The sequence below is a fragment of the Polaromonas sp. P2_G11 genome, assembly GCF_056403595.1.
This window is the reverse complement of the sequence record NZ_JBFUFE010000005.1, coordinates 333,626-388,979: the sequence shown is the minus strand read 5'-3', so window position 1 is coordinate 388,979 and position 55,354 is coordinate 333,626. Positions and strand designations below refer to the sequence as shown.

Annotated in this window: 53 protein-coding genes and 2 tRNA genes (2 of these 55 cut by a window edge); 30 read left to right on the top strand and 25 right to left on the bottom strand. The window is 61.3% G+C overall.

The features are described 5' to 3' along the window. The 3 genes in view from AC1DWQ_RS19250 to AC1DWQ_RS19240 are tightly spaced (at most 52 nt apart) and all read left to right on the top strand, a layout consistent with a single transcriptional unit that may run on beyond the window. A protein-coding gene (locus AC1DWQ_RS19250) for a TRAP transporter substrate-binding protein (RefSeq protein WP_477671051.1) crosses the window boundary here: on the top strand, positions 1 to 409 show its end. 560 nt of this gene lie to the left of the window's left edge; 409 of the gene's 969 nt are visible here — the last part of the coding sequence; the start codon falls outside the window, past its left edge; the stop codon is at positions 407 to 409. Between the two features lie 17 nt (positions 410 to 426). Further along, complete coding sequence (locus AC1DWQ_RS19245) at positions 427 to 1,503, top strand: aldose epimerase family protein (protein WP_477671050.1); 1,077 nt, start codon at positions 427 to 429, stop codon at positions 1,501 to 1,503. 52 nt (positions 1,504 to 1,555) lie between these two features. Next, complete coding sequence (locus tag AC1DWQ_RS19240) at positions 1,556 to 2,452, top strand: dienelactone hydrolase family protein (RefSeq protein ID WP_477671049.1); 897 nt, start codon at positions 1,556 to 1,558, stop codon at positions 2,450 to 2,452. A 48-nt stretch (positions 2,453 to 2,500) separates the two neighbouring features. Here the strand turns inward: AC1DWQ_RS19240 and AC1DWQ_RS19235 are convergent, their stop codons facing one another. The 7 genes from AC1DWQ_RS19235 to AC1DWQ_RS19205 all read right to left on the bottom strand — a co-directional run bounded on the left by AC1DWQ_RS19235 (position 2,501) and on the right by AC1DWQ_RS19205 (position 9,894). Further along, positions 2,501 to 2,977, bottom strand: a complete 477-nt coding sequence (locus tag AC1DWQ_RS19235; protein ID WP_477671048.1) for a nucleoside 2-deoxyribosyltransferase domain-containing protein — start codon at positions 2,975 to 2,977, stop codon at positions 2,501 to 2,503. Positions 2,978 to 2,980: 3 nt separating this feature from the next. Further along, positions 2,981 to 4,042 (bottom strand): NUDIX domain-containing protein, encoded by a 1,062-nt coding sequence (locus AC1DWQ_RS19230; protein ID WP_477671047.1) that lies wholly within the window; start codon positions 4,040 to 4,042, stop codon positions 2,981 to 2,983. Positions 4,043 to 4,048: 6 nt separating this feature from the next. After that, a complete protein-coding gene (locus AC1DWQ_RS19225) occupies positions 4,049 to 5,749 on the bottom strand; it encodes an NAD+ synthase (protein ID WP_477671046.1) in 1,701 nt (566 codons plus the stop codon). Positions 5,750 to 5,756: 7 nt separating this feature from the next. Beyond that, positions 5,757 to 6,950, bottom strand: a complete 1,194-nt coding sequence (gene pncB / locus AC1DWQ_RS19220; RefSeq protein WP_477671045.1) for a nicotinate phosphoribosyltransferase — start codon at positions 6,948 to 6,950, stop codon at positions 5,757 to 5,759. Positions 6,951 to 6,980: 30 nt separating this feature from the next. After that, the gene (locus tag AC1DWQ_RS19215; RefSeq protein ID WP_477671044.1) at positions 6,981 to 7,844 is read right to left on the bottom strand and encodes a cysteine hydrolase family protein; all 864 of its coding nucleotides are present in this window, start codon (positions 7,842 to 7,844) and stop codon (positions 6,981 to 6,983) included. Between the two features lie 61 nt (positions 7,845 to 7,905). Beyond that, positions 7,906 to 8,838, bottom strand: a complete 933-nt coding sequence (locus tag AC1DWQ_RS19210; RefSeq protein WP_477671043.1) for a diacylglycerol kinase catalytic domain-containing protein — start codon at positions 8,836 to 8,838, stop codon at positions 7,906 to 7,908. Positions 8,839 to 8,862: 24 nt separating this feature from the next. After that, positions 8,863 to 9,894 (bottom strand): SPFH domain-containing protein, encoded by a 1,032-nt coding sequence (locus AC1DWQ_RS19205; RefSeq protein WP_477671042.1) that lies wholly within the window; start codon positions 9,892 to 9,894, stop codon positions 8,863 to 8,865. Between the two features lie 105 nt (positions 9,895 to 9,999). On the opposite strand from AC1DWQ_RS19205, the gene AC1DWQ_RS19200 reads away from it, so the two are divergent. Further along, positions 10,000 to 10,716: an NUDIX hydrolase gene (locus tag AC1DWQ_RS19200; protein WP_477671041.1), complete on the top strand. Its 717-nt coding sequence runs from the start codon at positions 10,000 to 10,002 to the stop codon at positions 10,714 to 10,716. A gap of 9 nt (positions 10,717 to 10,725) precedes the next feature. On the opposite strand, the gene AC1DWQ_RS19195 is transcribed toward AC1DWQ_RS19200, so the two are convergent. The 5 genes from AC1DWQ_RS19195 to AC1DWQ_RS19175 form a co-directional block, all read right to left on the bottom strand. Then, complete coding sequence (locus AC1DWQ_RS19195) at positions 10,726 to 11,271, bottom strand: DUF4291 domain-containing protein (RefSeq protein WP_477671040.1); 546 nt, start codon at positions 11,269 to 11,271, stop codon at positions 10,726 to 10,728. 59 nt (positions 11,272 to 11,330) lie between these two features. Further along, the gene (locus AC1DWQ_RS19190; protein ID WP_477671039.1) at positions 11,331 to 11,894 is read right to left on the bottom strand and encodes an RNA 2'-phosphotransferase; all 564 of its coding nucleotides are present in this window, start codon (positions 11,892 to 11,894) and stop codon (positions 11,331 to 11,333) included. A 220-nt stretch (positions 11,895 to 12,114) separates the two neighbouring features. Next, on the bottom strand, positions 12,115 to 14,592 hold the full coding sequence (gene rpoD, locus AC1DWQ_RS19185) for an RNA polymerase sigma factor RpoD (protein ID WP_477671038.1): 2,478 nt from the start codon (positions 14,590 to 14,592) through the stop codon (positions 12,115 to 12,117). 389 nt (positions 14,593 to 14,981) lie between these two features. Beyond that, a complete protein-coding gene (gene dnaG, locus AC1DWQ_RS19180; protein ID WP_477671037.1) occupies positions 14,982 to 16,964 on the bottom strand; it encodes a DNA primase in 1,983 nt (660 codons plus the stop codon). Positions 16,965 to 17,031: 67 nt separating this feature from the next. Further along, positions 17,032 to 18,900 carry a gamma-glutamyltransferase family protein gene (locus tag AC1DWQ_RS19175; protein WP_477671036.1) on the bottom strand — a complete coding sequence of 623 codons (1,869 nt, stop codon included), beginning with the start codon at positions 18,898 to 18,900 and terminating at the stop codon, positions 17,032 to 17,034. Positions 18,901 to 19,011: 111 nt separating this feature from the next. Here AC1DWQ_RS19175 and AC1DWQ_RS19170 point away from each other — a divergent pair, with 111 nt between their 5' ends. Next, positions 19,012 to 19,944, top strand: coding sequence for a LysR family transcriptional regulator (locus AC1DWQ_RS19170; protein WP_457278843.1), 933 nt, complete (start codon positions 19,012 to 19,014; stop codon positions 19,942 to 19,944). Between the two features lie 2 nt (positions 19,945 to 19,946). Here the strand turns inward: AC1DWQ_RS19170 and AC1DWQ_RS19165 are convergent, their stop codons facing one another. Next, the gene (locus tag AC1DWQ_RS19165) at positions 19,947 to 20,714 is read right to left on the bottom strand and encodes a 3-hydroxyacyl-CoA dehydrogenase (protein ID WP_457278842.1); all 768 of its coding nucleotides are present in this window, start codon (positions 20,712 to 20,714) and stop codon (positions 19,947 to 19,949) included. 224 nt (positions 20,715 to 20,938) lie between these two features. Then, a complete protein-coding gene (locus AC1DWQ_RS19160) occupies positions 20,939 to 21,982 on the bottom strand; it encodes an extracellular solute-binding protein (protein WP_477671035.1) in 1,044 nt (347 codons plus the stop codon). A 120-nt stretch (positions 21,983 to 22,102) separates the two neighbouring features. On the opposite strand from AC1DWQ_RS19160, the gene AC1DWQ_RS19155 reads away from it, so the two are divergent. Beyond that, the gene (locus AC1DWQ_RS19155; RefSeq protein WP_477671227.1) at positions 22,103 to 22,996 is read left to right on the top strand and encodes a patatin-like phospholipase family protein; all 894 of its coding nucleotides are present in this window, start codon (positions 22,103 to 22,105) and stop codon (positions 22,994 to 22,996) included. A 239-nt stretch (positions 22,997 to 23,235) separates the two neighbouring features. Here the strand turns inward: AC1DWQ_RS19155 and AC1DWQ_RS19150 are convergent, their stop codons facing one another. After that, the gene (locus AC1DWQ_RS19150; protein ID WP_457279775.1) at positions 23,236 to 23,781 is read right to left on the bottom strand and encodes a phasin family protein; all 546 of its coding nucleotides are present in this window, start codon (positions 23,779 to 23,781) and stop codon (positions 23,236 to 23,238) included. Positions 23,782 to 24,052: 271 nt separating this feature from the next. On the opposite strand from AC1DWQ_RS19150, the gene AC1DWQ_RS19145 reads away from it, so the two are divergent. The 10 genes from AC1DWQ_RS19145 to AC1DWQ_RS19100 all read left to right on the top strand — a co-directional run bounded on the left by AC1DWQ_RS19145 (position 24,053) and on the right by AC1DWQ_RS19100 (position 34,027). Then, complete coding sequence (locus tag AC1DWQ_RS19145; RefSeq protein ID WP_477671034.1) at positions 24,053 to 25,000, top strand: histone deacetylase family protein; 948 nt, start codon at positions 24,053 to 24,055, stop codon at positions 24,998 to 25,000. Positions 25,001 to 25,088: 88 nt separating this feature from the next. After that, a complete protein-coding gene (locus AC1DWQ_RS19140) occupies positions 25,089 to 26,114 on the top strand; it encodes an NAD(P)H-binding protein (protein WP_477671033.1) in 1,026 nt (341 codons plus the stop codon). Then, positions 26,086 to 26,526: an acyl-CoA thioesterase gene (locus AC1DWQ_RS19135; protein WP_477671032.1), complete on the top strand. Its 441-nt coding sequence runs from the start codon at positions 26,086 to 26,088 to the stop codon at positions 26,524 to 26,526. The genes AC1DWQ_RS19140 and AC1DWQ_RS19135 overlap by 29 nt, the downstream gene beginning before the upstream one ends. Beyond that, entirely contained in the window at positions 26,526 to 27,272 is a 747-nt protein-coding gene (locus tag AC1DWQ_RS19130; RefSeq protein ID WP_477671031.1) for a nitroreductase, read from the top strand. The genes AC1DWQ_RS19135 and AC1DWQ_RS19130 overlap by 1 nt, the downstream gene beginning before the upstream one ends. A 140-nt stretch (positions 27,273 to 27,412) precedes the next feature. Beyond that, positions 27,413 to 27,766, top strand: coding sequence for an FKBP-type peptidyl-prolyl cis-trans isomerase (locus AC1DWQ_RS19125; RefSeq protein WP_457278836.1), 354 nt, complete (start codon positions 27,413 to 27,415; stop codon positions 27,764 to 27,766). A 103-nt stretch (positions 27,767 to 27,869) separates the two neighbouring features. Continuing rightward, positions 27,870 to 29,066: a nicotinate phosphoribosyltransferase gene (pncB, locus tag AC1DWQ_RS19120; protein ID WP_477671030.1), complete on the top strand. Its 1,197-nt coding sequence runs from the start codon at positions 27,870 to 27,872 to the stop codon at positions 29,064 to 29,066. A 36-nt stretch (positions 29,067 to 29,102) separates the two neighbouring features. Next, complete coding sequence (locus AC1DWQ_RS19115; RefSeq protein ID WP_477671029.1) at positions 29,103 to 30,407, top strand: citrate transporter; 1,305 nt, start codon at positions 29,103 to 29,105, stop codon at positions 30,405 to 30,407. After that, positions 30,404 to 31,390: a 2-hydroxyacid dehydrogenase gene (locus AC1DWQ_RS19110; RefSeq protein ID WP_477671028.1), complete on the top strand. Its 987-nt coding sequence runs from the start codon at positions 30,404 to 30,406 to the stop codon at positions 31,388 to 31,390. Before AC1DWQ_RS19115 ends, AC1DWQ_RS19110 begins: the two co-directional genes overlap by 4 nt. Before the next feature lie 36 nt (positions 31,391 to 31,426). Beyond that, positions 31,427 to 32,782: a DNA recombination protein RmuC gene (locus AC1DWQ_RS19105; protein ID WP_477671226.1), complete on the top strand. Its 1,356-nt coding sequence runs from the start codon at positions 31,427 to 31,429 to the stop codon at positions 32,780 to 32,782. A 24-nt stretch (positions 32,783 to 32,806) separates the two neighbouring features. Beyond that, positions 32,807 to 34,027, top strand: coding sequence for an MFS transporter (locus AC1DWQ_RS19100; RefSeq protein WP_477671027.1), 1,221 nt, complete (start codon positions 32,807 to 32,809; stop codon positions 34,025 to 34,027). Here the strand turns inward: AC1DWQ_RS19100 and AC1DWQ_RS19095 are convergent. The 3 genes from AC1DWQ_RS19095 to earP all read right to left on the bottom strand — a co-directional run bounded on the left by AC1DWQ_RS19095 (position 34,005) and on the right by earP (position 36,801). Then, positions 34,005 to 34,868 (bottom strand): LOG family protein, encoded by an 864-nt coding sequence (locus tag AC1DWQ_RS19095; RefSeq protein WP_457278831.1) that lies wholly within the window; start codon positions 34,866 to 34,868, stop codon positions 34,005 to 34,007. The two genes, AC1DWQ_RS19100 and AC1DWQ_RS19095, sit on opposite strands and share 23 nt — an antisense overlap. A 115-nt stretch (positions 34,869 to 34,983) precedes the next feature. Further along, the gene (gene efp / locus AC1DWQ_RS19090; RefSeq protein WP_411883615.1) at positions 34,984 to 35,538 is read right to left on the bottom strand and encodes an elongation factor P; all 555 of its coding nucleotides are present in this window, start codon (positions 35,536 to 35,538) and stop codon (positions 34,984 to 34,986) included. Between the two features lie 117 nt (positions 35,539 to 35,655). Then, positions 35,656 to 36,801: an elongation factor P maturation arginine rhamnosyltransferase EarP gene (gene earP / locus AC1DWQ_RS19085; RefSeq protein WP_477671026.1), complete on the bottom strand. Its 1,146-nt coding sequence runs from the start codon at positions 36,799 to 36,801 to the stop codon at positions 35,656 to 35,658. 43 nt (positions 36,802 to 36,844) lie between these two features. Between earP and uvrC the strand changes: the two genes are divergently transcribed. From uvrC to AC1DWQ_RS19070, 3 genes are all read left to right on the top strand, one after another. Continuing rightward, positions 36,845 to 38,839 carry an excinuclease ABC subunit UvrC gene (gene uvrC / locus AC1DWQ_RS19080; protein WP_477671025.1) on the top strand — a complete coding sequence of 665 codons (1,995 nt, stop codon included), beginning with the start codon at positions 36,845 to 36,847 and terminating at the stop codon, positions 38,837 to 38,839. 141 nt (positions 38,840 to 38,980) lie between these two features. Further along, positions 38,981 to 39,547 carry a CDP-diacylglycerol--glycerol-3-phosphate 3-phosphatidyltransferase gene (pgsA, locus tag AC1DWQ_RS19075; RefSeq protein WP_477671024.1) on the top strand — a complete coding sequence of 189 codons (567 nt, stop codon included), beginning with the start codon at positions 38,981 to 38,983 and terminating at the stop codon, positions 39,545 to 39,547. Between the two features lie 85 nt (positions 39,548 to 39,632). Next, positions 39,633 to 40,511: a DMT family transporter gene (locus AC1DWQ_RS19070; protein ID WP_477671225.1), complete on the top strand. Its 879-nt coding sequence runs from the start codon at positions 39,633 to 39,635 to the stop codon at positions 40,509 to 40,511. On the opposite strand, the gene AC1DWQ_RS19065 is transcribed toward AC1DWQ_RS19070, so the two are convergent. Continuing rightward, positions 40,456 to 41,433, bottom strand: coding sequence for a LysR family transcriptional regulator (locus AC1DWQ_RS19065; protein WP_477671023.1), 978 nt, complete (start codon positions 41,431 to 41,433; stop codon positions 40,456 to 40,458). The genes AC1DWQ_RS19070 and AC1DWQ_RS19065 overlap by 56 nt on opposite strands. A 142-nt stretch (positions 41,434 to 41,575) precedes the next feature. Between AC1DWQ_RS19065 and AC1DWQ_RS19060 the strand changes: the two genes are divergently transcribed. The 6 genes from AC1DWQ_RS19060 (at position 41,576) to AC1DWQ_RS19035 (ending at position 46,373) form a co-directional block, all read left to right on the top strand. Then, a complete protein-coding gene (locus AC1DWQ_RS19060) occupies positions 41,576 to 42,454 on the top strand; it encodes an alpha/beta fold hydrolase (protein ID WP_477671022.1) in 879 nt (292 codons plus the stop codon). Between the two features lie 67 nt (positions 42,455 to 42,521). Next, the gene (locus AC1DWQ_RS19055) at positions 42,522 to 43,616 is read left to right on the top strand and encodes a tartrate dehydrogenase (protein ID WP_477671224.1); all 1,095 of its coding nucleotides are present in this window, start codon (positions 42,522 to 42,524) and stop codon (positions 43,614 to 43,616) included. A gap of 266 nt (positions 43,617 to 43,882) precedes the next feature. Beyond that, complete coding sequence (locus AC1DWQ_RS19050) at positions 43,883 to 44,155, top strand: HU family DNA-binding protein (protein WP_007874140.1); 273 nt, start codon at positions 43,883 to 43,885, stop codon at positions 44,153 to 44,155. A 17-nt stretch (positions 44,156 to 44,172) separates the two neighbouring features. Continuing rightward, positions 44,173 to 44,248, top strand: a tRNA-Val gene (locus AC1DWQ_RS19045). A gap of 87 nt (positions 44,249 to 44,335) precedes the next feature. Next, the gene (locus AC1DWQ_RS19040; protein ID WP_477671021.1) at positions 44,336 to 46,261 is read left to right on the top strand and encodes a SurA N-terminal domain-containing protein; all 1,926 of its coding nucleotides are present in this window, start codon (positions 44,336 to 44,338) and stop codon (positions 46,259 to 46,261) included. A gap of 36 nt (positions 46,262 to 46,297) precedes the next feature. Continuing rightward, positions 46,298 to 46,373, top strand: a tRNA-His gene (locus tag AC1DWQ_RS19035). 89 nt (positions 46,374 to 46,462) lie between these two features. Here the strand turns inward: AC1DWQ_RS19035 and AC1DWQ_RS19030 are convergent. Further along, positions 46,463 to 47,437, bottom strand: coding sequence for an NADPH:quinone oxidoreductase family protein (locus tag AC1DWQ_RS19030; protein ID WP_477671020.1), 975 nt, complete (start codon positions 47,435 to 47,437; stop codon positions 46,463 to 46,465). Between the two features lie 161 nt (positions 47,438 to 47,598). Between AC1DWQ_RS19030 and surE the strand changes: the two genes are divergently transcribed. The 3 genes from surE (at position 47,599) to AC1DWQ_RS19015 (ending at position 50,295) form a co-directional block, all read left to right on the top strand. Next, positions 47,599 to 48,396 (top strand): 5'/3'-nucleotidase SurE, encoded by a 798-nt coding sequence (surE, locus tag AC1DWQ_RS19025; RefSeq protein WP_457278821.1) that lies wholly within the window; start codon positions 47,599 to 47,601, stop codon positions 48,394 to 48,396. Further along, a complete protein-coding gene (locus AC1DWQ_RS19020; protein ID WP_477671019.1) occupies positions 48,393 to 49,250 on the top strand; it encodes a protein-L-isoaspartate(D-aspartate) O-methyltransferase in 858 nt (285 codons plus the stop codon). The genes surE and AC1DWQ_RS19020 overlap by 4 nt, the downstream gene beginning before the upstream one ends. Before the next feature lie 118 nt (positions 49,251 to 49,368). Continuing rightward, on the top strand, positions 49,369 to 50,295 hold the full coding sequence (locus tag AC1DWQ_RS19015) for a peptidoglycan DD-metalloendopeptidase family protein (protein WP_477671018.1): 927 nt from the start codon (positions 49,369 to 49,371) through the stop codon (positions 50,293 to 50,295). A 205-nt stretch (positions 50,296 to 50,500) separates the two neighbouring features. Here the strand turns inward: AC1DWQ_RS19015 and AC1DWQ_RS19010 are convergent, their stop codons facing one another. Continuing rightward, complete coding sequence (locus AC1DWQ_RS19010) at positions 50,501 to 50,920, bottom strand: VOC family protein (RefSeq protein ID WP_477671017.1); 420 nt, start codon at positions 50,918 to 50,920, stop codon at positions 50,501 to 50,503. A gap of 56 nt (positions 50,921 to 50,976) precedes the next feature. On the opposite strand from AC1DWQ_RS19010, the gene rlmD reads away from it, so the two are divergent. After that, positions 50,977 to 52,461 carry a 23S rRNA (uracil(1939)-C(5))-methyltransferase RlmD gene (gene rlmD, locus AC1DWQ_RS19005; RefSeq protein ID WP_477671016.1) on the top strand — a complete coding sequence of 495 codons (1,485 nt, stop codon included), beginning with the start codon at positions 50,977 to 50,979 and terminating at the stop codon, positions 52,459 to 52,461. Between the two features lie 130 nt (positions 52,462 to 52,591). On the opposite strand, the gene AC1DWQ_RS19000 is transcribed toward rlmD, so the two are convergent. Further along, positions 52,592 to 53,281, bottom strand: a complete 690-nt coding sequence (locus AC1DWQ_RS19000) for a Bax inhibitor-1/YccA family protein (protein WP_477671015.1) — start codon at positions 53,279 to 53,281, stop codon at positions 52,592 to 52,594. Between the two features lie 192 nt (positions 53,282 to 53,473). On the opposite strand from AC1DWQ_RS19000, the gene AC1DWQ_RS18995 reads away from it, so the two are divergent. Further along, on the top strand, positions 53,474 to 53,881 hold the full coding sequence (locus AC1DWQ_RS18995) for a GlcG/HbpS family heme-binding protein (RefSeq protein WP_477671014.1): 408 nt from the start codon (positions 53,474 to 53,476) through the stop codon (positions 53,879 to 53,881). Positions 53,882 to 54,088: 207 nt separating this feature from the next. On the opposite strand, the gene AC1DWQ_RS18990 is transcribed toward AC1DWQ_RS18995, so the two are convergent. The 3 genes from AC1DWQ_RS18990 to AC1DWQ_RS18980 form a co-directional block, all read right to left on the bottom strand. Continuing rightward, positions 54,089 to 54,307: a hemin uptake protein HemP gene (locus AC1DWQ_RS18990; RefSeq protein WP_477671013.1), complete on the bottom strand. Its 219-nt coding sequence runs from the start codon at positions 54,305 to 54,307 to the stop codon at positions 54,089 to 54,091. Positions 54,308 to 54,469: 162 nt separating this feature from the next. After that, the gene (locus AC1DWQ_RS18985) at positions 54,470 to 54,880 is read right to left on the bottom strand and encodes an ExbD/TolR family protein (protein WP_477671012.1); all 411 of its coding nucleotides are present in this window, start codon (positions 54,878 to 54,880) and stop codon (positions 54,470 to 54,472) included. Between the two features lie 68 nt (positions 54,881 to 54,948). Continuing rightward, on the bottom strand, positions 54,949 to 55,354 hold the 3' portion of the coding sequence (locus tag AC1DWQ_RS18980) for a MotA/TolQ/ExbB proton channel family protein (RefSeq protein WP_477671011.1). The gene runs 311 nt beyond the window's last position; 406 of the gene's 717 nt are visible here — the last part of the coding sequence; the start codon falls outside the window, past its right edge; the stop codon is at positions 54,949 to 54,951.

Below are 55,354 nucleotides of genomic sequence, written 5' to 3'. Positions count from 1 at the left end.
GCCTTTCAAGGATGTGCTGAGCGCCCTGGAACAGGGTAAAGTGGATTGTGCCGAGAACAACCTGCCTTCGTATGAATCCACCGGCCACTACAAAGTCGCAAAAAACGTTTATATGACCAACCACGTGATCTCGCCCGAAGCGCTGGTGGTGTCGACGAAACTCTGGGACAAGCTGAGCAAGGAAGACAAGGCCGCTTTCGCCGATGCCGGGGCCAAGTCGGCCATCCTGATGCGCGAGTTGTGGAACAAGCGAGTTGCCGCTGCCCTGGAGACAACGACCAAACAGGGCTCGCAGTTCGTCAAGGTCAGGGACGCATCGCCCATGGTCAGGCGCATGGGGCCGCTGTACGGAAAATACATGGCCGATCCGACCACACGCGAAGAACTGCTGACCATTATTGCCAAGTGAGCAAGCTGAATACCGTCATGTTGCTTGATCCCGCGCGGTTTGTGCGCGAGATCGACGGCAAGTCCGTCGGGTTGTTCACGCTGCGCAACCGGCAGGGAATGACGGTTTGCGTGACCAACTACGGCGCCAAGATCGAGCAGATTCTGGTGCCCGGCCGCGATGGACATTTTGGCGACGTGGTGCTGGGCTACGACAGCATCGACGGCGTGATCGGCGGAGCGCCTTCAGTGGGTGCCTTCATCGGGCGCTACGCAGGCCGTATTGACCATGCGCGCTTCACGCTGGGTGGCAAGGAGCATGTGCTGACCGCCAACAACGGTCCCCACTGCTTGCACGGCGGCGTGAAAGGCTCGCGTTTTCGGGTATTCGATGCGGTGCAGTGCAGCGATTCCAGCGTTGAAATGCGTTATGTGTTTGCCGACGGGGAAGAGGGCTTTCCGGGCACGATGGCGCTGCGCCTGACCTACAGCGTGACCGAGGCGAACGAGCTGGTGCTCGACTACGAGGCGCTCGCGCTGGATGCCCCCACGGTAGCCAATTTCACCACGCATGCTTTTTTCAATCTCGAAGGCGTGGGAAGTCGTAACGCGCTGGAGCATGAGGTCACGATTTACGCCGACCGCTATTTCGAGATGGCGCCCGATCTCATCGCCACGGGCAGGTTGCTGCCGGTGGAAGGAACGCCGTTTGATTTGCGCAAGCCGGTCGTGCTGAACAAGCGCGTGCGCGGCCCGCAAGCCGAGGCCGGTATCGGCCTCGTCGCCGGGTATGACGACTGTTTTGAGATTGACCGCTCTGCCGCCAGTGATGAAGATCTGGCGCTATGCGCGCGCGTGAGTGCACCCATTAGCGGGCGGGTGATGGAAGTCTGGTCGACCGAACCCACCATGCAGTTCTACACCGGTCTTGTGGCAGGCGAGCCGCTGGCCGGCGGTCCGGGCAAGGGCGGCAGGCAATACGTGCAGCAGCAAAGCCTGTGCTTTGAGCCGCAAGGGTACCCCAATGCACCCAATGTGCCGGCATTTCCTTCCGCCGTGCATGAGCTGGGACAAAGCCGCCAGGGCCGCACGCTCTACCGCTTCAGCACTTCCTAGGCAAGTGCGTTCCGCATGTCAAAATGCTCCGGCAACAAGCTAGGAGCTGAGCATGCGATGGTGGAAACTGGCGTGGATGTTTGGGATGGTGTGGGCGGCGCAGACGACCGGCATGCCCGCATGGGCGCAGCAGCCCGAGCGCGTGCCGCCGCAGATCGTCAAACTGCCTCTGCTGATCGACGGTAAACAGTATGAGGTTGTCACCCATCTCTACAAGCCCGCTGGCGAAGGTCCGTTTCCGCTGGTGATCTTTTCCCACGGGCGGGCGCCGTCGCGCGTTGACAGGGCCAAGCTTGAGTATCCGGTGCTGGTCGGGCACGCCAACTACTGGCTTCGCAAGGGTGTTGCCGTGGTTGCCCCGGTACGGCCGGGATACGGGGATACCGGGGGCACCGACAGGGAGGACTCCGGCATCCGGTGGAGCGGCAAGGTTTGCACCGGCGACCCCGACTTCACGCGTGTGGCCAGCCACGCGGGCCAGACAGTAGTCGCGTTGCACCAATGGGCGCTGCAGCAGCCCTGGGTGCGCAAGGACAGGGTGCTGCTCGAAGGGCAGTCGGTGGGCGGAATGACGACGGTGTCGGTCGCGGCGCTCAATCTGCCGGGCGTCGTCGGCGCCGTCAATTTCGCGGGCGGCTCCGGCGGTAATCCGGAAGACTCCCCGGCCAGGAGTTGCAAGCCCGAGAACATGGGTAAAACCTATGGCGAGCTCGGCAAGCTGGTCAAGGTGCCCAACCTGTGGCTCTACGCCGAGAATGACCAGTTCTGGGGAGCCGAGGCGCCCCGCGGATGGCACGAGGCTTTTAGTGCCGGTGGCAGCGATACACAGTTCATCCAGACCGGCCCGGTTCAGGGACATGACGGGCATTTGCTGCTGACCTACGGCGGAAAAATGTGGTCGGTGCCGCTGGATGCGTTCGTGCGCAAGGTGGGACTGACGGCGCCCTGAGTTTTGATCGGGCATAAAAAAGCCCGGAACCCTGCGGGGCCGGGCTCATCAAGTCCCTGACTTGCCCATGGAATAAGTTCGGATTTCCTGGCAGAGGTCTTCAAGCGCAGTGACCATGGGGATGTCGTAGTGTGCACACACGATGTCCACATTTCCCTTTCGCCAGTAGCCCGGAGGGCAACAGACCACCGCCTTTCTTTCGCGAGCCGCGAGGCCGAGTTCCAGCAAAGTGACGGGAGCCTGGGATTGCGGGGCAAAGTAAAACGCCACCATCCCCGCGGCTTCCATCGCGCTCAATTCCCATTCGACCTGCTCACGAAACGGTGGAAAGTCGGCTTGCGCCTGCCAGCTTGAATCCCACTGGGCCCGGCGAGGGTTGAGCAAGGTTCCTGGACAGTCCGCCAGAGACAATGCCAGCTCCGCTTGCCAGTCAACGCTTTTTCCCAAGTCGATGGACCCCGCCAGGAACACGGCTTTGTCAAAAGACAGCGTGGAAAGACGAGTGGGTGGCAGGACAAGCTGCATTTCTCAAATGCGCTCGGTCAGCGTGAAGAAGAAATCCAGCATGTGGAAGTGATCGTCATGAAACCGGTCCTCCATGGAGGTCAATTGATTGACTGGAATCCATTCAGCCGCCGCCGCGTCGTCGGCCGCCTGGATTTCCGGCAGGTGACGCGAGCCCAGATCAAAGAAGTGGGCATGGGTGATCACGCGGCCGCGCAAGCTGCGATCCGGATGGTCAAACACGTGGACTGCTTTCAAGGCGTTTTTCATATCGCCTTCCAGCAAGCGCATCTGGGTTTCTTCTTCCAGCTCGCGCAAGGCTGACTGATACACCGTTTCCCGCTGCTCAATGAATCCGCCCGGCACGGCAAACAAGCCCTTGCCGGGAGAACGTCCGCGCTGTATCAGCAATACCCGGTCACTGCATTTCACGACCGCATCCACCGTCACAAAAACCGGCGCATAGGGAGAGCCGGCCCACTTCGCCTTTTCCTGCCTGAGGCTCTCCCATTCCTGTGCGAGTTCAGGAAAGTAAGGCAAGGCCGCCCAGGTGCGAAGAAATGCGATGGTGCTGGCCGGCGCCTGACTCACTAATGCGGCGAGTGCCGGTTCCAGCGCCGCGCCGGCATTGCCAAAGTAAGCGTCACGCAATGCGCTGGCATCGATCCTGCCTTGCGATTCGACGGTATCAAGTGTCCAGCCGGGGAAATTCTTCAAATACTCGCTGGTCGCATCTTTAAAGTGCCCGACGAGCACAAAGGATGTCCCGGATTTCTCGCCCACCAGCTCCGCCACGCCGTGCTTGACCGCCGATACCCAGCGTTCCTGGTCATAGTAGTCACGCACAGGCAGAAACCGGATTCTGTCCCGGTCGGACTCAGGCAGGGCCAGGCGGATCATTTCCGCCCGCTCTTGCCAGGTGAACGGGTTCTTGGGCGTGCGGGCCTGGTAGGCCGAGCCAAGTACGACGATGCACAGCGGCGCCGCTTCCAGGGCCCGGCGCAGCAGCGCAAGCTGCCCGTTGTGAAAGATCTGGAACCTCCCGATATAAATCGAGACGTCGTGTTTTTTAGGGTTTGATGTCATGAGAGCCTATTGAAATTTGGCGGCAATCGGCATCTGGCGACCGGAGCCGAAGGCGCGCGCGCGCAGACGGATGATGGGGGGGGCCTGCCGGCGCTTGTACTCGTTGCGGGCGATCATGCCCTTGATACGTTCGATCATTGCGAGACTCTCGGGCTGCCGGCGCAGTTGCGCGACGAAAGCGGACGCTTTCTCGTACTCCCACCCGGCCAGCCGCCGGCCTTCGATCAGGAGCTTGAGCACCTCGTCGAGCACCGGGTAAGGTGGCAGGCTGTCCACGTCCTTCTGATCGGGCGCCAGCTCCGCGGAGGGGGCTTTGTCGATGATGGCCTGAGGGATGATTTCTTTGCCTGCGACTTCGTTGAGGTAACTTGACAGGGCGAACACCTCGGTTTTGTAAAGGTCGCCGATCAGGCCCAAGCCGCCGTTGGTGTCGCCATACAGCGTGCAGTAGCCGACCGAGATCTCGGACTTGTTGCCCGTGGTCAGCAGCAGATGCCCGAAGCTGTTGGAGTATTCCATCAGGATGGTGCCGCGTGCACGGGCCTGAAGATTCTCCAGAGCAATACCGTGCAGCGGCTGGCTGAAGGCGGCTTCAAATCCACCGGAAAATTCGTTCACGATGTCGGCGATCGGATGGTGAAGCAGCTCCACCCCCAGATTGCGGCAAAGGACTTCAGAATCATCGACCGAGCCGGCCGACGAAAACCGCGAGGGCATGGTGATGGCCGTCACATTGGATGGGCCCAGGGCCTCGGCGGCCAGCGCCAGCGTCAGCGCCGAATCAATACCGCCGGACGATCCGATCACCGCGCGGGTGAAGCCACAGCGCCGCGCATAGTCCTGCAGGCCGAGCACGATCTGGCGCCGGTAGAACTCCATGGTCGGCAGTCCCTCCACGGGAACGGGGGCGGGTTCATCCCCGGCCAGCGTGAGGAACCGTCCGCTTTCAAAGCGCAGGGTCGTCACGTCTTCGGCGAAGCGTTCGGCTTCAAACACCACACCGGCTTGGGGCTCCACCGCGAACGATGCACCGTCATAGACAAGCTGGTCATGGCCGCCCACCTGGTTGACGTAGAGGATGGGCAATTGGTTGCGCTTGCTGGCGGCGCCAAAGATCTGGTGACGCTGTTCACGCTTGCCGATGTTGGACGGGCTGGCATTGATGGAAATCACCAGGTCGGGCGCGGCGTCGCGCATGCGGTCAAAGGGGTTGATCGCATAATCCAGTCCCTCATCGTTCCAGCCGTCTTCGCAGATCAGCACGCCTACCTTGGCATCCCGGATGCGCAAGACCTTTGCCACATCCTGGCCGGGTTCAAAATGCCGGCGTTCATCGAAGATGTTGTAGGTGGGCAGCAACTGCTTGGCGTATTCCAGCAGCACCTCGCCACCCTTGATCACGCGCAGCGAGTTGCGCAGCTTCTTGCCCGGCGCTTCGCGGCGCGCGGGCAGGCCGATGACCCAGCAGAGATTAGGAATCTGGCGGGAAGCCAGCAGCAGATCCTGGAGAGCCGAATCGACGCGCTCCATAAAGCCCTCTTCTTCGAGCATGTCGCCGGGGTAGTAGGCCGTGAGCGACATCTCGGAGAAGACAACGATGTCGGACTGGTCGATCCAGGCCTTGCTGGCGGCCGTGACCATCTTGGCCACATTGCCTGAGAGGTCGCCTATGGTGAAGTTCAGTTGGGCGGCGGTGATTTTGAGCATGCTGTCCTCAAACCGAAGCAGGAAAACGGAACACCTGGCGCAGGTAGGCCAGAAAGGTCTGGTCGTTGCACAGCGTCTTGCCCGGGCTGTCCGACAGCTTGGCCACCGGCCTGGCATTGGCGCCGGTCAGCTTCATCACGATGTTCAGCGGCGTCAGCCCGACGTCGTTCGTCAGGTTGGTGCCTATGCCGAAGCCCGTCTGGGTGCGCCCGGCGAAGGCGCGGTAGAGCTTGAGCGCGGTCGGCACGTCCAGCCCGTCGGAAAACACCAGGCGCTTGTTCTGCGGGTCCACGCGCAGCTTGGCGTAGTGGGCCAGGGCTTTTTCACCCCACACAAACGGGTCGCCGGAATCATGGCGAAGGCCGTCGAACAATTTGGCGAAGTAGAGATCGAAGTCCGCCAGAAAGGCGTCCATGCCGACGACGTCCGTCAGGGCCACACCCAAATCGCCGCGGTACTCCTGCACCCAGTCTTCGAGTGCGGCCCGCTGGAAGTCGCGAAGCGTCATGCCCAGCGCTTGGTAGGTCTGCAGGTATTCGTGGGCCATGGTGCCGATGGGCACCAGGTTGAGCTCCTTGGCCAGCAGCACATTGGAGGTGCCTTTGAAATACTGCGGGACTTCGCGTTTGAGCGTGGTGACCACTTCGGTCTGCCAGTCGCGCGAGAAACGCCGGCGCACGCCGAAGTCAAAGAACTCGAAGGGGTTGCGCAGCGAGGGTTCTTTTTCGAAGGCACGCAGGATGTCAATCTTGCCCTGCAGGCGCTTGCGTCCCTCCACAAGGGCGACAGCCTGGTCAGAGCGGCGGAAATAGAGCTCGTTGACGATCGCGAGCACGAAGATCTCGAAGGCCATGGTGTGCACCTGCGGGCCCACGGCCTTGATCACCAGCGTGGGGCCGTCGACCGTGGCTTTGATGAACTCTCGCTGGAATTCAAAGATGCGCAGGAAGTCGACAAAGTCGCTCTTGATGAAACGAAGGCCACGCAGGTAGGCCAGTTCCTCGGGCTGGAAGCGCAGGGTGCAGAGATGGTCGAGCTGCGCATTGACCTCCGCCAGCAGTTCGCTCAAGGGGTAGCCCGGCTGGTTACGGCAGACAAAGCTGTATTCGGCCTCAGTCTGCGGATGCCGGTGCAGCATGGTTTGCCACATGGTGAACTTGTAGAGGTCGGTGTCCAGCAGGCTTTGAATGATGGGTTGCATAGTGGCTTTGTGATGAAGAGAGAACGTCGCTCAGGCGTTGGCTTGCAGGGCTTTGAGGATTTCCGTGCTGGTCGACAGCACCACGCCGCGGCCGGCCATGTCGTCCAGGAAGGCCTGGTGCTGCGCTTCAAAACCGCCGACCGGGCTCATGCAGTCGGTCAGCAGCACCACCTTGCCGGTCTTGCCGGACGGCAGGTTTTCCACGATGTGCTCGGTGGTCGCTTTCACGCAATGGCTGCTGGCCTCGCCGGCGATGATGAGCAGGTCCGCCTGGTCCAGCGAGGCGATCAGCGCAGTGTTGAGCTGCGTCGCCGGGTCTTCTTCATCCGGCACCTCGGCCTGCATGGCGCTGTAGTGTTCGGTCCAGGGGTTGCTGCCTTTGCCGATCTTTTGCACCATGGCAAGGCGGCTGTCTTCCCAGCTGTTGTAGGCAGCCTTCACGGCGGGGTGCACATTGTGGCCCCAGCTGCCGATTTCGCAGTGCACCGGCCAGACCATCAGGGTGTAACGGCCGCGCCGCTCGAGTTCGTCGATGTAGGCCAGGGCTCTGGGCAGCATGGCCGCATCTTTGGGCAGGTAGTCGCCCTTGCGCACCTGCGCCGCCGTGATCGGCGTGAACGGCCCCACGGCCGCGCCGGCGCCGGTCTTCCAGAAGGTCGGGTGAGCGATGTCAAACCTGTGGTGAGAATCCAAAGTCACGCCGATGGCGGAAATGCCGGGCGCGCCTTCACGGATCAGCGTGGCCAGGCGCAGCATGTCGGCATGGGCACCCGCCACGGGCAAGGCCGGCGAGGTGGCTTTCCCCGTCACCGGGTCAATGGGCAGCCAGTCGGCCGGCAGGTCGCAAAAGTCGTTTTGCGGGTCGATGATCAAAAGCTGGATGTTTTTCTTCATGCTGTCCTCTGTTGAGATTGATTGGGTGCACTGCCGCCGATTCTCGCAGCAGCGGCCGGTTTTATTCCACCAGGATTCCCTTGGTCTCGCAGACGCCGATGCGGGCTTCCATGCCGGCGGTGAAACGCAGGAAGTCAGCCTCCATGCCGTCCGAGAAGATGACCCCGTTGTCCGGCATGCGCGAGCGCAGCGTCAGCACGTCCGTTTCCTCGATCTCTCCGTACAGCAGGGAGGTCTGGGAGGCCCGGCTGGCAAAGGGCTCCCGCACGGCGAAGACGAGGTGGTCGGTGTCGCGCGGCATGGGTTCGTATTCGTCACCCCGCCCATAGCCCACCGCTTGCGCGATACCGATGGAGCCAGTGATGATGCTTTTAAGCCAGGCCGTCGATCCCAGCCCGGTTGCGACAATCAGGCCCGAAGACGACTGCGCCTCCTTCACGCCGCGGAACTCGATGTCGTAGAGCGCCGAGGTATGACTTTTCGGGCCTATGAACAGGTCGTTGACGCCCCTCAGCACCTGCCCGTCGGACAGCCTGGCCTCCGCCATGGTCACCAGCGAGGTCGCGCGGCTGCCCCTCGCCACCCCGGGCAGCACTGATGCCAGCTGTGAGGGCTCAAACGGAAGCAGCACGCCGTCCCAGCGTTTGGGCTCCGGGTTGACGCCGACCAGCGGCTGGCCGTTCAGGTACTTCAGGGTGTTGGCCACCATGCCGTCCTGGCCCAGCGTCACCACGATGTCGTCGGCCGCGAAGATGTAGTTGCTCAGGTGCGCCCTGTCGATGATCTGGTAGCGGCCCCAGGCCTGCAAGGTTTCCGCGACCACCCGCAGGCTGGAGGCATAGGCCTCGTTCTCGCGCAGGTAGTCGGTGAAGTCGGCGCCCAGGTGTTCCAGGTAAAACTGAGCCTGGCCCAGGGTCTGATAGCGCGCCACCAGCTCTTCGAGCCGGGTCTGGCGCGTGACCAACACCACCTTGCGGTTCTCGGCTGCAGACATGTTTTTGTCCTTTCCTGTTTCTGCTTATTTCCGGGTACCGGCGTTCGCGCCTGCCAGCAGCGAGTTGAGCAGTTCGGGCGACATGTTCAACTGGCCGATCTTCTCGGCCTTGTCGGCGATGCCGCCAAAGGCCTGGGCGATCAGCTGGGCTGGGTCCATGCCAGCCGAAGCCAGTGCCTGGATGGTGCGGGGATCTACCGCCTGGAAGGTCTTCATGATGGCGTCCAGCCGGGCCGCTTCTGCCTCGGCCAGTGTGCGCGAGTTGGCGGCCTGGCCGTTGACGTAAAGCTTGCGTTTCTCTTCGAGGGCCACGTCCGAATCCATCTGCTCGGTACGCAGGGCGTTTTCCTTGCGCATCACCGATGCCTTGGCGGCCATCTTGGCGTCCTCGATCTGGCTGCGTTTGTCTTCCACGGCAACTTCGGTGTCCAGTTCGTTTTCGCGGATAGAGCGCTCGTTCTGGACCGCGGCCATGCGGCGCAGGTAGATGGCGTCGTCCGCAGCCTTGAGGTTGGCCTCGCGCGATTCGGCTTCCAGAGCCCGGGCGATGTCAGGGGTCGGCTTGATGGCCAGGATGGACACCCCCAGGACCTGCAGGCCCAAGGCCGCGATCTCGGGCTGCGCGCCCAGGCTGGCTTCGGCATGCCGGGCGATCTCGGCGGAGGAGAGCAGGGCTTCCTTGAGCGCCAGTGCCTGGACTTTTTGCTGGATGATGACCTGTACCTGCATGCCGACACGGTCGCCCAGCTTGAGTGGGTCGTCCGATGCATAACCCTGGCCGTTGGCTTTCAACGAGAAGTCCATCAGGCGAGCCGTCAGCTGCGGCGTTTTGACCTGGTAGGTGACCTGCCCCTGCACCGTGACGTTCTGGAAGTCGGAGGTCACCAGGGTCAGCATGAAGGGGTGGTGGGCGCTGGCCACGGGCACCGCCACCACGGTAGAGGTGGGCGCGTAGTAATAAAAGGACTGGCCTGCGCCTTCCCGGATCACTTTCCCCCTTTTGAACTGAATCAGGTGAACCGTGGGCTGGGACTTGATGAACCGGATGCCTAACATGGTGCTTTCTCCTTGTGGTTAATTGTTCGATAGGTTGTATTGAACAACCTATTTATGAGTTGCATAATACAACCTAATTCAGATTTGTCAAACGGGAGAAAAAAAATGGCCGCCAAACCGAAACACCTGAACTTTGAAAAACCGCTGACGACGGTCGACATAGTGATCTTCACCGTGCTGGACGAACACTTGCAGGTCCTTTTGGTTAAACGGCCCGTGGGGCCGGAAGAGCCGTTCCCGGACGCCTGGGCCCTCCCTGGCGGTTTTGTGGATGTTGACAAGGACGACTCGCTGGAGGCCTGCGCCAGGCGCAAGCTGCTCGACAAGACCGGCGTCAAGAGCCCCTATCTGGAACAGTTGGGCAGTTGGGGCGGCAAAACGCGTGATCCGCGCGGCTGGTCGGCGACGCATGCTTACTTTGCGCTATTGCCCGCCGACTCTGTGCAACTGGTTCAGGATGAAGCCAAGCCGGCCAAATGGCATCCGGTAGATGAGTTGTCGCCCCGTAAGCGGCTGGCGTTTGACCACAGCGACATCTTGCAAGCTGCGCTGGAGCGCCTGCGAAGCAAGGTGGAATACACCTCGCTGCCGGCTTTCCTCTTGCCGGAACCGTTCACGCTGCCGCAATTGCAGAAAATGTATGAGGTGGTGTTGGGGCGGTCCATCGACAAAAGCGGGTTCCGGACTCGCGCGCTGGCGGCGGACTTTCTGAAGGAGGAAGGCTTTCTCGACGTAGGATCGCCCAGGCCTGCCATGGGCTACCGCCTGAAAGACAGGCGTGCAGTGATGTATTTTCCGAGGACCTTCAGCCCCCGTAGCTAAGGGGATGGCCTATGCGGCCCGCTCGATGTACACCGTCTCGACCGGCACTTGCAGGTTGGGATCATCATCCGTGGCTTGCAGGCGCTGCGATGCGACGAAGCTGCTCATGTCGATCACCTCCAGCAGCTCGGTCGTGGCCAGCGCGCGTAAGGCCTCCCCGCGCAAACCGAGCTGTATGGCCCGGCGGGTGAGGTTCGCGCCCGATGGTGCGTGGTCTGGATCCCACTGGCGCCTGACATTCGAAGTCGCAACGGCGGCTTGCCATTCCTGTGGGTTCGCATAGACCTCGCTGTCGAACATGGAAGGCACGGCGGCGGCGAGAAGCGAGTCAAAGAACGTACGCCTCAGTCTCAGGCCCAAGACCCCTTCTTGCCCCTCTTTGCTACCCCAGCCTGAGCGATACATCATCCACAAGAAATTTGGCTTGATCCAGCTCATGCGGTTGAAGCTGAAGTCAGGACCGCCCAACTGCCCATGCTCAATGGCGTACGCCGCCGTGCTGGGTCGATAAGCCTGGTAAACGACGATGGTGTCCGCGTCGTGGTGCGCTAACACATGCCGACCCTCTGTTGGCCATACCCGTCGCTGTTCTACGTAAGGAGCAGTAGTCAGTTTCACTCAGGGCTCCCGGCCTCAACAACGCAGAGGTAAACCGGCGGCACATGATCGGTCAGCCATACATTGTTTTCCGATCGAAAGAACAGATAACCTTCTGCCGCCATGCGCTGGGCGTCCACGGCAAGCAGAACCGGTTGACCATAACGCTGGCCCACCGCGGTAGCCGTTTCGCTGCTTTCGCTCAGGTGGACATGATGGCGCTGGCGCTTGGTCAAGCCTTCCGCCAGGACGGCGTCGAGGAAACGCGATGCGGTGCCGTGATAAAGCCTTGCCGGCGGAGCCAAAGGCGGCAAGCCAAGTTCGACATCCACAGAATGGCCTTGGTTGGCGCGGATGCGCAAGCCGTCGTCGCTGAAGGCGAAACGTTTTTTGTCGCTGGTTTCGACGACTTTTTCGAGCAGGGCACGAGAAAGGGGATGGTTTGCCGACGCAGCCCTGGCGAGCAGCTCATCGACGTTGGCCCAGCCCGCCGCATCTAGCGAAAGCCCGATGGTGGACGGCTTGTGCCGCAGTACCAGGCTGAGGAACTTGCTGGTGCTGGTGAGTTGTTGTGGGGTCATGAATTTTCCTTTTTTATTGTTATAGGTTGATTTATAGGTTGCTCTGAGCAACTTATAGGGTTGCATAATACAACCAAACAACGGAAAGTCAAACCCCTGAACAGATCAGCAGGCAATGAGCGCGAATCGGCGGTCAATATGCATTGATTTTGGTGTTGACATGAAAAAGCCCGGCGCCTTGCGGGGCCGGGCTTTCAAGAAGCTTTGAAGAAAAAGCTGTTTACAGCGTGTCGATAAAGCTGCGCAGCTTGTCCGAACGCGAAGGGTGCTTGAGCTTGCGCAGTGCCTTGGCTTCGATCTGGCGGATGCGTTCGCGCGTCACGTCGAACTGCTTGCCGACTTCTTCGAGCGTGTGGTCGGTCGACATTTCGATACCGAAGCGCATGCGCAGCACCTTGGCTTCGCGCGGTGTCAGGCTGTCGAGAATGTCTTTGACCACATCGCGCAGGCCGGCCTGCATCGCGGCTTCCAGCGGTGCGGTGTTGGCGCTGTCTTCGATGAAGTCGCCCAGGTGCGAATCATCATCGTCACCGATCGGTGTTTCCATCGAGATCGGCTCTTTGGCGATCTTCATGATCTTGCGGATCTTGTCTTCAGGAATCTCCATCTTGGCGGCCAGGATGCTGGCGTCCGGCTCAAAGCCGAATTCCTGCAAGTGCTGGCGCGACAGACGGTTCATCTTGTTGATGGTCTCGATCATGTGAACCGGGATGCGGATGGTGCGGGCCTGGTCGGCGATGGAGCGCGTGATGGCCTGGCGAATCCACCAGGTGGCGTAGGTCGAGAACTTGTAGCCGCGGCGGTATTCGAACTTGTCGACGGCCTTCATCAGGCCGATGTTGCCTTCCTGGATCAAGTCGAGGAACTGCAGGCCGCGGTTGGTGTACTTCTTCGCGATCGAAATCACCAGGCGCAGGTTGGCCTCGATCATTTCCTTCTTGGCGTCGCGCGAGTTGGACTCGCCTTCGTTCATGCGTTTGTTGATGTCCTTGAGCTGGCCCAGCGGCACCACCACGCGGGCTTGCAACTCAGCTAGCTTGGTTTGCAGTTCCTGGATGGGCGGCACGTTACGCGCCATCACCACCGACCACGGCTTGCCGGAGGCAACCTGCTTTTCAACCCATTTCAGGTTGAGCAGGTTGGGCGGGAAGTCCTTGATGAAGACTTCCTGCGGCATGCCGCATTTCTCGACGATGATGCGGCGCAGCTCGCGCTCTTTCTTGCGCACGTCCAGCACCTGGCCGCGCAGCATGTCGCACAGCTTTTCAATGGTCTTGGCGGTAAAGCGCACCGTCATCAGCTCGTCGCTCAGGGCTTTTTGCGACTTTACGTAAGTCGGTGTGCCGTAGCCTTCCTTGTCGTAGGTCTTGTGGACCTTCTCGAACAGGGTGGCGATCTTGTCGAAGCGGCTGAGTGCTTCTTTCTTGAGCTCTTCGAGCTTCTTGGTCAGGGCCTTGGAGCCGCCCTTGCCGTCGTCGTCGTCCTCTTCGTCGAATTCGTCAAAGTCTTCTTCGGCCACATAGTCGTCGGCTTCATTGGGGTTGGAAAAGCCGTCGACCACGGTGGAGATGACGATTTTGCCTTCGCGGATTTCTTCGCCCAGACGCATGATTTCTGCGATGGTGGCGGGGCTTTCCGAGATGGCTTCCATCATCTTCATGAGGCCGCCCTCGATGCGCTTGGCGATTTCGATTTCGCCTTCGCGCGTCAAGAGCTCAACCGTGCCCATTTCACGCATGTACATGCGCACGGGGTCGGTGGTCCGGCCGAATTCGCTGTCGACGGTGGACAGCGCGGCTTCGGCTTCTTCTTCGGCTTCTTCTTCCGTGGCGACCGTAGGGCCGGTGTTGTTCAGCAGCAGGGTTTCGGCGTCAGGCGCCTGCTCGTACACGGCCACGCCCATGTCGTTGAGCATGTTGACCACGACTTCCAGCGTTTCAGCATCGACCAGCTTGTCGGGAAGGTGGTCGGAGATTTCGCCATGCGTGAGGTAGCCGCGCGTTTTACCCAGCTTGATCAGGGTTTTCAGGCGCAGGCGGCGTTTGAGCATGTCTTCTTCGGAGAGGACGGTTTCGTCCAGGCCGAATTCCTTCATCAGGGCGCGTTCCTTCGCCTTGCTGATTTTCATGCGCAGCGGTTTGACCTTCTCGGTCGTTTCCGCGATGGGTTCCCCGACGAGATCGTCTTCAATGTCGGACATGTCGAGGTCTTCCCCCGTCTTGACCGGGCCGGCGGCGCTCTTCGGCTTGCGGCCGCGCTTGGCGCCGGTGGTAGTGGCAGGCGCGCTGCCTTCGGCTGCCGGGTTCTTGGGCGGGCGGCCGGGTTTCTTCTTCACGGGCACGTCGGCGGAGACGGCGAGGGGCTTGGCTTCAGGACTGGACTTGGTCGGCACGGCGGGGGCTTTCTTCAGGGGCAAATCGGAAATCGCGGATTTCGCGGTTTTCAGGGGGGCTTTGCTCACCAGGGCATTGGGTTTGCTGGGTTTAACAGATATGGCGTGTTTTCCCGGCTTTTCAACCTTGCCGCTTTTGGCGGCAGGCTTTGCGGCAGCCTTGGTTGCTGCTTTGACTGGAGGCTTGCCTGCGGGCCGGGCAGCAGCTTTGGGCGCTGCCTTGGCTTTGGGCTTTGCGGCAGCTTTGGGCTGCGCACCTTGCGGCTTCTTGGACGTGCTCGGCTTCTTCGGCTTGGCAGTAGGCATAGGACCTCCAGTTGTCGGGAATTGTTTTAAATATCGATCAGCTACCAGTAAACAAAAATGCGCCTTTGCGCCTGTACAAAGCACAGGCACGGTGACAAGAGTTCAGAGTCAAAACGAGAGGGCGGAAAACAGGCCGGGCAATGCCAAAGGCACATGGCGGCTTATTTTCCCGGGCAAGCTGTTTGGGCGAACATTTGGTGTGCAGTCCTTGCGGAAATTCCCTGGGGGAAGTGGCCGTCTCATCTGTGAGTTCCCCGAAGTTTCAGGGTGGCCGGGCCGGAGGTGCTGCTGTCGCGCTTGCCGTCGAAAATCGGATTATACCCTGTTGCCTGTTTTTTGGGCGATTTATATGGCCCAGAAACAGGGATTTTTCCGGAGGCCGGGCCCGCTCAGCGGGCCGGGTCGGTGGCGGTGGTTTTGAGGCTGGCGGCCAGTTCCAGGTAGCGCTGCCGGGCGGCCGGGTCGGTGGCGGCGCGAGCGGCCAGCTCGCTCATCTCGCGCTGGCGGTGCAGGCGCAGGAGCTGGTCCAGGATGCTCCGAACCTCATCCCAGTCACTTTCGATGCCTTCGGGAATCTGTGCGATCTGCGCTGTGGCGTGTCTTTCGTAAGGGTGGCCGCGCAGCCCTTCACGCAAGGCGGCCCAGGGCTGGGGTCCGTGCTCATGCAACTGGCTCTCCAGCCAGATGAAAAGCGGGCCGTGGGGCTCAGGCAACTCGACCAGTAAATGATGCTCTTCAGTGGTGAGCCGGTCCCAGGTCTGGGCCTCGGTCAGCAGCAACCTGAGCACGCGGTCTTCACGACTGGCCGGCAGGATACGGCCAGCCACGCGGCGTGGAGCCCGGGCGCCGAAGCTGCGTCCCGCCGTTGACGATGCCGGGAAATAGTTGCCAGAGGGCTCGGACGAGGTGTAATCGGGCTCCTCGCGAAAATCCGGCAGATAGTCCGCAGGGCCGGACATGTCCTGGGAAGCGCCTGATGCTGAGGATGATTCCGGCTTCTGGCCCTTATTGGACGTGCGTAAGCTGCTATTATTTTTATAGCTGCCCTTGGAGGTCGCAGGTTGCCAAAGCTGCATCAGTTCGCGGCTGTCAATCAATACCCTGTCGGCAATTTCAGCCAGCAGCTGGCGTTTCAATGCGCCATCGGGCATCAGGTTCCACAGCGGGCGGGCGTTGCTGGCCATGTGGGCGCGGCCCTCGGCGGTGTCCAGGTCGCAGCCCTCGGCGGCGGCCTCCAGCAGGAAGCGGCTGAGCGGCACGGCCTTGCTGACATAGGCCGCGAAGCCTTCCTGGCCGTGCTCGCGGATGTAACTGTCGGGGTCGTGTTCGGCCGGCAGGAACAGGAACTTGACGGTGCGTACGTCCGTGGCAAAGGGCAGGGCGGCGTCCAGCGCTTTTCGGGCGGCGCGGCGGCCGGCGCTGTCGCCGTCAAAGCTGAAGACGACTGAGTCGGTGAAGCGGAACAGCTTTTGCACGTGATCAGCCGTGCAGGCGGTGCCCAGGGTTGCCACCGCATTGGCAAACCCCAGCTGGGCCAGGGCCACCACGTCCATATAGCCTTCTGTGACGAGGGCATAGCCGTGTTCGCGCAGGGCGGTGCGGGCCTCGAACAGGCCATAAAGCTCCCGGCCCTTGCTGAACACAGGGGTTTCCGGCGAATTGAGGTACTTGGGCTTTTCGTCGCTGAGCACGCGGCCGCCAAAGCCTATGCATTCGCCCTTGACGTTGCGGATGGGGAACATGACCCGGTCACGAAAGCGGTCATAACGCTTGGCTTCACCGGCCTGGTTTTCTTCGCCGGGCTCGCCCGTGATGACCAGGCCGCTTTCTACCAGCAGCGGGTCGTTGTAATCCGGAAAGACGCTGGCGAGGCTGCGCCAGCCTTCAGGTGCGTAGCCCAGGCCGAAGGTCTTGGCGACTTCGCCCGAAACGCCGCGGCCCTTGAAGTAGTCGATGGCGCGCTCGGAGTTGCGCAGGGCCTTGATGTAGGCGACGCCGGCTTTTTCAAGCACGCTGGTGAGTGTGGCCTGCTGCTCGCGCATCTGGGCGGCCCGCGCCCGGTCTTGCGGGGAGACGTCGTCTTCAGGCACTTGCAGGCCGTATTGCTGGGCAAGGTCCTTGACGGCTTCGACAAAGGTCATGCCGCCGTGGTCCATCAGAAAGCTGATGGCGTTGCCGTTTTTGCCGCAGCCGAAGCAGTGATAGAACTGCTTGGAGGGGCTGACACTGAAAGAGGGCGATTTTTCGCCATGGAAGGGGCACAGGCCCATGAAGTTGGCGCCGCCCTTTTTCAGCTGCACGTAGCGGCCCACGATGTCCACCACGTCGGCGCGCGCGAGCAGCTCCTGGATGAACGATTGGGGGATGGCCATAACCGATTGTAGAAACAACAAGGCCCTGCGACGGCAGGGCCTTGTAATTCACGGGGTATCGGGCGGTTTAGTCACCCAGGACGAGCCCTTCACGCCGCGGATCGGCGCCGCCGAAGAAGCCCTCGGGTGTTCTCTGAATGGCTTGCAGGCCGCTGGTCATGGTTTGTTCGCGTACCTCGGCGCCGCGGCTTCGCAGCGCCTCGACGGTGGCCGGCGAGAAACGTTTTTCTTCCAGGATGCTCGGGCCGTTGAGTGAGGCGAAGTTGGGCAGGTCGATCGCCTGCTGGGCATTGAGGCCCCAGTTCAGCGTGCCGTAAAGCGTCTTGGCCGTGAAGTGAATGATCAGCGCACCGCCGGGGCTGCCGCCGCTCATGACGAGCTGGCCTGAGGTTTTGTCAAACACGAGCGTAGGCGCCATCGACGAGCGCGGGCGTTTGCCGGCCTGCACACGATTGGCCACGGGCTTGCCGTCGGCATCGGTCGGGGCAAAGCTGAAGTCGGTGAGTTCGTTGTTCAGCAAAAAGCCGCCAGCCTTGCCGGTGCCGCCATCGGTCATCAGGCGCGAACCGAACTGGTCTTCAATCGTCGTGGTCATGGCGATCGCGTTGCCGTAGCCGTCGATGATGCTGATGTGCGAGGTACCGTACTCGGGCTGGTCGGGCATGGGCGCATAGGCGGTGGTGACGGCGCCTGGAACGCCCGGTTTGGCGGTCTTCATGCTCGGGCCTGCGGGCTGGATCAGCTTGGCGCGCTCGCTGAGATAGGCCGGTGCGAGAAGGCTCATCCAGTTGCCGCCCGGCGGCTGCACGAAATCAGGGTCACCCAGGTATTGCGCACGGTCGGCAAAGGCCAGGCGCGAGGCCTCGGTGTAGAGGTGCAGCCAGTCGGCCGAAGGCGTGGGCGACACGGTGCCGGGAACACCGCCGGTGCCGGTGACCAGGCCCAGGGTGCTGGCCGGCGTGTTGTTCAGGATGCCGAGGATCTGCCCGACCGCAATCGCGCCCGAGCTGGGCGGCGGCATGCCGCAGAGGCGGTAGGCCTTGCCGGCCGCGCTGTAGTCGGAGCAGATCGGGTCGCGCTTTTTGGGCTGGTAGCCGGCCAGGTCGCCCAGGGCCAGCTTGCCGGGGTTGGTGGCGTGGCCCTGCACTTTGGTGACGATGGCTTGCGCGACTTTGCCTTCGAGCAGCGCGCTGGAGCCTTTGGCAGCGATCTGTCGCAGCACGTCGGCGAGCGCCGGGTTGCGCAAGACGGAGCCCACATCGACGGGGCTGCCGTCGGCCTTGTAGAAGTAGGCTGCGGCGGTGGCGTCCTTCTTCAGGTGCACTTCACTCTTGAGCAAGGTATTGAGCCGCGGGCTGACCTTGAAGCCGTTTTCTGCGAGCTGGATGGCCGGCACAAAGAGCTGGGCCCAGGGCAGGCGACCGTATTGCTTGTGGGCCATCTCCAGCATGCGCACCGTGCCGGGCGTGCCGACGGAGCGGCCGCCGACCACGCCGTCGTAAAACGGTATCGGTTTGCCGTCGGCGCCGATAAACAGCTTTTCGTCCACCGCTGCGGGCGCGGTTTCGCGGCCGTCAAAGGCCTCGACCTTGCCGCCGTTGGCGTGCAGCAGGAAGGCGCCGCCACCTATGCCGCTCGATTGCGGCTCCACCAGCGTGAGCACCATTTGCACTGCAATTGCAGCGTCGATGGCCGAACCACCGGCTTTGAGTACCTGGTAACCCGCATCCGTGGCCAGCGGGTTGGCGGCGGCCACGGCGAAGGTCTTGGTGGCCCAGCCGGGCTTGGGGGTGAAGCCCGAAGAGCCCTCGGGCTGCATGTACTTGGTGCCGCGCGCGACTTCATCGGCGGGGACCTGGTAGTTAAATGCGGTGGGGCTGCTGGCGCAGGCGGCAAGCAGCGCGGTGGCTGCCAGCGCCGGGAAGGCGTGTCTCATGCGATATCCTTGAATGTAGTTGTAGCTTGTGGCAGGACCCTGTGCCTGCGCTGTTGAATATATCGAGCGGCCCCGCGCCTCACAATGGCGTTTCAGAGAAATCACTCTTCCATGGAATTTGACAATCTCGATGCCTTGCGCGTGCTGCTGGCTACGGCGGAAACTGGCAGCCTTACAGCAGCGGGCAAGCGCTGCCGGCTGTCTACAGCGGCCGTCAGTGCGGCGATCAAGCGGCTGGAAACCTCGCTGGGTGTACGTCTGTTTGAGCGAACCACACGCGCCGTGCGGCCCACGGCCGAGGGTGCTGTCATGGTCGACCATGCCCGCCGCGCGCTCGAGCTGGTGTCCGAAGGCCAGGCCAAAGTCCGTGCCGGCACCTTCGGCTTGACGGGCAGCATCCGGATCACCGCCACAGCCATGCTGGCCCGCGAGATGCTGGCCTACTGGCTGGCCGAATTTGCCAACACTCACCCGGGTATTGAAATCGACCTGCAGATCAGCGATGCGCGTGTGGACCTGGTGCGCGAGGGCATCGACATCGCCCTGCGCAACGGGCCGCTGATGGATTCGACCCATTCGGCGCGCCTGCTGGCGCCGGCCCGGCGCGTGGCTTGTGCGGCCCCGGACTATCTGGCGCGCCGCGGCACGCCGCTGGAGCCATGCGAGCTTGTGCAGCACGACTGCCTGGTTTGCCATGTGCGCGAGCGCCGGCAAGATCAGTGGCAGTTCGAATTGCAGGGAGAGGCCAGCGCGCCTTTTCAGGTGCGCGTGGCTGGGCCGCTGGCCTGTAACGACGCATCCATTGCGCTGCAGTGGGCGCTGGAGGGGCGGGGCATCGTCTACCAGTCCGAGATCGACCTCATGGCCTCTTTGGCCAGCGGCAAGCTGGTGCGCCTCTTTGCGGGTCACCTGGGTGAGCCGGCGCCGCTTTATGCGGTGGTGCCCAGCCGACGCTATGTGCCGGCCCGCGTCAACGAGGTGATTGAACGGCTTTCAGCGCTGCTGACCGAACGGCTGGCAGCGCTGCACCCGCCTGCGGCCTAGGCTCAACGTGGTGCGAGGCGAATCGCGCCGTCCAGGCGAATCACTTCACCATTGAGCATGTCGTTTTCGATGATGTGTTTGGCCAGGCGCGCATAGTCTTGCGGTGTGCCCAAGCGCGAGGGGAAGGGCACGCCGGCAGCCAGCGAGTCCTGCACTTCCTGCGGCATGCCAAAAAGCATGGGCGTGCCGAAAATGCCGGGCGCGATGGTCATGTTGCGGATGCCGTTGCGCGCGAGGTCGCGGGCAATCGGCAAGGTCATGCCGACAATGCCGCCCTTGGAGGCGCTGTAAGCGGCCTGGCCGATCTGGCCGTCGTAGGCTGCGACCGAGGCGGTCGAAATCAGCACACCGCGCTCACCGGTGGCTTCAGGGTCGTTCTTGCACATGGCGTCGGCTGCCAGGCGGATCATGTTGAAGCTGCCGACGAGGTTGACGGTGATGGTTTTGCTGAAGGCGCCCAGGCTGTGCGCGCCGTTCTTGCCCACGGTTTTTTCGGCGGGCGCAATGCCGGCGCAGTTCACCAGGCCCATCAGTTTGCCCATGGCAACCGCCTTGGCCACCACGGCCTGGCCGTCGGCTTCCTGGCTCACGTCGCATTTGACGAAAGTGGCTTTGCCTTCGCCCAACTCTTTGGCGATGGCCTCGCCTTTATCTGCCTGCATGTCGGCGATGACGACTTTGGCGCCGTTGGCCACCAGCATGCGTGCCGTGCCTTCACCCAGGCCCGATGCGCCGCCGGTGACGATAAATACTTTGCCTGCGATTTCCATGGTGGTTCCTTGATGAAGATGGAGAGATTTTGAAGAGCTTGCGTGAACGTTTTGGGTGACGTTAACGTAAACGTCAATTATGGCGCATGAAAAGTACCCCCCGCGCTCGTTCACTTCGTGTGGTCGCTGCCCCCGAGGGACGCTTTTCATCTAGGGACGGCCCGGCGATGAAAAAGCCCGGCGCCTTTCGGCGGCCGGGCTTTTCGCAAAAGTGGGGCGTTGGCTTATTTGTAGCCGACACGGTCCAACATCTGCTGCACTTTGAGCTGGTTGTTGCCCACGGCGCTGATCGGGATGGTTTCAGACTTGAAGCTGCCATTGCCCGACGGTGTCATGGCCTTGAGCGCGGGATTGCTCACGCCCAGCCCCGGTACGGCGGCCCACTCGTTGTTGCCGTTGGCAAAGTACTCCTGTGCGCTCGGGCTGGCCAGATATTCCATGAACTTGACGGCGTTGGCCGTGTTCTTGGCGTTTTTGGCAACCGCCGCGCCGGCGATATTCACATGCGTGCCCCAGCTGTCCTGGTTGGGGAAGACCACGCCCACGCGGTCGGCCACGACTTTGTCTTCAGGCGCGTTGGAACGCATGATGCGCGCCAGGTAGTAGGTGTTGGTCAGCGCAATGCCGCACTCGCCGCTGGCCACGGCCTTGATCTGGTCGCTGTCGCCGCCCTTGGGGTCACGCGCCATGTTCGCCACCAAGCCCTTGAGCCATTGCTCGGCCTTGGCTTCGCCAAGATGCTCGGTCACCGCACCGAAGAGGGAGAGGTTGTACGGATGTGCACCGGAGCGGGTGCACAGCAGGCCCTTGTTCTTCGGGTCGGCCAGCTTTTCGTAGGTGTCCACGTCGGCTTTCTTGACCTTGAGCTTGTCAAACACCACAACGCGGGCGCGCGTCGAGAAGCCGAACCAGGTCGTGCCTTCGGCCGTTTCCTTGGCGCGCAACTTGGCCGGGATGGCGGCTTCCAGGGCGGGTGACTTGATGGGCTTGAAGAGGCCGTCCGCATCGCCCTTGTGCAGGCGCGCGGCATCGACCAGCAAAATCACGTCGGCAGGAGATGCCGTGCCTTCGGCCTTCAGGCGCGCCAAAATGCCGGCGTCATCCGCGTCCACGCGGTTCACCTTGATCCCGGTGGCCTTGGTGAAGTCGCTGTAGAGCTTTTCGTCCGTCTGGTAATGGCGGGCAGAATACAAGTTGACCACCTGTTCCTGCGCTGATGCCAAGCCTGCCAGCAGCATCAGCGACGAGAGAACCACTTTTTTGTACATAACTTTCCACTTCCTTACTGGTATTTTTAAAGCCCGGCCATGATAAAGCAAATAAGAATCATTCTTGGTAGTCCCCCTACGTTGTGCAAGCCTTCACGAGGGCTGGACTGGCTGGCGGGCATCGGCCTGGCTGCGGTTTTGTCGCTGTTTGCCGGCTGCGCCACAGCGCCGCCCGGACCGGCCGCGCCTGTAGCGCCGCTACCGGCGGAGGCCGCCAGAAAGCCGGTGCGCATCGGGCTGGCGCTGGGCGGTGGCGCGGCGCGCGGCTTTGCCCATGTGGGTGTGATCGCCGTGCTTGAGGAGGCCGGGCTCAAGCCGCAACTGGTGGTCGGCACATCAGCCGGCAGCCTGGTGGCGGCGCTGTACGCCAGTGGCAAGACCAGCGCGCAGCTGCAGCAGACCGCGCTGAACATGGAGGAAGTTGCCATCACCGACTGGATGCTGCCGATCATCGGCCGCGGCATGTTCCGCGGTGACGCGCTGGCCCGCTATGTCAACGACCTTGTGGCCAACCGGCTGATGGAAAACATGGCCATTCCGCTGGGCATCGTCGCCACCGATCTCAACAGCGGCCAGGCCGTGCTGTTCCAGCGCGGCGATACCGGCACAGCAGTGCGCGCATCCAGTGCGGTGCCGGCTGTGTTCGTGCCCGTCAAGATCAACGGCCGCGAGTATGTAGACGGCGGCCTGGTCTCACCGGTGCCTGTGCGCTTTGCCAGGCAGATGGGGGCCGACGTCGTGATTGCTGTCGACATCTCCAGCCCGCCCGAAGCCAACCTCGCCGGCGACACGTTGCAAATCCTGCTGCAGACTTTTGCCATCATGGGCAAAAGCATCAACCAGTACGAACTCAAGGATGCCGATGTCGTGGTCCGTCCGTCGCTTACGGGCCTGAAAAGCGCCGACTTCTCTGCGCGGCAGCGCGCCATCGATTCAGGCCGTGCGGCCATGTTGGCCGCGTTGCCACAGCTGAAGGCAAAGCTGGCCGCAGCGGGTGTGGCGATGGCAAGGTAGCTGCTATTGATTTGATAGCTGCTAGCGCTCGTCCCTATTGGGTAAAACGCCTGAATAGCTTAAATCGGGATGCGCCGGACAAAAAAAAGCCCAATCTTGCGACTGGGCTTAACTGGATCCGTGAAAATGAATTTCGAATGGATCCGAGGAGACAAGCGGTCTGGAATCGTGCTGTTACGCAAGGTTCCGGGATCAGGCTCCGGTCGTTCCCGCAGAAATGCGGGAACAATGAATAACAATTAACGCTTCTTGGAAGCGGTTTTCGTGGCGCTCACTGCGGATGCAGCCACGGTGTTGAAGTTGGCTTCAGCCATTTCGCTGGCTTGCTTGACAGCCTTTTGCATGGATTCGAATGCGTTATTCGCGGCAGCAACAGCGCTCTTCATCACGGCAACGGCGGTTTCGGAACCGGCTGGCGCATTTTTGGCAGCGTTGTCGACCAGGCCGACAAACTTCTTCTGTGCATCAGCAGTTTGGCCTTCCAGGGTCTTGCCCAGTTCAGCACCGGCAGCCGAAGCGATGTCATACAGGTGACGGCTGTAAGCAGCGGTCTTTTCAGCCAGGGGCTGGACCAGGCCGGCTTGCAGGGCCATCAGTTCTTGCGCGTCTTTCACGCCCATCACGGCTTGTGCGTGGTTGGCGGTTTCGGCAAGGGCAGCCTTGGTGGCTTGCACGTTCAGTTCGACCAGCTTTTCAACGCCTTCGAAGGCTTTGTGGGTCAGACCAAACAGGGTTTCGATGTTGGCTTTGTGGGAGGCCATGATTTGTTCAGCGGTCAGCATAATTAATCTCCAGATATAAGTTAATGAGTCGTCGGGTCAATAGTTGCGTTGCGCTGAATTGCTGCACTGCAACATGACCCTAAGTATAGGCATTGGCCGAGGCATTGCAAGCAGTTTTTGTTGCACTGCACCATTTTAGATGTCGGGCCCTATTTGCACCCCGAAAACAGAATTCAAAAGCATTCAAAAGTCCACGATTTCCGGTGCTGGGTACTACATGCCCGTCGCTGCTGCTTCAGGCCACAATCGTTGAAGCCCTTCCTCGCTTCTCATCTTGCAAGCTTTTTACGCCGACAACTTCGTATTGCCGCTGCCGCTTGGGCACCGTTTTCCCATGGCCAAGTACCGGCTGTTGCGCGACCGCCTGGTCAACGAACTGTCGGCCGTTCGAATGGCGCAGGCACCGGCCGCCACCGATGGTGAGCTCGCCCTTGTTCACACGCCCGCCTATATAGATGCGATCATGCACGGCACCTTGCCGGCGCCCGCGCAGCGCGAGATCGGCTTTCCCTGGAGCCTGGGCATGGCCGAGCGTGCGCGCCGCTCTGCCGGCGCCACCGTTGCAGCGGCCCGCGTGGCGATGGGGCCAGGGGGCAAACGGGGCGAGGGCGTTGCAGCCAACCTGGCCGGAGGTACGCATCACTCGTATGCCCACAAAGGCGGCGGCTTCTGCGTTTTCAACGATGCGGCGGTGGCCGCCAGGCTCATGCAGGCGGAGTGGGCGCGGCTGCACCGCCACGAGCGCAAACCGCTGCAGGTCGCCATCATCGATCTGGATGTGCACCAGGGTAACGGCACTGCCAGCATCTTTGCCGCGGACACCAGCGTGTTCACGCTGTCGTTGCATGGGCAAAAGAATTTCCCGTTTCGAAAAGAAGCCAGCGACCTCGATGTGGACTTGCCGGACGGCTGCGGCGATGCAACCTATCTGCAGGCGCTGGAGCATGCGCTTGACGAGCTGGAGCGGCGCTTTGAGCCGGGGCTGGTGCTGTTTCTGGCGGGCGCCGATCCGTACGTGGGCGACCGGCTGGGACGGCTGGCCCTGAGTTTTGACGGTCTGGAGGCGCGCGACCGGCGCGTCTTCGACTGGGCCTGGCAGCGCCGCATCCCGCTGGCGTTTTCCATGGCGGGTGGCTATGGCATCAACATCGACGAAACCGTGCAGGTGCAGATGAACACCTACCGGGTGGCGCTTGAATACTGGAAGCGCTGGAATCCGTAGCGGGGGTGATCCAGCGGGGATTGCTGCTACATTGCCAGGGCCATCCTAGGTGGCCAGGAAGTAAAACAAGCTAATAACAAACAAAAATATGCAGCCACGCTCCGGGGAATCCCAGAAAAATACCGCAGCCCATGCTGCCCACGCTCTTCGCGTGCTGGTGTTAGGCGGCACCGGCTTCATTGGCCGCCATGCCGTGGCGGCGCTGCACGCGTCGGGCGCGCAGGTTTCGATCGGCAGCCGCCATCCTTCGCGCCACGAAGAGGCCTATCCTTTTGCTGTCTTGCGCGCTGCGCGCTTTGAGCAGCTGTTACAGCCCGATGCGTGGACAACCCTGCTGAAAGATGTGGACGTGGTCGTCAATTGCGTGGGCATCCTTCGCCAGCGGCCGAATGAGTCGTATGACCATGTGCATCACCGCGCGCCAGCGGCGCTGGCCGTCGCTTGCGCCGGCGCCGGCATTCGGCTGATTCATACCTCGGCCCTGGGCTTGCACGCAGGCGCCAAAAGCCGGTTTTTGTCGAGCAAGCTGCTGGGTGAGCACACCATCGCGGCGTCGGGCAGCGACTACGCCATCGTGCGGCCGTCCTTGCTCGACGGCGAGGGCGGCTTTGGTGCCCGCTGGCTGCGCGGCTTGTCGCGCTCGCCGGTGCAATTTATTCCGCGCGGTGCGCGCGGCGGTATTGCGGCGATGGCTGCCACCGATCTTGGGAAAGCGTTTGCTGCGCTTGCGGCTCTTTCCTCCCTGGCTGGTCACCGCGAGGTTGAACTCGGCGGCACCCGCCGATACGGCTACGCGGAGTATTTGCGTGAGCTTCGCGCCGACTACACCCGCACCCGCGCGCTGCAAATTCCGTTGCCCAACTGGGCGGCACGCCTGGGCGCGCATGTATGCGACGTCCTGCACTTTTCGCCTTTCTCGTATGGGCACTGGATATTGCTGCAGCGGGACAACGTGCCTTCACCCAATCGTTTGCCGGAATTGCTGGGGCGCGAGCCGCTTCCGATCAGACTTCCCTGCAGCCCAGTTATTCATCCAAAAGCCCACCCTGAGTCCGGCCAGGTTCACGCTGGCAAAATAGGTTCTCATGACCTCCCCGACACGCCCGCAGGCTGAAGCCCGCAGCGCCTATAAAGCCTTTCGCGACATCGGCACCCGATGGTCCGACAACGATGTTTACGGTCACGTCAACAACGTCGTCTACTACAGCTGGTTCGATACCGCCGTCAACGGCCTCCTGATTGAACGCGGCGCCATCGACATCCACACCGGCAGCGTGATCGGCCTGGTGATCGAAACCCAATGCAACTACTTCGCGCCGCTGGCCTTTCCGGAGCCGGTGGTCGCGGGCATCCGCGTGGCACACGTCGGCTCGTCCAGCGTGCGCTACGAAGTGGCCCTGTTCCCCGGCGATGAGGGTGCATCGTGCGCGGCCCGGGGCCATTTCATCCATGTGTATGTCGACCGCGTCACGCGCCGGCCGGCGCCACTGCCCCCCGAACTGCTTTCTGTACTGGAGACCCTCTGATGACCCAGGCACTGCCCGTGCTTCCCTATATCACCCCGCGCCGAGCAGGCGATGCACGCAATGCGGTGGATGAAGCCATCGTCAGCCGCCAGTCGATACGCCAGTTTTTACCCAAACCGGTGCCGCGCGAGACCATTGCCCACCTGCTGGAAGTAGCCAGCCGCGCGCCTTCAGGCACCAACACACAGCCCTGGAAGGCCTATGTGCTGCAGGGCGCGAGCCGCGATGCGTTGGTCGGCAAAGTCTGCGAGGCCCATGACGCGATATACGCCAACCCCGCACTGGCCGCCGACTACAAAGAGGAATACGACTACTACCCTGAAAAGTGGGTCTCGCCCTATATCGACCGCCGTCGCGAAAACGGCTGGGGCCTCTACGGACTGCTGGGAATCACCAAGGGCGACAAGGACAAGATGCATGCACAGCACCATCGCAACTTCCAGTTGTTCGACGCGCCTGTGGGCCTGATGTTCACGCTGGACCGCGTGATGGGCCGGGGTTCACTTGTGGACTACGGCATGTTCATGCAAAACCTCATGGTGGCCGCGCGCGGCCTGGGCCTGCACACCTGCCCGCAAGCGGCCTGGAACGGGTTTTCCCGGATCATCCTCCCGCACATCGGCGCGGGTAGCGACGAAATGCTGGTGTGCGGCATGGCGCTGGGTTATGCCGATGACACGGCGCTCGTCAACACATTCCGTACGCCACGGGTGCCGGCTTCGGAATTCACCACATGGCTTGATTAGGCGCAGCGCAGTTGCATCTCCGTACGCGCCAGCTAGTTTGGGTGTTGCGGGTAAAGTCAGGGATTCGCGAAAAGACGCGATTTCTTTTTGCCTGTTTGGGCTCTGTTTTTTTGTTTCACCTGTTTTAGAAGGACCTCACAATGAATCTCACCACCACACCTTCCGGCCTGCAATACGAAGACACCGTGCTGGGCACCGGTGCCATCGCCAAGGCGGGGCAACATGTCAAGGTTCACTACACCGGCTGGCTCTATAACAACGGCGTCCAGGGCGCCAAGTTCGACTCCAGCAAGGACCGCGGCCAGCCGTTCGAGTTTTCCCTTGGCGCAGGGCAGGTGATCCGCGGCTGGGACGAAGGCGTGCAAGGCATGTCGGTGGGTGGCACCCGCCGCCTCGTCATTCCGGCGGAGCTGGGCTACGGTGCGCGCGGCGCCGGCGGCGTGATTCCACCGAACGCCACTTTGCTGTTTGAAGTGGATTTTCTCGGTACCTGAGCTGGCGCGAGTTGAAGAAGGCCCCGGTGCGGCATTGGCGCCGGGCCTGTTCACCTGATTAACCGCCAAGGCGCCCTGGCGCCGCGGCCCTCAAGCGATCCCCATGATCATCACCAGCCTGCTAGACACCGACTTGTACAAGTTCACCATGATGCAGGTGGTCTTGCACCAGTTTCCGGGCGCCGAGGTGGAATACCGCTTCAAGTGCCGCAACGCCGGTGCTCCGGGTATTGGTGATCTGGCGCCCTATGTGACCGAGATACGGGAAGAAATCCGTGGCCTGTGCAGTCTGCGCTTTCAGGATGCCGAGCTGGCTTACCTCAAGGCCATGCGCTTCATCAAGAGCGATTTTGTCGACTTCCTCGGCATCTTCCGGCTCAATGAAAAGTACGTCAGCGTCACGGCCTTGCCTTCGGGCGAGATCGACGTGTCCATCAAGGGCCCCTGGCTGCACACCATCCTCTTCGAGATTCCGGTGCTGGCCATCATCAATGAGGTCTATTTTCGCAACACGCAGAAGAAGGCGGACCTGGTCGAAGGTCGCAAGCGCCTGGAGACCAAAATTGGCGAGTTGCAGACGCAGGGCCTGCGAACGCTCAAGATCGCCGATTACGGCACACGCCGCCGGTTTGGCAAAGCCTGGCACGAAGAAGTGCTGCGCACCCTGGTGACGCGGCTGGGCACGGGGGTGGGTGGCCAGTTCGCCGGCACCAGCAATGTGCTGTTTGCCATGAAGCTCGGGCTGACGCCGTTAGGCACCATGGCGCATGAATACCTGCAGGCCTGCCAGGCGCTGGGGCCGCGTCTGCGTGACAGTCAGGTCTTTGGCTTCGAGTCATGGGCCAAGGAATACCGGGGCGACCTTGGGATCGCGCTGTCGGACGTTTACGGCATGAGTGCCTTCCTGCGCGATTTCGACATGTACTTCTGCAAACTGTTTGACGGCGCGCGACACGACAGCGGCGACCCGTTCCAGTGGGGCGAGCGCATGCTTGCGCACTACACCAAGAACCGGGTCGACCCGCAGACCAAGACGCTGATTTTCAGCGACGGCCTGACGGTGCCGCGCACCATCGAGCTGTTCCAGCAGTTCAGGGGGCGTTGCCAGCTGGCCTTCGGGATCGGCACCAACCTCACCAATGACCTGGGCTATGAGCCGCTGCAGATCGTCATCAAGATGATCCGCTGCAACGGCCAACCCGTGGCCAAGCTGTCTGACACACCTTCCAAGAACATGTGCGACGACGAAAAATACCTGGCATATTTGCGGCAGGTGTTTGAAATCGCCTCGCCTGCATAATCGACAGCCTACCTGGCTTATCTTGAAAACCCGCGCGTGACTATTGCAGGCGTTCCCCTAGATTTCGTATTGTTTGGCCTGACGCTGCTCGGCGTTGCAGTGTTCCACCATCACACGCTCAAGGTGGCGTTGGCGGGCCTGGCGGTCATCACGCTTTACAAGCTCGCGCTGGGTGATTTTTCAGGCGTGCCTGGTATCGGCGGCCTGCTGCAATTGCTCGCGCACGAGTGGGTGACGCTCGGCAACTTGCTGGGCCTGTTACTGGGTTTTGCGCTGCTGTCCGATCATTTTGAAAAGAGCGGTATCCCCGCACTGTTGCCGCGCTATCTGCCCGACGACTGGAAAGGCGGCTTTGTGATGCTGGTATTGGTCTTCGTGATCTCCAGTTTTCTCGACAATATCGCGGCGGCCATGATAGGCGGCACCATGGCATCTGCGCTGTACCGCAAGCGTGTTCATATCGGCTTCCTGGCTGCCATCGTGGCCGCCAGCAACGCGGGCGGCTCGGGCAGCGTGGTGGGAGACACCACCACGACCATGATGTGGATTGCCGGGGTTTCGCCGGGCCAGGTCTTCGAGTCCTATGTCGGTGCATTGGTGGCGCTGGCCATCTTCGGCGTGATCGCTGCGCGCCAGCAGCACGCGCTGCAGCCCATCATGAAGGACGCCACTCCGGGCGCGCATCTGCATTGGGCCCGGCTGGGCATCGTCGCCATCATTCTGCTGTCGGCAGTAGCTGCCAATGTGTATTTCAACCTGCGCGATCCGGCGGTGCTGGAGCAACTGCCGGTGATCGGTATCTCGGTATGGGTGGCCATCGCGGTGACCACGCCCTGGCGCCGGCCCGACTGGCGCTTGTTGCCTGACGCCGCACGCGGTAGTGTGTTTCTGCTGTCGCTGGTGCTTTGCGCTTCCATGATGCCGGTGCAGCATTTGCCGGCCGCCAGCTGGCAAACTGCTTTCGGCCTGGGTTTTGTGAGTGCGGTGTTTGACAACATTCCGCTCACGGCGCTGGCCCTGCACCAGGGCGGCTACGACTGGGGCTTTCTGGCATACGCCGTCGGCTTTGGCGGCAGCATGCTGTGGTTTGGCTCCTCCGCTGGTGTGGCCCTGTCGAATATGTACCCCGAGGCCAAGTCGGTTGGCGCCTGGATCAAGGGCGGCTGGCATGTGGCGCTGGGCTATGTGGCCGGATTTTTCGTTTTGCTGGCCGTGCTTGGCTGGCATCCTGACGCTCCCCGTGCCCGAAAGATTGCAGCGACCGCACCGCCGGCGTCCGCAATGCATTCCCCCACCGGGACGGAAGTACCTGCTCCCGCATCACTTGTGAAAACACCATGACCAAACCCAAAATTCTCGTCGCTCGCGCCGTATTCCCCGAAGTCATCGCCCGCCTGGAACAGTATTTCGAGGTTGAATCCAACCAGGCCGACGAGACCTGGTCCAAGACCCAGCTCACCGAGCGCCTCAAGGGAAAGGACGGCGCCTTCACCACCGGCGGCGACAAAATCGACGCGGAGGTGCTGGCCGCCTGCCCGGGTCTAAAAATTTGCGCCAACATGGCGGTGGGCTACAACAACTTCGACATCGACGCCATGACCGCTGCCGGCGTGCTGGCCACGAACGCGCCCGACGTGCTGACTGAAACCACCGCTGATTTCGGTTTTGCCCTGCTGATGGCCACGGCACGCCGCGTGACCGAAAGCGAGCATTACCTGCGCGCCGGCAAATGGACCAAATGGAGCTACGACATGTTTGCGGGCTCCGACATCCACGGCGCCACGCTGGGCATCCTGGGCATGGGGCGCATAGGGCAGGGCATTGCCAAACGCGGTGCCCATGGATTTGGCATGAAGGTGATTTACCACAACCGCTCGCGCCTGGATGCAACGCTGGAAGCAGAATGCAAAGCCAGCTACGTCGGCAAGGAAGAACTGCTCAAGACGGCAGATCACCTGGTGCTGGTACTGCCGTATTCGCCTTCATCCCACCACACCATTGGCGCAGCAGAACTGGCGTTGATGAAGCCCACCGCCAACCTGATCAACATCGCACGCGGCGGTATCGTCGACGATGCCGCACTCGCTGCCGCCTTGAAGAACAAGCATATCGCAGCCGCAGGCCTGGACGTGTTCGAGGGCGAGCCCAAGGTGCATCCTGATTTGTTGACCGTACCCAATGTGGTGTTGACGCCGCATATCGCCAGCGCCACCATTCCCACACGCCTTGCCATGGCCGGGCTGGCTGCCGACAACCTGATCGCATATTTCGGCGGCAAGAAGCCGCTGACCCCGCTCAACCCCGTGGTACTGGCCGGCAAATAAGCAAGAAGAAGGCAGCAAGCGGACAATGAACAGATGATGGAATCCTGGCTGATGATTGCCTTGTTGGTGGCCAACCTGCTGTTGCTGGTCTGGCTGCTGTTGCGCAAGCCCGCCGAACCAGCGGATACGGGCCGCATCGAGCTGCTGGCAAACATCGCGGCAGGCCACGACAAACTTGAGCGTGAATTGCGGCGCGAGATCGGCGACAACTCGCGCAGTAGCCGGCAGGAATTGGCGACTACTTTCGCCACCTTCCAGCAAACGCTGGTGCAGCAAAGCGCCGAAGCGATCCGCACGCAGAACACGCAAATTGACGCGTTTTCGCAGCAACTCACCCTGCTGCAAAAAACGCTGTCGGATACCCTGACCACTCAGCTGCAGTCCGTCAGCGAGTCGAACGCCAGGCGCATGGGTGAAGTGCGCGAGACCCTGGAAAAACAGCTGGCGCAACTGCAGCAAACCAATTCGGCCAAGCTCGACGAGATGCGCAAGACGGTCGACGAGAAACTGCAGACGACGCTGGAGACGCGCCTGGGCGAAAGTTTCAAGCAGGTAGCCGACCGGCTCGAACAGGTGCACAAGGGCCTGGGCGAAATGCAGACGCTGGCGCAGGGCGTGGGCGACCTCAAGCATTTGCTCACCAATGTGAAAACGCGCGGCATTTTTGGCGAAGCGCAACTATCGGCGCTGCTGGAACAGGTGTTCACCGTCGACCAGTATGCGGCCCAGGTCATTACCCGCCGTGGTGGCAAGAACCCGGTCGATTTCGCCATCAAGCTGCCAGGTCGGTCTGATTCGGGTGAACCTCTGTGGCTGCCCATTGACGCGAAATTCCCGAGCGAAGACTACGAGCGCCTGCTGGACGCGCAACAGCGCGCCGATGTGCTGGGCGCTGAAATCGCCGGCAAGGCGCTGGAGACGCGCATACGGCTGGAGGCCAGGTCGATCTCCGAGAAATACATAGACCCGCCTTACACCACCGATTTTGCGATTCTTTTTTTGCCGACCGAGGGCCTCTATGCCGAAGTGCTGCGCCGGCCCGGCCTGATGGAATTCCTGCAGCGCGACCACCGTGTCACGCTGGCCGGCCCGACAACGCTGCTGGCCATGCTCAATTCACTGCAGATGGGTTTTCGCACGTTGGCGCTGGAAAAACGTTCCAGCGAAGTCTGGCAGGTGCTGGGTGCGGTGAAGACAGAGTTCGGCAAGTTCGGCGACGTGCTGGCCAAGGTCAAGTCGCAAACCGAAACCGTGCTCAACACGCTGAGCAGCGCCGAGCAGCGCAGCCGTGTCATGGGCAAAGCCCTGCGCAATGTCGAAGCGCTCCCGGAAATCGATTCTGCCCGCCTGCTTCCATTGGATCCGCTTGACAAAGACCTGGACAACATTTGATGCGCACCGCATGAGCTGTGCGTCATGACGCCTGAACTTGCACGCCTTATCGTGGCGCAGATCTGCCTGCACGCCTGCATGGCCGGCACGCGCATGGCGGCGCCCCTGCTGGCGCTGCGCGAGGGCTACAGCCCTGCGGCGGTGGGAGTGCTGCTTGCGTTGTTCGCTCTGACGCAAGTCTTCCTGGCGCTGCCGGCCGGCCGTTTCGCCGACCGGCATGGTCTCAGGCGCCCGATACGGTATAGCGTGTTCGCTGCGGTGCTGGGAGCCGGGGCTGCGGTGGCCTTTCCGGTGTTCCCGGTGCTGTGTCTGGCGGCGCTGCTCACGGGCGGCGCCACCGGCGCGGCAGTTATTTCCCTGCAGCGCCACGTGGGCCGTGCGGCGGTCGGCGCACTGGAGTTGCGCCAGGTGTTCAGCTGGCTAGCCATCGGTCCGGCGGTGTCCAATTTCATCGGGCCTTTTTCCGCCGGCCTGCTGATCGACCATGTGGGCGCCGTGCCGGGCAGTACTTCCGGCTACCGGGCGGCGTTTTTGTTGATGGCGATCCTGCCGCTGGCCTGCTGGTTCCTGGTGCGCAAGACGCGGGAGCTCCCTCCGGTGATCGCCGCCAGCGGCGGGGTGCAGCCCAAGGCCTGGGATTTGCTGCGCCAGGCCGACTTTCGCCGCCTCATGCTGGTGAACTGGTTTTTGTCGTCCTGCTGGGACGTCCATACTTTTGTGGTGCCGGTGCTGGGTTTTGAGCGCGGCATCAGTGCTTCGGTCATAGGCACCATCCTGGGATCGTTTGCGGTAGCCGCGGCCCTGATCCGCATGGTGATGCCGCTGGTGGCGGCCCATCTGCGCGAGTGGAAGGTACTGGCGGTCTCCATGCTGGCGACAGCCGCACTGTTCGGCATCTACCCCTTGATGCATTCGGCGATCGGCATGGGCCTGTGCTCCATCCTGTTGGGCCTTGCGCTGGGCATGGTGCAACCCATGGTGATGAGCATGCTGCACCAGATCACACCGGAAGCGCGCCACGGCGAAGCGCTGGGGCTGCGCTTGATGGCGATCAATGCGTCCAGCGTGGTGATGCCCATGTTGTTTGGATCTGCCGGCGCGCTGATGGGAATCGGCGGGGTCTTCTGGGTCACCGGGGCCATGGTCGGCGCGGGTTCACGCGCGGCGTGGCTGCTCAAGGACAGCATGTCTGCCCATGGCGGGCACCATCCCGAAACCGGGCCTACAGACGGTAAAAGTCCTTGATCAGGTCCCAGGCGACCTGTGCGTCGTCCACGTACTGAAAGAGCTTGAGGTCGTTGGGCGATATCACGCCTTCTTCCACCAGCATGTCGGTGTTGAGCAGGCGTTTCCAGTAGCTGCTGCCAAAAAGAATGATGGGCACCGGTTTGGCCTTGCGGGTCTGTACCAGCGTGATGACTTCAAACAGTTCGTCGAGCGTGCCGAAACCACCCGGAAACACCACAAGCGCCTTGGCGCGCATCATGAAGTGCATCTTGCGCAGCGCGAAGTAGTGGAATTTGAATGACAGCTCAGGCGGCACATAAGGGTTGGCCGCTTCTTCCATGGGCAGGGCGATCGCCAGGCCCACACTGAGCCCGCCGGCCTCGTGCGCACCCCGGTTGGCCGCCTGCATGATGCCCGGGCCGCCGCCGGTGCAGATGAAGAGCTTGGTCTCGGGCGGTTTTGTCTCGCTGTACTGCGCCACGAGCTTGCCGAAGGCGCGGGCTTTTTCGTAATAGTGGGCATTGCGGGCCAGTTTGCGCGCGCGGTCTATGGTTTCGGCATCCCCGCCTGCCTCGGCTTCGGCCACCATGGTGACGGAATCTTCCTCGCTGCGAAACCTGGCGCTGCCGAAAACGACCACGGTATTTTCAATGCCATGGGCCTGCTGTTCCAGGTCGGGCTTGAGCAGTTCCAGCTGGAAGCGGATCCCGCGTGTTTCACGCCGCAGCAAAAACTCCGGGTCGGCAAATGCCAGCCGTGAGGCGTCGGCCTCCAGCGGTGTGCCTTCCCGTGCATGGGCCTGCAGTTCAGCCCAGGCGTTGGCCAGGCGGCTGACGGATAAATCTTGTTTTTGTTCCATAAGCTTATTGTGAACGATCAGGTGGGGAGGGTGCTTTTCGGGGACTGGAGGCCGCGCAAAGCAAAAAGGCTCCGTAAGGAGCCTTTTGAGGGAGATGAAAGAGGCAGAAGCGGGATTACACGCGCTTGCGGTACTCGCCGGTGCGGGTGTCGATTTCGACCACGTCGCCTTGCGCCACAAAGATGGGCACGCCGATTTCAAAGCCGGTGGCGATCTTGGCAGGCTTCAGAACCTTGCCGGAGGTGTCGCCCTTGACGGCGGGTTCGGTCCAGGTGATTTCGCGCTGCACGCTGGTGGGCAGTTCAACCGAGATGGCCTTGCCGTCGTAGAACACGACTTCCAGTTCCATGCCGTCCTGCAGGTAATTGAGCGAATCGCCCATGTTTTCCGCTTCGACTTCGTACTGGTTGTATTCGGAGTCCATGCAGACATACAGCGGGTCTGCGAAGTAGGAATAGGTGCAGTCCTTTTTGTCGAGGACGATCTGGTCGATCTTGTCGTCGGCCTTGAACACGACTTCGGTGTTGAAGTTGGCGACCAGGCTTTTGAGCTTCATGCGCACGGTGGCGGAATTGCGCCCGCCGCGGCTGTATTCGGTCTTGAGCACCACCATCGGGTCTTTGCCGTTCATGATGACGTTGCCGGCGCGGATTTCTTGAGCGATTTTCATAGCAGTTTTACTGAGGTAGGCCGCTAAACGCTTGCACCGGTGTGCAGGTTCCGCGGCGGGTTGTGCAGGACGCCAAAGTCTGGTCGACCTTCAGGCTGTTCTGCAAAGCCTATGATTTTAACGTTTTTTTGTCACGAAACCGAGCAGCCGTGTCCCCAGGTCGTCTTGGGCCATGAGGCGGGAACGGGTCGCTTGGGCTGTTGCTTGCCAGGCCGGCAGGTCAATGGGGAAGGACGCCAGGCCGCCGACGGTGGGTGGCGACGCTGTTTTGCCGTTCCAGGCGGCGTGAAAAGCCCGCAGGGAGGGGGGCGCCTGGAGCATGTCCAGGAAGGCCTGCAGTTTGGCCAGGTGGGCGCCGTCATGCTGCGGATAGATGTGCCAGACGAAAGGCTTGCCGGCCCAAAGCGCCCGCACCACCGAGTCCTCCCCGCGCACAAAATTCAGGTCCGAGGCCCAGAGCAGGTGGTCAAAGCCGGTTTGCGTCAGCAGGGGGAGGTATGAAATTGATAGCTGCTTGCGCCCGTCCTTATTGGGCTGCAGCCGATTTTGATCGTCAAGCAGGGTGCGAACGGCATTTGCGGCACGCCCCGCAGCCACCAGCAGATGCACCGGTTTGCCCTGCAAGCCATGTTCTGAAAATTGCGCCAGCAGGCCTTCGAGCGCGGGGGGCTCATAGCAAAACAGGGACACCAGGGTTTCGCCGCCCCAGTGGATTCCGTAGGTTTTCAACCAGCCTGCGCGGTCAAAGCCTGCTTGCCTGTCCTGCAGGCCTGACTCGCGCAGCAGCCCGCCGGTACCAGCCGTGAAGCCCGGGTAGAAAAACCACTTGGTCCAGCCGGCGGCCGGACCGCTTTGTACCGGCGACGGCATGGCGTGGGAGCGCTCCACGTAGTCCTCGGCAGACAGGTATTCGAGATTGATCCATACGGGTTTTTGGCCTCCAGCCCAATGCTGGCGAGCGCAAACCGCTATGAAAACAGGAGCAACTTCACAGCCGAAGGCCTCAACCAGCACATCGCAGGGCTGCCCGGCGAGCCTTGCGGCGTCCAGGTCCAGGGGTTGTTCACCGGAGGGCCACGGAAATACCTGCACGCCTTCACAGCCCCCGGGGGCCATCCATGTCAATGCTGAGGCATCGTCCACCCAGAGCCGCACTTTTTGCCCGCGCGAGGCCAGGTCAGCGGCCAGGCGCCAGCACACACCAATGTCCCCGAAGTTGTCGATGACTTTGCAAAAAATGTCCCACTGCAGGCTGCGATTCATGAAAGGATTGTCCACAATACGGCCAGTTGCACCATTTCAGCCCATGACCAAAGCCCACGAATTTGACCCCCAACTGCTCAGCGAAGTCGCCGCGCTGCCCGCCTTGCCCGGCGTGTACCGCTACTTCGATGCGGAGGGCGGTGTACTGTATGTCGGCAAGGCGCGCAACCTGAAGAAACGGGTTTCCAACTACTTCCAGAAGAACCACGGCGGCACGCGCATTGGCCATATGGTGACCAGGATCGCCCGCATGGAAACCACAGTGGTGCGCTCGGAAGCTGAAGCGCTGCTGCTCGAAAACAACCTGATCAAGACGCTCAACCCGAAATTCAACATCCTGTTCCGGGATGACAAGAGCTACCCCTACCTCAAGCTGACAGGTGCGCGCCCAGCCGAAGAAGGTGCTGCGCCCACGGCCGCCGTCTTCCCGCGCATTGCCTACTACCGCGGCGCGGTCGAGAAGAAGCACCGCTACTTCGGCCCATATCCTAGCGCCTGGGCGGTGAAAGACACCATCTTGCTGCTGCAAAAGGTGTTCAGGCTACGGACCTGCGAAGACACGGTGTTCAACAATCGCACACGGCCCTGCCTGCTGTACCAGATCAAGCGCTGCTCCGCACCCTGTGTGGGTCATGTGTCGCCCGAGCAGTACGCGCTGGACACTGCCAATGCCGAGCGCTTTTTGCAAGGCCAGGCCCAGGACATCCTGACCGAGCTTGAGAGAAAAATGCTGGTGCATGCCGACAAGCTGGAGTTTGAGCAGGCCGCAGAGTTGCGTAACCAGATGTCGGCACTGTCCAAGGTGCTGCACCAGCAGTCCATGGAAATCGGCGGCGACAAGGACGTCGACATCCTGGCGGTGAAAGTGCAGGGCGGCAAGGCCTGCGTCAACCTGGCCATGGTGCGTGGCGGCCGCCACCTGGGCGACAGGGCGTACTTTCCGAGCCACGTGGAAAACGCCACCGACGTCGCGGCACTGGATGCCGAGATCGATGCGGATGCCAGGCTGGCAGCGCAAGCCGGGGCGGCCGGTGAAAGTGTTCCGCCGGTTCCTGCGCCCGCACCTGCGGGCAAATCCCTGGAGGCTCTGGTGCTGGAAGCCTTCATTGCGCAGCATTACATTGATGTGCCGGCTCCACCCACCCTGGTGTGCAGCGAGCCGGTGGACAAAGAGCTGATGGACGCCCTGAGCGCACAGACCGGGATCAAGGTCACGGCCCTTCACCAGCCGCGCGAGCAGCGCCGCATCTGGCTGGAAATGGCACAGAAGAACGCTGGCCTCCAGCTGGCCCGGCTGCTGGCGGAGCAAGGTTCCCAGCAGGCGCGCACGCGCGCGCTGGCCGAGGCGCTGGATCTTCCGCTCGACAACCTCGACACGCTGCGCATCGAATGTTTTGACATCTCGCACACGGCCGGTGAGTCGACCCAGGCCTCCTGTGTCGTGTTCCAGGAGCACAAGATGGTCAACAGCGAATACCGCCGCTACAACATCGAAGGCATCACGCCAGGCGACGACTACGCCGCCATGCGGCAGGTACTGATGCGCCGCTATACCCGGCTGGCTGAAGCCGCACGCAATGGGGAGGCCAAACTGCCCGACCTGGTGCTGGTCGACGGCGGCAAGGGGCAGGTGTCGATGGCACGCGAAGTGTTCGAAGAACTGGGCCTGGACCTGGGCCTGATTGCCGGCGTTGAAAAAGGGGAGGGCCGCAAGGTTGGCCTCGAAGAGCTCGTGTTTGCGGACGGCCGTGACAAGGTCTATTTAGGGCGGGATTCGGCTGCGTTGATGCTGATCGCGCAGATCCGCGACGAAGCCCACCGTTTCGCCATCACGGGCATGCGGGCCAAGCGCGCCAAGGTGCGGGTGGGCGGCAGCAAGCTTGAGGACATTGCCGGCATTGGCCCCAAGCGGCGCGCCAGCTTGTTGCAGCGCTTCGGCGGCATTCGCGGCATCGCTTCGGCCAGCGCGGAAGACATTGCCACGGTGGATGGCATTTCGAAGGACCTGGCCGAGGAAATCTACCGCGCCCTGCATTGAGGCCGCATCGGTTGCGTGCCCTGTTTCGGGCAGCAGTTCCTTGAAATTTGCTCAGATGTATTTGTGCAACGGAACGCACTGTTTTGGCGTGCTTTGCACCGCTATCCGGCACCACCGCACGGCTCATGCCAAAATCGGGGCATGTTTCTGACCATCCCTACGCTGATGACCTGGACCCGCATCGTTGCGATTCCGCTGATCGTGGGGGTGTTCTACCTGAACCTGGCGCCCACGGAGCGCAACCTGATTGCCACCGTGATGTTTGTCGTGTTTGCCGCCACCGACTGGCTGGACGGCTTCCTGGCGCGCAAGCTGAACCAGACTTCTTCCTTTGGTGCTTTCCTCGATCCGGTGGCCGACAAGTTCCTGGTCTGCGCCTCTTTGCTGGTGCTGGTGCACCTGCAGCGTGCCGACGTGTTCGTGGCGCTCATCATCATCGGCCGCGAGATCGCCATCTCTGCGCTGCGCGAGTGGATGGCCCTGATTGGCGCGACCAAAAGTGTGGCCGTGCACATGCTCGGCAAGGTCAAGACCACGGTGCAGATGATTGCCATCCCTTTCCTGCTGTTTGACGGCGTGCTGTTCGGCGTGATCAACACGCACGCGTGGGGCACCTGGTTGATCTGGATCTCCGCCATCCTGACGGTCTGGTCCATGATTTATTACCTGAAAAAAGCCATCCCGGAAATCCGCGCGCGCGCCAAGTAATCCTGCCCTTGGTGTTGCCGTTCTAAGGCTTCTGTTCTTGAGTTCTTCCTCTTCTTCATCCTCTTCCGGTGCGCTGATCCGGGCCATGCCCGCTGTGTTTGTCCTGATCTGGAGCACCGGCTTTATCGTCGCCAAATACGGTTTGCCTTATGCGCCGCCGCTGACTTTCCTGGCGATCCGCTATTTTCTGTCGATTGCTTGTTTCCTTGTCTGGATCGTGCTCGCCCGGGCGGCGTGGCCGCAAGGCCGGGCGCAATGGCTGCATCTGGCCATGACCGGCGTGTTGATGCATGCCGGTTATCTGGGTGGCGTCTGGATTGCCGTGAAGTCGGGCATGGGTTCGGGATTGACGGCACTCATTGTCGGACTTCAGCCAGTGCTGACTGCGCTGTGGGTTTCGTGGGTTGCCTCGCCCGAGGCTAACGGCGGCGAGGCCAGGGTCACCTCACGCCAGTGGGCCGGTCTGGCGCTGGGGCTGGGCGGGCTGTTGCTGGTGGTTTCGCGCAAATTTGGCACGGGCCATGAAGTGACGGCGCTGACGCTGGCCTGCACGGTCTTTGCGTTGTTCAGCATCACTGCGGGAACGCTTTACCAAAAACGTTTTGTCAAACCTGCCGATGTGCGCAGTGCCAATGCCATTCAGCTGGCCGCTGCTTTCGTGGTGACTCTGCCGCTTGCGCTGTTTGAAACTGAAGCGATCACGTGGAACCATCAGGTTCTGGGCGCCATGGCGTGGTCGGTGCTGGTGCTCACGCTGGGAGGAAGCTCCCTCCTTTATCTTTTGATCCAGCGTGGCGCGGCAACAGCCGTGACCAGCCTGCTGTACCTGGTTCCGCCAACGACCGCCCTGATGGCATGGCTGTTGTTTGACGAACCCATTACGCTAAGCACGATTGCCGGCACCGCGCTCACGGCGTTGGGCGTGAGCCTCGTGGTGCGGGCCGCGAAGCCGGCGGCAGCGTAGTTTTCCAGGGCGCTTCCTGAAACTGTGCGACCAGGTGGTCAATCAGCAGGCGAATACGGCGTGGCTGGTCGGTGCGGTAGGGGGCCAGCCAGTGAATGTCGGCATCGGGCATTGAATAGGCCGGTAAAACGCGCACGAGCCGGCCCGATGCGATGTGCGGTGCAATATCCCAGAGGCTGCGCAGCATGATGCCGCGGCCTTCCATGCACCAGTCGCGTACCAGTTCCCCCGAATTGCTGGCCAGCGGGCCTTGCACGCGAACGCGTACCGCTGCTTTCTCTCGTTCCCTGTGCAGCGGCCAGACATCAAAACGCTGGCCCGGGGCATTGCCGTTTTCGCGCACGATCAGGCAGGCATGGTCCTGCAAGGCCTCCAGGCTGGCGGGCGAGCCGTGCTGTTTGATGTAGCGGGGCGAGGCCACCATGATGCGCTGGTTGCGTGCAAGACGGCGTGACACCCACTGCGCCGCCTGCCGCCCCTGTATCGACCAGAGCCAGATGGCGCCGTCGTAACCTTCCAGCGCGAGGTCGGGCAAATGCTCGGTGAGCTCCAGCTGTATCTCGACACGCGGATAACGCTCCTGGAATTCCGCCAGCGCAGGGCCCAGCCACAGGCGGCCGAATCCAAAAGTTGCAGCGAGCCGGATCAACCCTGTGGGCTCCGCTTTTCGCTCCTGCAACTCTGCCTCGAGCGCCTGGAAGCCCTGCAGGAGGAGGATGGCTCGTTCGCAGACTGTTTCGCCTTCAGCGGTGGGGCTGACGCGGCGGGTGGTGCGCTGGAACAGCCGTTGGCCCAGCCTGGCCTCCAGCGCGGCAAGCCGCTTGGTGACCACCGGTGGCGCTACATCCAGGCTTTGCGCTGCGGCCGCCAGGCTCCCGTGGTCGCGAACGGCAAGCACCAGTTCAAGGTCGCTGCGCTCCATTCATTCCTTTTTAGAAATAATTGATTGCCTGATTATTGCTTGTATTGGATGCGACTGTTCTACAAAATCGGGTCAGGATCTAAAAAACGTTCAAGGCACCGGGGAATTGCTCGACCGAAGACGAACCAAGGCAGACTGATTGATGTTTGAGAATTTCGTTTCGTGCGATGTCGACGGCCCGGCCGGCAGCTTGCACACTCTGCGGGGCGGCGCAGGGGTGCCACTTCTGTTGCTTCATGGGCACCCGCAAACCCACGCGATGTGGCACCTGGTTGCGGGAGAGCTTGCGAAAAAATTCACCGTCGTGATGATGGACCTGCGCGGTTACGGTGACTCCGCAAGGGTTGCTGGGGACTCAGCGCACGAGGCCTATTCCAAACGCGCGATGGCGCTGGATGCCGTCGCTGTCATGCGTCACCATGGGTTCGAACGGTTCCAGGTGCTGGCGCACGACCGCGGCGCGCGTGTAGCCCATCGCCTTGCGGCGGATCATCCTGGCGCGGTTCAGCGGCTGATGCTGCTTGACATCGCGCCCACGCTGGCCATGTACGACAACACCTCGGATGCATTTGCCCGTGCTTACTGGCACTGGTTCTTCTTGATCCAGCCGCCGCCTTTGCCGGAGGCCTTGATTGAATCCGATCCGGTGCGTTACGTGCGCAGCGTGATGGGTAAGCGCCATGCGGGCCTTGCGGCTTTCGCGCCGGCCGCCCTGGCCGAGTACGAACGCTGCGCGCAAATTCCCGGCACCGCACAAAGCATCTGCGACGACTACCGGGCCTCTGCCACCATCGACCTGACGCACGACCGCGCGGACGTCGCGGCCGGCCGGCGCCTGGCGCAGCCGCTGCGCGTGCTGTGGGGTGAACATGGCGCGGTGGGCCAATGCTTTGATGTGCTGGACCTCTGGCGGGACCGGGCTGAAGATGTCTCGGGCCGGAGCCTGCCTTGCGGTCACTACATTGCGGAAGAAGCGCCGGCGTTGTTGCTGGCAGAAGCGCTGAGTTTTTTCAAACCCTGAATCAGCGGCTCTCAACGGGTCAAATTAACGCCAACTACAGTCAAAAAGGAACACCATGAGCAAGAGCATCGGAAAAAAACGCATCGCCGTCATTGCAGGCGACGGCATCGGCAAAGAGGTTATGCCAGAAGGCGTGCGTGTGCTGGAGGCTGCGGCCGTCAAATACGGCATTGACCTGCAGTTTGACCACTTCGATTTTTCAAACTGGGACTACTTTGAAAAGCACGGCAAGATGATGCCGGACAACTGGAAAGACCAGATTGGCGGCCATGACGCGATCTACTTCGGTGCGGTGGGATGGCCCGAGAAAATTGCCGACCACGTGTCTTTGTGGGGTTCGCTGCTGCTGTTCAGGCGTGAGTTCGACCAGTACATCAATTTGCGGCCGGCGCGGCTGATGCCCGGCATCATTGCACCGGTGGTCAGGCGTGACGGAAGCGCGAGGCAACCTGGTGAAATAGATTTTTACATCGTCCGCGAAAACACCGAGGGCGAATATTCCAGCATTGGCGGGCGGGCTTTCCCCGGCACGGAGCGCGAGTTTGTGCTGCAGGAATCGGTGTTCACCCGTATCGGCGTGGACCGCGTCCTGAAGTTCGCCTTTGAACTCGCCCAGTCCCGTCCCAAGAAGCACCTGACCAGTGCGACGAAGTCCAACGGCATTTCCATCTCCATGCCTTACTGGGACGAGCGCGTGGCCGAGATGGCAAAAAGCTATCCAGGCATTCAGCTAGATAAATTTCATATCGACATCCTGACGGCGCATTTTGTGCAGCGGCCCGACTTCTTCGACGTGGTCGTGGCCAGCAATCTCTTCGGCGACATCCTGAGTGACCTGGGGCCGGCCTGCACGGGCACCATAGGCATTGCGCCCAGCGCCAACCTGAACCCTGAGCGGAAGTTTCCTTCGCTGTTCGAACCGGTGCACGGCTCGGCCCCGGACATTGCGGGCCGCAACATTGCCAACCCTATCGGGCAGATGTGGTGCGGTGCCATGATGCTGGAGTTCCTGGGGCACAAGGATGCGCATGACGGCATCCTCGCTGCAATTGAAAAGGTGTTGAGCCCTGGAAGCGGTGCGCCGCGCACCCCGGACCTGGGCGGAAAAGCCGGGACGACAGACCTTGGCAAGGCCGTCGCTGAGGCCCTGTCCGCTTCCTGAAACCGTCATAAAGACGGCTTTTGTCAAGCATGAAAATTACACATCATGCTTACGATTAAGCCGTGAAAGCGCTGAAAAACCGTCTAGAATCCGCCTCCGCACGTTGTAAAAACTTGCTGCTGTATTGACAGGTTAGGAGTCCATGGCTCTAATTGGAATCAGCAGAAAACTGCACATGCCGCTCCCGCTGACACACTCAACACAGTGTCCCGGGAGATATTTTTTAGAGACAACCAGATTAACTTTTTATCAACGAGGGGCTCCTTGTGAACAAGACTGAACTGATCGAGCACATTGCCAAGCATGCTGATATTTCCAAAGCTGCCGCCACGCGCGCGCTGGAGTCAACCATTGGCGCTGTGAAAACAACCCTGAAAAAAGGAGGCTCCGTGTCTCTGGTGGGTTTCGGCACTTTTGCCGTGGGAAAACGTGCTGCGCGCACCGGCCGCAATCCGCGTACCGGCGATGCGATTAAAATCAAGGCTGCCAAGGTTCCAAAGTTCCGTCCAGGCAAAGCTCTCAAGGATGCTTTGAACTGAAACGGAAACTCAACGTGGGGTGCTTAGCTCAGTTGGTAGAGCAGCGCCCTTACACGGCGTAGGTCGGCGGTTCGAGCCCGTCAGCACCCACCACCCACGAAAAAAGGCGAACATGGTTCGCCTTTTTTGTTGTTGGCTCCCGGTTTGTTCGTAAAGCTGTTGCAGCACAGGAAGTTCGAGATGTTTGATTTCATTCGCAAGCACACCAAAGTCACCATGGCGTTGCTGTTTTTGCTGATTGTTCCGTCCTTTATATTGGTGGGCATGAACAGCAATGGTCCCTCCGGGAACAACAGGGGGGTTGTTGCCGTTGTCGACGGAAAAGACATCACGCAGCCCGAATGGGATCAGGCTCACCAGAGCGAGGTCCAGCGCATACGCGCTTCCATGCCGTCGATTGATGTCAAGCTGCTGGATACACCACAAGCACGCTACGCGACGCTGGAGCGGCTGGTACGCGACCGCGTGGTTGCTGCTGCTGCCCACGTCACCGACGACTATCTGGCGCGCGAGCTGCAGAAAATTCCTGAAATCGCCGCCCTGAAAGGCCCGGACGGCAAGCTCGATATGGAGCGCTATCGCCAGTTGCTGGCATCGCAGGGCATGACGCCGGAAATCTTTGAGGCCAATGTCAAGGCCGGGCTGCCGAGCCGACAGGTGCTGGGCGGTATTGGTGCAAGCGGCTTCGCCACGAATGCTGCGGCTGAACTGTCGCTCAATGCCTATTTCGAGAAGCGCGAAATCCAGCTGGCCCGTTTTGATGCTGCCGATATGGCAGCCAAACTGGCACCGACCGATGCCGACCTTGAGCAGTTCTACAAAGCCAACGAGAAACTCTTTCAGGCGCCAGAACAGGCCAACATTGAGTATGTGGTGCTCGACATCGAGACTGTCAAAAAGACGGTCACGGTCAACGAGGCCGATCTCAAGACCTACTATGAGCAGAATATCCAGCGCCTGGGTGGCACTGAAGAACGCAGGGCAAGCCATATCCTGATTGCAGCGCCCAAGACTGCCTCGGCAGCCGATCGCGAAAAAGCGAAAGCCAAAGCAGAGGAATTGCTGGCGCAGGTCAGGAAGGCGCCCGATACTTTTGCCGATGTGGCACGTAAAACCTCGCAGGACACTGGTTCGGCACCTTCCGGTGGCGATCTCGATTTCTTCGCGCGCGGCTCGATGGTCAAGCCGTTTGAGGATGCCGCCTTTGCGATGAAAAAAGGCGACATCAGCAATGTCGTGGAGTCGGAGTTCGGCTACCACATCATCAAGCTGACGGACATCAAGGCACCGAAGCGGCCCGCGTTCGAAGAAATGAAACCGCAGCTGGAAGCCGATCTCCGCAAGCAGGAAGCCCAGAAGAAATTTGCTGAAGTTGCCGATGTCTTCACCAATGGCGTCTATGAGCAGCCCGACAGCCTCAAGCCCGTGGCGGACAAGCTGAAGCTTGAAGTCAAGGCGGCCAGCAATGTGGCCCGGCAGCCCAAAACCGGTGCGGCTGGCGTGCTGTCGAATCCGAAATTCCTGGGCGCACTTTTTTCGCCGGATGCGATCGAAAAGAAGCGCAATACCGAAGCCATAGAAACAGCGCCCAGCCAGCTGGTTTCAGGCCGGATCACCCAGTACACCCCGGCACGCACCCAACCCTTTGCCGAAGTGAAAGATGTCGTGCGCCAGCGCTGGGTTGCCCAGCGCAGCGCCGAAGAAGCGCGCAAGGAGGGCGAGGCCAAGCTGGCTGCCTGGAAGGCCGCCCCGGCGTCTGCAACCGCTTTGGCCGCACCGGTGGTCGTGTCGCGTGAGCAAACCCAGAAGCTTCCCAATCCGGTGATCGATGCGGCGCTCCGCGCGGACGCGGCTGCCTTGCCGGCATTTGCCGGGGTTAGCCTCGGCGCACAAGGTTACGTCGTGATCAAGGTCAACAAGGTGGTTCCGCGCGAGGCGCCACCTGAAGCGGCAGCCAAGCAGGAACGCAACCAGTACACGCAGTGGTGGACCGCCGCGGAAAATCTGGCGTATTACAACGGCCTGAAAGATCGCTTCAAGACGAAAATCCTGGTGGCAAAGCCTCCTGTCGCCAAGGCAGGCGCAGAAGAAGTCGTCACCCAGTAAATTGCAGCGGCTTTGCCGCTATAATGCAGGGCTCCGGTGGCTGTAGCTCAGTTGGTAGAGTCCAGGATTGTGATTCCTGTTGTCGTGGGTTCGAGCCCCATCAGCCACCCCAGTATTTGAGAAGTCCCGCTTGCCGCAAGGCTCGCGGGACTTTTTCATTTGGGGCCTGGCGCGGCTGCCTTACACAGGCGGGGCCATACCCTAGTTCACCATGACCAGCTTGCCCTTGACGCCCCGTGAGCCCATGTGGGTATAGGCGGCTTTCAGTTCGGCCATGGGCATGGTGCGGTCGATGACCGGTTTGATCTTGCCTTGGGCATACCAGCCGGCCAGCTCGGCCATCATGGCCGCATTGGCCTTGGGTTCGCGCTTGGCGAAGTCGCCCCAGAACACGCCGACGATGGAAGCGCCCTTGAGCAGCGTGAGGTTGAGTGGCAGGGACGGGATGGGGCCTGAAGCAAAGCCCACTACCAGGTAACGGCCCCGCCACGCGATGGAGCGAAAAGCCGGCTCGCTAAACTCGCCGCCGACCGGGTCATAAATCACGTCAGGTCCCTTGCCTTCGGTCAGTGCCTTGATTTCGTCACGCAGGTTTTTCGTGGTGTAGTTGATGGTGGCGTCCGCGCCAATGGACGTGCAAAGGGCACATTTCTCATCGGTCGATGCGGCTGCGATTACGCGAGCTCCGGCGGCCTTGGCAATCTGTATGGCGGCGGTGCCCACACCGCCTGCCGCACCCAGCACCAGGACGGTTTCACCGGCCTTGAGTTGTGCGCGGTCCATCAGGGCGTGCCACGAAGTTGCGTAAATCATGATGAAAGCGGCGGCATCCACAAAGGGGAACCCTTTTGGCAAGGGCATGCACAGGGCCGCCGGTGCAAGGGTGTGCGTGCCGAATCCGCCGGTGCCGGAGAGGCAGGCCACGTTTTGCCCCACCTGGAGGTGCGTGACGCCTTCACCTACCGCCTGAACGATGCCGGCGTATTCGGAGCCGGGCACAAAGGGCAGGGGCGGCTTCATCTGGTACTTGTTCTGCACGATCAGCAGGTCGGGAAAGTTCAGGCTGGCGGCCTTGATCTCAATCAGCACTTCGCCTGCCTTGGGTTGCGGTGTTGGCAATTCTTTCCAGGTCAGGGCGTCTACGCCGGTGGGGTTTTCACAAAGCCAGGCTTGCATGGAATGTCTCCGATAGAAGGAATGCTGCGACAGGTGCAGAAGAAAAAGGGGGGCGGCCGACGGAAGGAGGCGGCGCCTTGCCTGCATCATAGGCAAAGCGGCAGGTTTTGCGATGTCCGGCAGAGCTCAGGCTGTCGCAGCCGTGACCGTAAAATCAGTTTATGAAAATCCTCATTTGCAACGACGACGGTTACCAGGCCTCCGGCATCATTGCCCTCTATGAAGCGCTTAAAACCGTTGCCGATGTCGAGGTGGTGGCCCCCGAGCACAACAACAGCGCCAAATCAAACGCGCTGACCCTGCACTCGCCGATGTACGTGCAGACCGCGGCCAATGGCTTTCGCTACATCAACGGCACACCGGCAGACTGCGTCCACATCGCGCTGACGGGTTTGCTGGGCTACCGGCCCGACCTGGTGGTTTCAGGTATCAATAACGGCGCCAACATGGGCGACGACACGATTTACTCCGGAACCGTGGGCGCTGCCATGGAAGGCTACCTGTTCGGCATTCCTTCCATCGCGTTTTCCCAGACTGAAAAGGGTTGGGCGCACATTGATGTGGCAGCCCGGCGTGCGGCCGAGCTGGTGCAGCAACTGATGCCCACCCTGGAGGCCGTGGCGGAAGGCGCTGAGCCGACGGTGCCGCCCTGGCTGCTCAATGTGAACATTCCCAACCTGCCCGACAACGAGATCCAGGGCGTGAAGGTGGCCCGGCTGGGGCGGCGCCATGCGGCCGAACGCGTCATCGTGCAGACCAGCCCGCGCGGCGAAACCATGTACTGGATTGGCGGTGCAGGGCCTGCGAAAGAGGCTGGTGAAGGAACCGATTTTTATGCCACCAGCCAGAAGTTTGTGTCCATCACCCCGCTGCAGGTGGATTTGACCGATCATGAGCGTCTGCCTTATTGGGCTCAAACCGCTGCCCGGCTGGCCGAGTTGCACAAAAAATCGTCATGAAATCCAGCCTCAAACCGCCATTCAATCCCGCTGCCAAAGCGCCGGCTGCAGCAGGCCGCCCGGCATTTCCGGTTCGCCTGAAGCCCGACGCGGGTGTCCCATCTGCTACAAAATCAATAGCTGGTAGCGCAAGACCAGAGCGCGCTACAGGCCAAAATAGCTTGAAGAAACCGGCACCGACCGCAGCCTCCGCGTTGCCGGGCGGTGTCGGGCTCGATTCGCACACCGTGCGCGCGCGCATGGTGAGCAAGCTTGCTGCACAAGGTGTTGCCGATGCGCTGGTACTCGCCGCCATGGGGGCTGTCGAACGCCATCGTTTTGTCGACACCGCGCTGGTCAACCAGGCCTATGAAGACACCAGCCTGCCGATTGGCCTGGGGCAAACCATTTCCAAACCCAATGTGGTGGCCCGCATGCTGGAGCTGCTGCGCCACGGCGCGGCCGGCAAGCTGGGGCGGGTGCTTGAAATCGGCACTGGCTGCGGCTACCAGGCCGCGGTGCTCAGCCATCTGGCGACGGAGGTCTACAGCATCGAAAGGCTGCGCGGCCTGCACGACAAAGCCAGGGAGAATTTGCGGACTTTGCGCCTCCCCAATGTGCACCTGCTGTTTGGTGATGGCATGATGGGCTACGCCAAGGGCGCGCCATATGCGGCCATCATTGCGGCTGCCGGCGGGGAAGCCATTCCGCCTGCCTGGATTGATCAGCTGGCTGTGGGCGGCAGGCTGGTGGCGCCCATGCAAACCGCCGGCGGCGCCCAGGCGCTGGTGGTGGTCGACAAAACCCCCCAGGGCGTCAGGCAGACCCTGCTGGAGGCCGTTCATTTTGTGCCTTTAAAATCGGGGACAAGCTGACGATCCGGCCACCTGCAGGACTCAGGCCGGTTATCGATATAGCAGTGACGGCATTGAACCATCCGATCATCCAGTTAACCAATACGCCATACCCGTCAGATTGACGACGAAAGAACCAATGAATCAAACCGTACGGCCGAACCGGGCAGTGTCTGTGGATGCCGCAGGCGCAAGTCATGGCGCCCGCTCAACGCTCGGCAGGCTGGCCCTGCCATGCGCCCTGGTGGCAGCGTTGCTGCTTGCCGCAGGTTGCGGCACGCGTTCTTCCACCCATGCTCCGGTTGAAGACCGCGGCACCGGACTGTCGCGTCCCACCCCAGGCGCGGTGGACGCAGGCAATGTCAAACAGTTGCCCGGTTTTGAAAACGCCGGAAAACCCGGTTACTACACCGTCAAACCCGGTGACACCATGATTCGCATCGGCCTGGAAAATGGCCAGAACTGGCGCGACATCGTGCGCTGGAACAACCTTGAAAACCCCAACATCATCGAAGTAGGGCAGGTGCTGCGTGTGGTGCCGCCGACCAGTGAAAACCCGCTGGTGGTGACCCGCCCCGTGACATCCGGCTCGGCCACCACGTCGACAGCATCCACCACGCCGACGCAGGCTGCCAGCGCGGCGCGTCCCGCGTCAGCACCGGCCGGCACCAGCCCGGCACCCGCAGCAACGGGCGATGAAGACATCGCCTGGATCTGGCCCGCGCAGGGCACGATGCTGGCGGGTTTCGATGAAGCCAAAAACAAGGGCCTGGATATTTCAGGCAAGGCGGGGGACCCCGTCATTGCTTCGGCCGACGGCCGCGTGGTGTACGCCGGCGCCGGCCTGCGCGGCTATGGCAACCTGATCATCCTCAAGCACAACAACACCTTCCTGACGGCCTATGCGCACAACCAGACCTTGCTGGTGAAGGAAGACCAGAGCGTGCGAAAGGGCCAGAAGATCGCCGAGATGGGCAACAGCGACGCGGACCGCGTGAAGCTGCATTTCGAGATTCGCCGCCAGGGCAAGCCTGTCGACCCTTCCAGATACCTGCCTGCCAAATAAGCGGTATTTCCATCCACAGAAAGGAGCCCCGCGTTTGCCGGGCTCCTTTTTTGTTTCTGGTGCCTTGACGCTGCTTGCGCCAGGGCAAATCTACCGGAAAATTTATGAAAAAAAGGCTCGTAGTCCAGTCTGGAAAAGCGCAAGCAGCTATCTATTTTGTAGCAAACAGTCGCACGGGAATACAGTTGCCTTCCCGGGCTTGTGATCAGTGAGGCTGCAAAATCTCGTCGTAGCCACGGCCCTTGAACTCCAGCAGGTCAATGCCATGGCCAAAGGGGTCGGCCAGCCCCGCGATGCGTCCCCAGACCCGTTCAGCCACGGGCATTTCCAGAACGGCGCCGTGGCGCTGCAGCCGGTCAACCGCCGCATCAATGTCTTCCACCACAAAATCAAGGTGAACAGGTGTCCAGTGGCGCTGGTAGGTGCGAACACTCTCGCTGCCCTGACCGCTGGCGATAGGCCGGGTACCCGGCGCATTGAAGAGCAGGTCGATCGGGCTGCCCGCACCGAGGATTTCCACGAAATCGCTCTTGAAACGGCGGCCTGTACGCAGCCCGAGCGCCTTTGTATAGAACTCGACGGCGCGTTCCATGTTGTCAACATCGATGCAAATACGAAGCTCCATGGCGCCTTCCTTTCACGGGTTCAGAAAATGGTACCGCAGCCTGAGACAATTGGTGCATGACAGAAGAAAGCCAGAACAAGCAGCCTGCTACGGCGGCCGACTACCCGCCAGACGTGCTCGAGGTCGAGTCGCTCGACATCGAAGCCCAGGGAATTGCCCACAGGGCTGACGGCAAGGTGGTTTTTATCGAGGGTGCCCTGCCTTTCGAACGGGTAACTGCCAACGTCTACCGCAAGAAAAGCAGCTTTGAAAAAGCCATGGTGATGGCGATTCACCGTGAATCGTCCCAGCGTGTGCGGCCGGCATGCCCGCATTTCGGCATGCATACAGGCGCATGCGGCGGCTGCAAGATGCAGCATTTGCATGTGGGGGCGCAGGTGGCCGTGAAGCAGCGTGTGCTGGAAGACAATCTCTGGCACATCGGCAAGGTCAAGGCGGACAACCTGCTGCGGCCCATCGAAGGGCCGGCCTGGGGATACCGCTATCGCGCGCGGTTGTCGGTGCGCTATGTCCGCAAAAAGGGCGCCGTGCTGGTGGGGTTTCACGAGCGTAAAAGCGGCTACGTGGCCGATATGACCGAATGCCACGTGGTGCCCCGGCACGTGAGCGACATGCTCGTGCCGCTGCGCGAGCTGATCGGCAGCATGGATGCGAAGGAAACCCTGCCGCAGATCGAGCTGGCCTGTGGCGACGAGGTCACGGCCATGGTGCTGCGCCATATGGAACCCTTGAGCACCGGTGACTTGAACCGCCTGCGTGCTTTCGCTGTGTTGAACCCCGGCCTGCAATGGTGGCTGCAACCGGGGGGCCTCGAGACGGTCAAGCTGCTGGACGACGCTGTGCAGGAGCTGAGCTACGGCCTGCCGGAGTTCGATGTGGTCATGCCGTTCAAACCGACCGATTTCACGCAGGTCAACCCTCACATCAACCAGGTGCTGGTGTCGCGTGCACTGCGGATGCTGGCGGTGCAGCCGGACGAGCGGGTGATCGACTGGTTTTGCGGCCTGGGCAATTTCACCTTGCCGCTGGCCACACGCGCCCGTGAAGTGCTGGGCATCGAAGGCAGTGAAGTCCTGGTCGCCCGTTCACGCGAGAATTTTGAAAGGAACAGGCCTGCATCCAGCGTCCGACGGGCGCTGGCAGCTACAAAATTTGTAGCGCGCAACCTGTTTGAAATGACGCCGGCGATGCTGGTGAAAGACGGCCGGGCCGACAAATGGCTGGTGGACCCTCCGCGTGAAGGCGCTTTTGAGCTCTTCAAGTCCTTGGCAGCGCTGCACCAACAGATCGTCAGCGGCGTCCCCTGTGACGACGGTGAGCACCAGCAGAGCCTGGCCCTGAACGGCTGGGTGCCGCCGCAGCGCATTGTCTATGTAAGCTGCAACCCGGCCACCCTGGCGCGGGATGCGGGCGTGCTGGTGGACAGCGGCGCATACCGCTGCACGGCGGCCGGTGTGGTCAACATGTTCCCGCATACGGCCCATGTGGAGTCCATTGCGGTGTTTGATTTGGCGGCCCCCACGGTCTCTCCCTGCGTGTAGCTCCCGAGGCCTTGCAGGCCGCGGCCCCGGCTTGAATTGGAGAAACCCCAAGCTCACCCTGCGGAGAATGACACGAGGTGCGCATGAAAAAAGGGCCCTGAGGCCCTTTTTTGTTCTGTAGCGAAGCGGATCAGTCCCGGTCGCCGCCGAAGATGCCCAGCAGGGCCAGCAGGCTCTGGAAGATGTTGAACAGGTCCAGGTAAATGGCCAGGGTGGCGCTGATGTAGTTGGTTTCACCGCCGTCAATCACCTGCTTCAGGTCATACAGCAGGTAGGCACTGAAAACCGCAATCGCCAGCGTGCTGACGACGGCCATCAGCATGGTCGAGCCGACAAACACATTGATGACGGCTGCCACCAGGATGACCAGGGCACCGGCGAAGAGCCACTTGCTCATGCCGCTCAGGTCACGCTTGATGACGGTGGCCAGGCTGGCCATCACGAACATCACGCCGGCCGTTCCGGCAAAAGCCGTCATGACCAGCGATGCGCCGTTGCTGAAATTCAGAACCATGTCGATCATGCGCGAGAGCATCAGGCCCATGAAAAAGGTAAAGCCCAGCAACACGGGCACGCCCGCGGCCGAGTTCTTGGTCTTTTCAATGGCGAAAATAAAGCCGAAGGCACCGCCGAGGAACACGATCAGGCCCAATCCGCCCGTCAGGGAGCGGGTAATGCCCGTCGCCACGCCCAGCCAGGCGCCCAGCACGGTGGGCAGCAGGCTCAGGGCCAGCAGCCAATAGGTGTTGCGCAAGACCTTGTTGCGTTGCTCGACGCTGGAAGCAACGCCGTAGTCGAGGGTTTGAACATTGTCAGTCATGAAAGTCGTCTCCGAGGCGCCAGCAAATGCCGGCAAGATTATTTTAGGGTGCATTGCTGTTTTTCCAGCCCTCACTCCCTACTTTTTGTAAGGGTTCTATAAGCTAATTTGGCGGCAATGCGGACGAAGGGCGGCCCCAAATTTGCGTATGCTCGGTATCTTTGCCAACAAACTCCGGAAATCCTGAAGACCATGAAATCAAAAGCAGTGCTTGAACTCGCCGACGTCAAAACCATCGCCGCCGCCGCCGAGGCCGAAGCCCTCAAGAACAACTGGGCCGTCACCATCGCCATCGTCGACGACGGCGGACACCTGCTGCACCTGCAGCGCCTGGACGGTGCACCGCCCATTTCCTCGCACATTGCACCTTCCAAGGCCAATACGGCCGCCATGGGCCGCCGTGAGAGCAAGGTTTACGAGGACGTCATCAACGGCGGCCGTACGTCCTTTCTGTCGGCGCCCTACATTCACGGCATGCTCGAAGGCGGCGTACCCATCGTGAAAGAAGGGCAGTGCATTGGCGCTGTGGGTGTGAGCGGCGTGAAATCCAGCGAAGATGCGCAAATTGCGCGCGCTGGTATTGCCGCCATCGGCCTGTAAACCGCTTCGCAGCGGGAACAAAAAAGCCGACCAGAGGGTCGGCTTTTTTGTTGGCGAGAGCAGAACAACATCAAGAAAAAAAGCCTGGCTAAACAACCCCGAAGGGGTCTGTGGCTGGCTAAAAACGACCTTGGAGGCTTGGTAGCCCCGGATCGCCCCACGATGAAACTGTGCTGATGAAGAGGGTGATGAAACCGTGAAGGCGGCTTACTTGGTCAAAATCAGTTTGCCCAGGCGAGTGGCCTGAAGGCGGTAAGTCGAGCCGTTGTGGTTGATTTCCACGGCCTTTTGCCCGCGCAGGATTTCGGTGCTGTTGACGCAAGCGGCGGAAGCGCCCGACGAATGGCTGCCAGAAGCGGTCTCTGTGTGCGCAGGGGCGCGGGCAGGAAGGCTCAGGGTATGAGAGGCGGGCATTGCGATGGACATGATGGTTAAACCTGTTTGGGTTTCGTTAAGTTAATGATAACCATTCTCATTTGAAAGTCAAGCGAATCCAGGCTGCGGTTTTGTTTCTTTCTGTGTGAAAAACCTGGAGTGCCTGTCCAGCAGGCATGCGTCCAGGACCCTGATCAGTCCTGCAGGCCCTGGTTAGTTCTTGGGTTCAGTGATGAAACCGATCTTGCGCAGCCCGGCCTGTTGGGCTGCTGCCATGGCTTGGGCTACGCGCTCGTAGCGCACTGATTTGTCGCCGCGGATATGCAGGTCTGGCTGCGGGTTTTGTGCCGCCGACGCCTTGAGCTGCGTGACCAGTTCTTCGTCTGAAATTTTGGTCTCGTTCAGGAAATAGCTGCCTTCCGCATCCACGCTCAGGCGAATCGTTTCCGGCTTGATGTTTTGCGCTTCGTTGGAGGCGCGCGGCAGGTCGATGTTGACAGAATGCTTCATCACGGGAACCGTGATGATGAAGATGATGAGCAGCACCAGCATGATGTCCACCATGGGCGTCATGTTGATCTCGTTCATCACCTCATCGCTGTCGTCTTGGGTTCCAAAGGCCATGGTGCTTCTCGGTCACTGAATGAGGGAGCTCCGCGGCTGTGGGGCAGAGCAGGATAGAGGGTTGGCTTTCAGGCTTTTTTCATTGGCACAACATTGGCCTGTTGGCCGCCGGCGCTCACGCGGGCGCCGGTCACGAAGTAGGCGTGCAGGTCATGCGCAAAGCGGCTGAGCTTTTGCAGCACGCCCTTGTTGCCACGCACCAGTGCGTTGTAGCCAAGCACGGCGGGGATGGCGACTGCCAGGCCCAGCGCCGTCATGATCAGCGACTCGCCGATCGGGCCGGCCACTTTGTCGATGGTTGCCTGGCCGGCCGCGCCGATGGACAGCAGCGCATGGTAGATGCCCCACACGGTGCCGAAGAGGCCGACGAAGGGGGCGGTGGAGCCGACCGAGGCCAGGATGGCCAGGCCGGACTGCAGCTTGCCGGTGAATTCGTCGATGGCATTGCGCAGCGTACGCGTGACCCAGTCGCTC

Bases quoted from the DNA above. Each gene is read 5' to 3' on its own strand.
- AC1DWQ_RS19245 (WP_477671050.1), top strand. From the start codon at position 427: ATGTTGCTTGATCCCGCGCGGTTTGTGCGCGAGATCGACGGCAAGTCC.
- AC1DWQ_RS19200 (WP_477671041.1), top strand. From the start codon at position 10,000: ATGGCCGCCAAACCGAAACACCTGAACTTTGAAAAACCGCTGACGACG.
- AC1DWQ_RS19030 (WP_477671020.1), bottom strand. From the start codon at position 47,437: ATGCAAGCCTGGCTTTGTGAAAACCCCACCGGCGTAGACGCCCTGACC.
- AC1DWQ_RS18985 (WP_477671012.1), bottom strand. From the start codon at position 54,880: ATGGCCTTTGGAACCCAAGACGACAGCGATGAGGTGATGAACGAGATC.
- pgsA (WP_477671024.1), top strand. From the start codon at position 38,981: ATGTTTCTGACCATCCCTACGCTGATGACCTGGACCCGCATCGTTGCG.
- AC1DWQ_RS19060 (WP_477671022.1), top strand. From the start codon at position 41,576: ATGTTTGAGAATTTCGTTTCGTGCGATGTCGACGGCCCGGCCGGCAGC.
- AC1DWQ_RS19160 (WP_477671035.1), bottom strand. From the start codon at position 21,982: ATGTACAAAAAAGTGGTTCTCTCGTCGCTGATGCTGCTGGCAGGCTTG.
- rlmD (WP_477671016.1), top strand. From the start codon at position 50,977: ATGACAGAAGAAAGCCAGAACAAGCAGCCTGCTACGGCGGCCGACTAC.
- rpoD (WP_477671038.1), bottom strand. From the start codon at position 14,592: ATGCCTACTGCCAAGCCGAAGAAGCCGAGCACGTCCAAGAAGCCGCAA.
- AC1DWQ_RS19110 (WP_477671028.1), top strand. From the start codon at position 30,404: ATGACCAAACCCAAAATTCTCGTCGCTCGCGCCGTATTCCCCGAAGTC.
- AC1DWQ_RS19125 (WP_457278836.1), top strand. From the start codon at position 27,413: ATGAATCTCACCACCACACCTTCCGGCCTGCAATACGAAGACACCGTG.
- AC1DWQ_RS19000 (WP_477671015.1), bottom strand. From the start codon at position 53,281: ATGACTGACAATGTTCAAACCCTCGACTACGGCGTTGCTTCCAGCGTC.
- surE (WP_457278821.1), top strand. From the start codon at position 47,599: ATGAAAATCCTCATTTGCAACGACGACGGTTACCAGGCCTCCGGCATC.
- AC1DWQ_RS19240 (WP_477671049.1), top strand. From the start codon at position 1,556: ATGCGATGGTGGAAACTGGCGTGGATGTTTGGGATGGTGTGGGCGGCG.
- pncB (WP_477671045.1), bottom strand. From the start codon at position 6,950: ATGCAACCCATCATTCAAAGCCTGCTGGACACCGACCTCTACAAGTTC.
- AC1DWQ_RS19190 (WP_477671039.1), bottom strand. From the start codon at position 11,894: ATGACCCCACAACAACTCACCAGCACCAGCAAGTTCCTCAGCCTGGTA.
- AC1DWQ_RS19165 (WP_457278842.1), bottom strand. From the start codon at position 20,714: ATGGAAATCGCAGGCAAAGTATTTATCGTCACCGGCGGCGCATCGGGC.
- AC1DWQ_RS19215 (WP_477671044.1), bottom strand. From the start codon at position 7,844: ATGAAGAAAAACATCCAGCTTTTGATCATCGACCCGCAAAACGACTTT.
- AC1DWQ_RS19170 (WP_457278843.1), top strand. From the start codon at position 19,012: ATGGAATTTGACAATCTCGATGCCTTGCGCGTGCTGCTGGCTACGGCG.
- AC1DWQ_RS19105 (WP_477671226.1), top strand. From the start codon at position 31,427: ATGGAATCCTGGCTGATGATTGCCTTGTTGGTGGCCAACCTGCTGTTG.
- AC1DWQ_RS19070 (WP_477671225.1), top strand. From the start codon at position 39,633: ATGCCCGCTGTGTTTGTCCTGATCTGGAGCACCGGCTTTATCGTCGCC.
- AC1DWQ_RS19210 (WP_477671043.1), bottom strand. From the start codon at position 8,838: ATGTCTGCAGCCGAGAACCGCAAGGTGGTGTTGGTCACGCGCCAGACC.
- dnaG (WP_477671037.1), bottom strand. From the start codon at position 16,964: ATGGCCATCCCCCAATCGTTCATCCAGGAGCTGCTCGCGCGCGCCGAC.
- AC1DWQ_RS19040 (WP_477671021.1), top strand. From the start codon at position 44,336: ATGTTTGATTTCATTCGCAAGCACACCAAAGTCACCATGGCGTTGCTG.
- AC1DWQ_RS19225 (WP_477671046.1), bottom strand. From the start codon at position 5,749: ATGCTCAAAATCACCGCCGCCCAACTGAACTTCACCATAGGCGACCTC.
- AC1DWQ_RS19015 (WP_477671018.1), top strand. From the start codon at position 49,369: ATGAATCAAACCGTACGGCCGAACCGGGCAGTGTCTGTGGATGCCGCA.
- AC1DWQ_RS19095 (WP_457278831.1), bottom strand. From the start codon at position 34,868: ATGGAACAAAAACAAGATTTATCCGTCAGCCGCCTGGCCAACGCCTGG.
- AC1DWQ_RS19230 (WP_477671047.1), bottom strand. From the start codon at position 4,042: ATGACATCAAACCCTAAAAAACACGACGTCTCGATTTATATCGGGAGG.
- AC1DWQ_RS19100 (WP_477671027.1), top strand. From the start codon at position 32,807: ATGACGCCTGAACTTGCACGCCTTATCGTGGCGCAGATCTGCCTGCAC.
- uvrC (WP_477671025.1), top strand. From the start codon at position 36,845: ATGACCAAAGCCCACGAATTTGACCCCCAACTGCTCAGCGAAGTCGCC.
- efp (WP_411883615.1), bottom strand. From the start codon at position 35,538: ATGAAAATCGCTCAAGAAATCCGCGCCGGCAACGTCATCATGAACGGC.
- pncB (WP_477671030.1), top strand. From the start codon at position 27,870: ATGATCATCACCAGCCTGCTAGACACCGACTTGTACAAGTTCACCATG.
- AC1DWQ_RS19020 (WP_477671019.1), top strand. From the start codon at position 48,393: ATGAAATCCAGCCTCAAACCGCCATTCAATCCCGCTGCCAAAGCGCCG.
- AC1DWQ_RS19065 (WP_477671023.1), bottom strand. From the start codon at position 41,433: ATGGAGCGCAGCGACCTTGAACTGGTGCTTGCCGTTCGCGACCACGGG.
- AC1DWQ_RS19205 (WP_477671042.1), bottom strand. From the start codon at position 9,894: ATGTTAGGCATCCGGTTCATCAAGTCCCAGCCCACGGTTCACCTGATT.
- AC1DWQ_RS19010 (WP_477671017.1), bottom strand. From the start codon at position 50,920: ATGGAGCTTCGTATTTGCATCGATGTTGACAACATGGAACGCGCCGTC.
- AC1DWQ_RS18990 (WP_477671013.1), bottom strand. From the start codon at position 54,307: ATGTCCATCGCAATGCCCGCCTCTCATACCCTGAGCCTTCCTGCCCGC.
- AC1DWQ_RS19130 (WP_477671031.1), top strand. From the start codon at position 26,526: ATGACCCAGGCACTGCCCGTGCTTCCCTATATCACCCCGCGCCGAGCA.
- AC1DWQ_RS19135 (WP_477671032.1), top strand. From the start codon at position 26,086: ATGACCTCCCCGACACGCCCGCAGGCTGAAGCCCGCAGCGCCTATAAA.
- AC1DWQ_RS19235 (WP_477671048.1), bottom strand. From the start codon at position 2,977: ATGCAGCTTGTCCTGCCACCCACTCGTCTTTCCACGCTGTCTTTTGAC.
- AC1DWQ_RS19175 (WP_477671036.1), bottom strand. From the start codon at position 18,900: ATGAGACACGCCTTCCCGGCGCTGGCAGCCACCGCGCTGCTTGCCGCC.
- earP (WP_477671026.1), bottom strand. From the start codon at position 36,801: ATGAATCGCAGCCTGCAGTGGGACATTTTTTGCAAAGTCATCGACAAC.
- AC1DWQ_RS19140 (WP_477671033.1), top strand. From the start codon at position 25,089: ATGCAGCCACGCTCCGGGGAATCCCAGAAAAATACCGCAGCCCATGCT.
- AC1DWQ_RS18995 (WP_477671014.1), top strand. From the start codon at position 53,474: ATGAAATCAAAAGCAGTGCTTGAACTCGCCGACGTCAAAACCATCGCC.